Source organism: Pseudomonas sp. RC3H12, assembly GCF_018596375.1.
Lineage (GTDB): Bacteria > Pseudomonadota > Gammaproteobacteria > Pseudomonadales > Pseudomonadaceae > Aquipseudomonas.
In genome coordinates this window covers 169,167-226,140 of sequence record NZ_CP075595.1, presented here as the reverse complement: position 1 = coordinate 226,140, position 56,974 = coordinate 169,167, and the positions used below count along the sequence as shown (strand labels likewise).

Annotated in this window: 53 protein-coding genes and 1 other RNA gene (2 of these 54 only partly in view); 14 read left to right on the top strand and 40 right to left on the bottom strand. The window is 64.0% G+C overall.

Annotation, left to right across the window (positions count from 1 at the left end; translation table 11 throughout):
* Together KHO27_RS01035 and KHO27_RS01030 are read right to left on the bottom strand one after the other, a co-directional pair.
* On the bottom strand, positions 1-785 hold the 5' portion of the coding sequence (locus KHO27_RS01035) for a mechanosensitive ion channel family protein (RefSeq protein ID WP_110700437.1). It extends 55 nt beyond the left edge of the window; only the first 785 of its 840 coding nucleotides appear in the window; it begins with the start codon at positions 783-785; its stop codon lies beyond the left edge, outside the window.
* A 113-nt stretch (positions 786-898) separates the two neighbouring features.
* Complete coding sequence (locus tag KHO27_RS01030; RefSeq protein ID WP_011535522.1) at positions 899-1,384, bottom strand: YajQ family cyclic di-GMP-binding protein; 486 nt, start codon at positions 1,382-1,384, stop codon at positions 899-901.
* Positions 1,385-1,484: 100 nt separating this feature from the next.
* Between KHO27_RS01030 and KHO27_RS01025 the strand changes: the two genes are divergently transcribed.
* From KHO27_RS01025 to KHO27_RS01015, 3 genes are read left to right on the top strand one after another with little or no spacing between them, the layout of a single operon-like run.
* Entirely contained in the window at positions 1,485-2,402 is a 918-nt protein-coding gene (locus tag KHO27_RS01025) for a putative 2-dehydropantoate 2-reductase (protein ID WP_214501030.1), read from the top strand.
* 37 nt (positions 2,403-2,439) lie between these two features.
* Positions 2,440-4,467: a sensor histidine kinase gene (locus KHO27_RS01020; protein WP_102682684.1), complete on the top strand. Its 2,028-nt coding sequence runs from the start codon at positions 2,440-2,442 to the stop codon at positions 4,465-4,467.
* A 1-nt stretch (position 4,468) separates the two neighbouring features.
* On the top strand, positions 4,469-5,035 hold the full coding sequence (locus KHO27_RS01015; protein WP_214501029.1) for a cob(I)yrinic acid a,c-diamide adenosyltransferase: 567 nt from the start codon (positions 4,469-4,471) through the stop codon (positions 5,033-5,035).
* A 40-nt stretch (positions 5,036-5,075) separates the two neighbouring features.
* On the opposite strand, the gene KHO27_RS01010 is transcribed toward KHO27_RS01015, so the two are convergent.
* The 4 genes from KHO27_RS01010 to secA form a co-directional block, all read right to left on the bottom strand.
* The gene (locus KHO27_RS01010; RefSeq protein ID WP_110700443.1) at positions 5,076-6,020 is read right to left on the bottom strand and encodes a Nudix family hydrolase; all 945 of its coding nucleotides are present in this window, start codon (positions 6,018-6,020) and stop codon (positions 5,076-5,078) included.
* A complete protein-coding gene (locus KHO27_RS01005) occupies positions 6,017-6,649 on the bottom strand; it encodes a glutathione S-transferase family protein (protein WP_110700445.1) in 633 nt (210 codons plus the stop codon). The genes KHO27_RS01010 and KHO27_RS01005 overlap by 4 nt, the downstream gene beginning before the upstream one ends.
* A gap of 93 nt (positions 6,650-6,742) precedes the next feature.
* Positions 6,743-7,960: a bifunctional glutamate N-acetyltransferase/amino-acid acetyltransferase ArgJ gene (argJ, locus tag KHO27_RS01000; protein WP_214501028.1), complete on the bottom strand. Its 1,218-nt coding sequence runs from the start codon at positions 7,958-7,960 to the stop codon at positions 6,743-6,745.
* A gap of 88 nt (positions 7,961-8,048) precedes the next feature.
* Positions 8,049-10,784, bottom strand: a complete 2,736-nt coding sequence (gene secA / locus KHO27_RS00995) for a preprotein translocase subunit SecA (protein WP_111531711.1) — start codon at positions 10,782-10,784, stop codon at positions 8,049-8,051.
* 333 nt (positions 10,785-11,117) lie between these two features.
* On the opposite strand from secA, the gene KHO27_RS00990 reads away from it, so the two are divergent.
* Positions 11,118-11,579 carry a DUF721 domain-containing protein gene (locus KHO27_RS00990; protein WP_110700451.1) on the top strand — a complete coding sequence of 154 codons (462 nt, stop codon included), beginning with the start codon at positions 11,118-11,120 and terminating at the stop codon, positions 11,577-11,579.
* Between the two features lie 145 nt (positions 11,580-11,724).
* On the opposite strand, the gene lpxC is transcribed toward KHO27_RS00990, so the two are convergent.
* The 18 genes from lpxC to rsmI all read right to left on the bottom strand — a co-directional run bounded on the left by lpxC (position 11,725) and on the right by rsmI (position 31,146).
* On the bottom strand, positions 11,725-12,636 hold the full coding sequence (gene lpxC / locus KHO27_RS00985; protein WP_046857004.1) for a UDP-3-O-acyl-N-acetylglucosamine deacetylase: 912 nt from the start codon (positions 12,634-12,636) through the stop codon (positions 11,725-11,727).
* 112 nt (positions 12,637-12,748) lie between these two features.
* Positions 12,749-13,945, bottom strand: a complete 1,197-nt coding sequence (ftsZ, locus tag KHO27_RS00980) for a cell division protein FtsZ (protein WP_016395521.1) — start codon at positions 13,943-13,945, stop codon at positions 12,749-12,751.
* Positions 13,946-14,000: 55 nt separating this feature from the next.
* Complete coding sequence (gene ftsA, locus KHO27_RS00975; RefSeq protein WP_094010215.1) at positions 14,001-15,269, bottom strand: cell division protein FtsA; 1,269 nt, start codon at positions 15,267-15,269, stop codon at positions 14,001-14,003.
* Positions 15,270-15,283: 14 nt separating this feature from the next.
* Positions 15,284-16,153 carry a cell division protein FtsQ/DivIB gene (locus KHO27_RS00970; protein WP_023629819.1) on the bottom strand — a complete coding sequence of 290 codons (870 nt, stop codon included), beginning with the start codon at positions 16,151-16,153 and terminating at the stop codon, positions 15,284-15,286.
* Positions 16,154-16,158: 5 nt separating this feature from the next.
* On the bottom strand, positions 16,159-17,115 hold the full coding sequence (locus KHO27_RS00965; RefSeq protein ID WP_102682677.1) for a D-alanine--D-alanine ligase: 957 nt from the start codon (positions 17,113-17,115) through the stop codon (positions 16,159-16,161).
* Positions 17,112-18,560, bottom strand: a complete 1,449-nt coding sequence (gene murC / locus KHO27_RS00960) for a UDP-N-acetylmuramate--L-alanine ligase (RefSeq protein WP_102682676.1) — start codon at positions 18,558-18,560, stop codon at positions 17,112-17,114. Before murC ends, KHO27_RS00965 begins: the two co-directional genes overlap by 4 nt.
* The gene (gene murG / locus KHO27_RS00955; RefSeq protein ID WP_110700453.1) at positions 18,553-19,632 is read right to left on the bottom strand and encodes an undecaprenyldiphospho-muramoylpentapeptide beta-N-acetylglucosaminyltransferase; all 1,080 of its coding nucleotides are present in this window, start codon (positions 19,630-19,632) and stop codon (positions 18,553-18,555) included. Before murG ends, murC begins: the two co-directional genes overlap by 8 nt.
* Positions 19,622-20,836, bottom strand: a complete 1,215-nt coding sequence (gene ftsW / locus KHO27_RS00950; protein WP_102682675.1) for a putative lipid II flippase FtsW — start codon at positions 20,834-20,836, stop codon at positions 19,622-19,624. Before ftsW ends, murG begins: the two co-directional genes overlap by 11 nt.
* Positions 20,833-22,179 carry a UDP-N-acetylmuramoyl-L-alanine--D-glutamate ligase gene (murD, locus tag KHO27_RS00945; protein WP_110700455.1) on the bottom strand — a complete coding sequence of 449 codons (1,347 nt, stop codon included), beginning with the start codon at positions 22,177-22,179 and terminating at the stop codon, positions 20,833-20,835. Before murD ends, ftsW begins: the two co-directional genes overlap by 4 nt.
* 6 nt (positions 22,180-22,185) lie before the next feature.
* Positions 22,186-23,268 (bottom strand): phospho-N-acetylmuramoyl-pentapeptide-transferase, encoded by a 1,083-nt coding sequence (mraY, locus tag KHO27_RS00940; protein ID WP_011535540.1) that lies wholly within the window; start codon positions 23,266-23,268, stop codon positions 22,186-22,188.
* The gene (locus tag KHO27_RS00935) at positions 23,268-24,635 is read right to left on the bottom strand and encodes a UDP-N-acetylmuramoyl-tripeptide--D-alanyl-D-alanine ligase (protein ID WP_110700457.1); all 1,368 of its coding nucleotides are present in this window, start codon (positions 24,633-24,635) and stop codon (positions 23,268-23,270) included. The genes mraY and KHO27_RS00935 overlap by 1 nt, the downstream gene beginning before the upstream one ends.
* Positions 24,628-26,115 carry a UDP-N-acetylmuramoyl-L-alanyl-D-glutamate--2,6-diaminopimelate ligase gene (locus KHO27_RS00930; RefSeq protein ID WP_110700459.1) on the bottom strand — a complete coding sequence of 496 codons (1,488 nt, stop codon included), beginning with the start codon at positions 26,113-26,115 and terminating at the stop codon, positions 24,628-24,630. Before KHO27_RS00930 ends, KHO27_RS00935 begins: the two co-directional genes overlap by 8 nt.
* Complete coding sequence (locus KHO27_RS00925) at positions 26,115-27,845, bottom strand: peptidoglycan D,D-transpeptidase FtsI family protein (RefSeq protein WP_177485990.1); 1,731 nt, start codon at positions 27,843-27,845, stop codon at positions 26,115-26,117. Before KHO27_RS00925 ends, KHO27_RS00930 begins: the two co-directional genes overlap by 1 nt.
* Positions 27,845-28,138, bottom strand: coding sequence for a cell division protein FtsL (gene ftsL / locus KHO27_RS00920; RefSeq protein ID WP_023630124.1), 294 nt, complete (start codon positions 28,136-28,138; stop codon positions 27,845-27,847). Before ftsL ends, KHO27_RS00925 begins: the two co-directional genes overlap by 1 nt.
* Entirely contained in the window at positions 28,135-29,082 is a 948-nt protein-coding gene (gene rsmH, locus KHO27_RS00915; protein WP_046857014.1) for a 16S rRNA (cytosine(1402)-N(4))-methyltransferase RsmH, read from the bottom strand. Before rsmH ends, ftsL begins: the two co-directional genes overlap by 4 nt.
* Positions 29,079-29,534 (bottom strand): division/cell wall cluster transcriptional repressor MraZ, encoded by a 456-nt coding sequence (mraZ, locus tag KHO27_RS00910; protein WP_011535546.1) that lies wholly within the window; start codon positions 29,532-29,534, stop codon positions 29,079-29,081. The genes rsmH and mraZ overlap by 4 nt, the downstream gene beginning before the upstream one ends.
* 309 nt (positions 29,535-29,843) lie before the next feature.
* Positions 29,844-30,203: RNase P RNA component class A (gene rnpB, locus KHO27_RS00905), an RNA gene on the bottom strand.
* Positions 30,204-30,270: 67 nt separating this feature from the next.
* Positions 30,271-31,146, bottom strand: coding sequence for a 16S rRNA (cytidine(1402)-2'-O)-methyltransferase (rsmI, locus tag KHO27_RS00900; RefSeq protein ID WP_102682669.1), 876 nt, complete (start codon positions 31,144-31,146; stop codon positions 30,271-30,273).
* A 188-nt stretch (positions 31,147-31,334) separates the two neighbouring features.
* On the opposite strand from rsmI, the gene KHO27_RS00895 reads away from it, so the two are divergent.
* The 5 genes from KHO27_RS00895 to KHO27_RS00875 all read left to right on the top strand — a co-directional run bounded on the left by KHO27_RS00895 (position 31,335) and on the right by KHO27_RS00875 (position 35,057).
* A complete protein-coding gene (locus KHO27_RS00895; protein WP_110700465.1) occupies positions 31,335-33,152 on the top strand; it encodes a penicillin-binding protein activator in 1,818 nt (605 codons plus the stop codon).
* On the top strand, positions 33,152-33,523 hold the full coding sequence (locus KHO27_RS00890; protein ID WP_110700467.1) for a YraN family protein: 372 nt from the start codon (positions 33,152-33,154) through the stop codon (positions 33,521-33,523). The genes KHO27_RS00895 and KHO27_RS00890 overlap by 1 nt, the downstream gene beginning before the upstream one ends.
* 87 nt (positions 33,524-33,610) lie before the next feature.
* Entirely contained in the window at positions 33,611-34,204 is a 594-nt protein-coding gene (locus KHO27_RS00885) for a phosphoheptose isomerase (protein WP_102682667.1), read from the top strand.
* Positions 34,201-34,779, top strand: coding sequence for a BON domain-containing protein (locus KHO27_RS00880; protein WP_102682666.1), 579 nt, complete (start codon positions 34,201-34,203; stop codon positions 34,777-34,779). Before KHO27_RS00885 ends, KHO27_RS00880 begins: the two co-directional genes overlap by 4 nt.
* Before the next feature lie 59 nt (positions 34,780-34,838).
* On the top strand, positions 34,839-35,057 hold the full coding sequence (locus KHO27_RS00875) for a YgdI/YgdR family lipoprotein (RefSeq protein ID WP_102682665.1): 219 nt from the start codon (positions 34,839-34,841) through the stop codon (positions 35,055-35,057).
* 56 nt (positions 35,058-35,113) lie between these two features.
* Here KHO27_RS00875 and KHO27_RS00870 read toward each other — a convergent pair whose 3' ends face one another.
* The 7 genes from KHO27_RS00870 to rplM all read right to left on the bottom strand — a co-directional run bounded on the left by KHO27_RS00870 (position 35,114) and on the right by rplM (position 39,973).
* Positions 35,114-35,533 carry a ClpXP protease specificity-enhancing factor gene (locus KHO27_RS00870; RefSeq protein ID WP_214501027.1) on the bottom strand — a complete coding sequence of 140 codons (420 nt, stop codon included), beginning with the start codon at positions 35,531-35,533 and terminating at the stop codon, positions 35,114-35,116.
* Between the two features lie 13 nt (positions 35,534-35,546).
* Positions 35,547-36,170: a glutathione S-transferase N-terminal domain-containing protein gene (locus KHO27_RS00865; protein WP_102682663.1), complete on the bottom strand. Its 624-nt coding sequence runs from the start codon at positions 36,168-36,170 to the stop codon at positions 35,547-35,549.
* 118 nt (positions 36,171-36,288) lie between these two features.
* On the bottom strand, positions 36,289-37,068 hold the full coding sequence (locus KHO27_RS00860; RefSeq protein ID WP_110700469.1) for a cytochrome c1: 780 nt from the start codon (positions 37,066-37,068) through the stop codon (positions 36,289-36,291).
* Positions 37,068-38,279, bottom strand: coding sequence for a cytochrome b (locus KHO27_RS00855; protein ID WP_023628712.1), 1,212 nt, complete (start codon positions 38,277-38,279; stop codon positions 37,068-37,070). The genes KHO27_RS00860 and KHO27_RS00855 overlap by 1 nt, the downstream gene beginning before the upstream one ends.
* A complete protein-coding gene (petA, locus tag KHO27_RS00850; RefSeq protein ID WP_023628711.1) occupies positions 38,279-38,872 on the bottom strand; it encodes a ubiquinol-cytochrome c reductase iron-sulfur subunit in 594 nt (197 codons plus the stop codon). Before petA ends, KHO27_RS00855 begins: the two co-directional genes overlap by 1 nt.
* A gap of 265 nt (positions 38,873-39,137) precedes the next feature.
* On the bottom strand, positions 39,138-39,530 hold the full coding sequence (gene rpsI / locus KHO27_RS00845) for a 30S ribosomal protein S9 (protein WP_003260797.1): 393 nt from the start codon (positions 39,528-39,530) through the stop codon (positions 39,138-39,140).
* Positions 39,531-39,544: 14 nt separating this feature from the next.
* Complete coding sequence (rplM, locus tag KHO27_RS00840; protein WP_008097538.1) at positions 39,545-39,973, bottom strand: 50S ribosomal protein L13; 429 nt, start codon at positions 39,971-39,973, stop codon at positions 39,545-39,547.
* Positions 39,974-40,229: 256 nt separating this feature from the next.
* Here rplM and KHO27_RS00835 point away from each other — a divergent pair, with 256 nt between their 5' ends.
* The gene (locus KHO27_RS00835; protein ID WP_094010224.1) at positions 40,230-41,270 is read left to right on the top strand and encodes an NADP(H)-dependent aldo-keto reductase; all 1,041 of its coding nucleotides are present in this window, start codon (positions 40,230-40,232) and stop codon (positions 41,268-41,270) included.
* A gap of 207 nt (positions 41,271-41,477) precedes the next feature.
* Positions 41,478-42,374, top strand: a complete 897-nt coding sequence (locus KHO27_RS00830) for a GlxA family transcriptional regulator (RefSeq protein WP_173862478.1) — start codon at positions 41,478-41,480, stop codon at positions 42,372-42,374.
* 111 nt (positions 42,375-42,485) lie between these two features.
* Here the strand turns inward: KHO27_RS00830 and zapE are convergent, their stop codons facing one another.
* The 3 genes from zapE to KHO27_RS00815 form a co-directional block, all read right to left on the bottom strand.
* Complete coding sequence (gene zapE, locus KHO27_RS00825) at positions 42,486-43,580, bottom strand: cell division protein ZapE (RefSeq protein WP_110700473.1); 1,095 nt, start codon at positions 43,578-43,580, stop codon at positions 42,486-42,488.
* Positions 43,581-43,665: 85 nt separating this feature from the next.
* The gene (locus KHO27_RS00820) at positions 43,666-45,015 is read right to left on the bottom strand and encodes a tryptophan--tRNA ligase (RefSeq protein WP_110700475.1); all 1,350 of its coding nucleotides are present in this window, start codon (positions 45,013-45,015) and stop codon (positions 43,666-43,668) included.
* 26 nt (positions 45,016-45,041) lie between these two features.
* Positions 45,042-45,677 (bottom strand): alpha/beta hydrolase, encoded by a 636-nt coding sequence (locus KHO27_RS00815; RefSeq protein WP_110700477.1) that lies wholly within the window; start codon positions 45,675-45,677, stop codon positions 45,042-45,044.
* Positions 45,678-45,812: 135 nt separating this feature from the next.
* Here KHO27_RS00815 and KHO27_RS00810 point away from each other — a divergent pair, with 135 nt between their 5' ends.
* Complete coding sequence (locus tag KHO27_RS00810; protein WP_102685203.1) at positions 45,813-46,250, top strand: Z-ring associated ZapG family protein; 438 nt, start codon at positions 45,813-45,815, stop codon at positions 46,248-46,250.
* Between the two features lie 199 nt (positions 46,251-46,449).
* On the opposite strand, the gene mdeB is transcribed toward KHO27_RS00810, so the two are convergent.
* Positions 46,450-49,140, bottom strand: a complete 2,691-nt coding sequence (mdeB, locus tag KHO27_RS00805) for an alpha-ketoglutarate dehydrogenase (RefSeq protein ID WP_214501026.1) — start codon at positions 49,138-49,140, stop codon at positions 46,450-46,452.
* Between the two features lie 24 nt (positions 49,141-49,164).
* Positions 49,165-50,361, bottom strand: coding sequence for a methionine gamma-lyase (locus KHO27_RS00800; RefSeq protein WP_214501025.1), 1,197 nt, complete (start codon positions 50,359-50,361; stop codon positions 49,165-49,167).
* A gap of 127 nt (positions 50,362-50,488) precedes the next feature.
* Here KHO27_RS00800 and KHO27_RS00795 point away from each other — a divergent pair, with 127 nt between their 5' ends.
* Complete coding sequence (locus KHO27_RS00795; RefSeq protein ID WP_102685201.1) at positions 50,489-50,968, top strand: Lrp/AsnC family transcriptional regulator; 480 nt, start codon at positions 50,489-50,491, stop codon at positions 50,966-50,968.
* Positions 50,969-51,142: 174 nt separating this feature from the next.
* Here KHO27_RS00795 and cysN read toward each other — a convergent pair whose 3' ends face one another.
* From cysN to KHO27_RS00780, 3 genes are all read right to left on the bottom strand, one after another.
* Positions 51,143-53,044, bottom strand: a complete 1,902-nt coding sequence (cysN, locus tag KHO27_RS00790; RefSeq protein ID WP_110700502.1) for a sulfate adenylyltransferase subunit CysN — start codon at positions 53,042-53,044, stop codon at positions 51,143-51,145.
* Between the two features lie 15 nt (positions 53,045-53,059).
* The gene (gene cysD / locus KHO27_RS00785) at positions 53,060-53,977 is read right to left on the bottom strand and encodes a sulfate adenylyltransferase subunit CysD (RefSeq protein ID WP_214501024.1); all 918 of its coding nucleotides are present in this window, start codon (positions 53,975-53,977) and stop codon (positions 53,060-53,062) included.
* A gap of 170 nt (positions 53,978-54,147) precedes the next feature.
* Positions 54,148-54,906 carry a Nif3-like dinuclear metal center hexameric protein gene (locus tag KHO27_RS00780; protein WP_214501023.1) on the bottom strand — a complete coding sequence of 253 codons (759 nt, stop codon included), beginning with the start codon at positions 54,904-54,906 and terminating at the stop codon, positions 54,148-54,150.
* A 205-nt stretch (positions 54,907-55,111) separates the two neighbouring features.
* Here KHO27_RS00780 and algW point away from each other — a divergent pair, with 205 nt between their 5' ends.
* Complete coding sequence (gene algW, locus KHO27_RS00775; protein ID WP_046857030.1) at positions 55,112-56,272, top strand: Do family serine endopeptidase AlgW; 1,161 nt, start codon at positions 55,112-55,114, stop codon at positions 56,270-56,272.
* 38 nt (positions 56,273-56,310) lie between these two features.
* Here the strand turns inward: algW and KHO27_RS00770 are convergent, their stop codons facing one another.
* Positions 56,311-56,974: the 3' portion of an amino acid ABC transporter ATP-binding protein gene (locus tag KHO27_RS00770; protein WP_023629378.1), read on the bottom strand. 101 nt of this gene lie beyond the right edge of the window; only the last 664 of its 765 coding nucleotides appear in the window; its start codon lies off the right edge, out of view; the stop codon is at positions 56,311-56,313.

Below are 56,974 nucleotides of genomic sequence, written 5' to 3'. Positions count from 1 at the left end.
TCGATCCCTTCTGCCTTGAGCCGGTCGCGGGCATGCTCGTTGAGCATGAACATCACATCCCAGTAGTCGGCGGTCTTGGTCCAGATGCGCAGCGACACGGTGATCGAGCTGTCACCCAGGGTCGAAATCACCGCCTGCGGCGCCGGGTCCTGCAGCACACGCGGATCCTGGGCCAACTCCAGCAGTACATTGCGTGCCTTCTGCAGGTCGGCGTCGTAATCCACGCCCACGTCGAACACCACCTTGCGGGTCGGCTGGCGGTTGGTGTTGGTGATGATGCCGTTGGAGAGGCTGCCGTTAGGCATGATCACGGTCTTGTTGTCGCCGGTGCGCAACACGGTGTGGAAGATCTGGATGCTGTCCACGGTGCCACTGACACCTTGGGCCTCGATCCAGTCACCGATACGGAACGGACGGAACATCAGGATCAGCACACCGCCGGCGAAGTTGGCCAGGCTGCCTTGCAAGGCCAGGCCGATGGCCAGGCCAGCGGCACCGATGGCGGCGACGAACGAGGTGGTCTCGATACCGATCATCGATGCCACGCTGACCATCAGCAGCACCTTCAGCACGATGTTGGCCAGGGTGCTGATGAAGCCCTGCAGCGCAGCGTCGGCACGCAGGCCCACCAGCTTGCCAAGACGGGCACTGAGCTTGTTGATGATCCACCAGCCGATGGCCAGGGTCAGCAGCGCCAGCAACAGGCGGCTGCCGTACTCCATGATCAAGGGAACCCAGGTCTGCGATTGGCGAACGAGCTGATCGACTTCAGCGTTCAAATCCATGTTTATCTCCTGATGCCGAACGGCAAGTACACAGTGAAGCGGGCAGCGCAAAGCCAGCGGCCCGGACCCCGATGGACATCAATGCGCCATCAAGGTTCCGGGCCGCCGTGCGATCAGTCGCGGAAGTTGTTGAACTGCAGCGGCATGTCGAATTCCTTGGTGCGCAGCAAGGCAATGGCCTCCTGCAGGTCGTCGCGCTTCTTGCCAGTGACGCGAACCTGCTCGCCCTGGATGGCGGCCTGGACCTTGAGCTTGCCGTCCTTGATGGTGGCGACGATCTTCTTGGCCAGGTCCTTGTCGATGCCTTCGCGGAACTTGGCTTCCTGCTTCTTCTCCTTGCCCGAAGCGTAGGGATCCTTGGTTTCCAGGCATTTGACGTCGATCTTGCGCTTGACCAGCGCCAGGCGCAGGATTTCCAGCATGGCCTCGAGCTGGAACTCCTCCTCGGCGGTCAGCAGCACGGTCTGCTCCTTGTCCTTGAACTCGAAGGTGCCCTTGCCCTTCAAGTCGTAGCGACGGTCGAGGTCCTTGATGGCGTTGTCGACAGCGTTCTGCACTTCGTGCTTGTCCAGTTCCGATACCACGTCGAACGAAGGCATGGATGATCTCCAGAAAAAAAAGCGCGCTCGGCCTGAAGATGGAGCGCGTCGGGTTTGATGGTTAAAATGCGGACTCATTATAACGGGTTGCGAAACGCAGATGAGCAGCACCTGGCATATTCTCGGCGCCGGCAGCCTCGGCAGCCTCTGGGCCTGCCGCCTGGCCCGCGCCGGCAAGGCGGTCCGCCTGATCCTGCGCGACCAGCAGCGCCTGGCCGCCTATGAACGCAAGGGCGGGCTGACCCTGGTGGAGCAGGATGCCCAGCACCACTATGCGATCCCTGCGGAGAGCTTCGACGCGCCCGGCCCGATCCATCGCCTGCTGGTCGCCTGCAAGGCCTACGACGCCGCGCCTGCCGTGGCGCGTCTGGCCCCCAGGCTGGCCCATGGCGTCGAGCTGGTACTGCTGCAGAACGGCCTGGGCAGCCAGGACGAGGTTGCCGAGCAAGTGCCGCATGCCCGTTGCATCTTCGCCTCCAGCACCGAGGGCGCATTCCGCGAAGCCGACTGGCAGGTTCGCTTTGCCGGCCACGGCTTCAACTGGCTGGGTGATCCGGCGAGTCCCGGCACGCCATCCTGGTTCGACGACCTGCACGACGCCGGCATACCGGCCCAGTGGGCGCTCGACATCCCGACTCGCCTGTGGCGCAAACTGGCGCTCAACTGTGCGATCAACCCGCTGACGGTACTGCACGACTGCCAGAATGGCGGCCTGCTCGGGTACCTGACCGAAGTCGACCCACTGTGCGACGAACTGGTCAACCTGCTGCACCGTTGCGGCCAGCCCGAAGCGGCCAGCAACCTGCACGAGGAAGTCCAGCGGGTGATCCTGGCCACCGCGGCCAACTACTCTTCCATGTACCAGGATGTCCGCCATGGCCGGCGCACAGAGGTCCATTACCTGCTCGGCCACGCCTGCCGCGCCGCTGGCCGGCACGGCCTGGCAGTGCCGCAGCTGGAACACCTGCACCGGCGCCTGGTCGATAACCTGCAGGCGCGTGGCCTGCGCAGCGACTGATTCTACCCATTCATCGGATACGGACACCCTCAGACCCATGACCCTGCGTCAACGCCTGGAAAACCTCCCAGTCGGGCAGAAGCTGCTGGCGGCCCTGCTGGTGCTACTGGTGACCATCCTGCTGGTGGCCAACCTCGCCTTCATCAGCGCCGCTTACTGGATCACCCAGGAGAGCATGGCGCCCCAGGCCCTGCAGACCATCGGCAAGCTGGTGTCCAACCCGCAGCTGTCCTCACGGGCCGGTGACTCGCCGGAAGCCGCCACGGCGCTACTGAAGGAGCTCGACAGCTACTCGCCATTGCGCGCGGCGGCCATCTACGGCGGCGACGGGCGCCTGCTGGCGCAACTGCAACATGGCGAGCCGCTGAGCCTGCCCAAGCGCTACCGCAACATCGATGGCTGGCGCCTGATGGAGTTTCGCAGTACCCAGCTGATCCGCCTGCCACGCAACGCCGCGCCCCCCGCACACCTGCTGCTGGTGGCCAGCAGTGAACTACCCACGGCGTTCTACACCGGCACCCTCTCCGCCAGCCTGGCCATCCTGGTGTTCAGTGTGCTGCTGTGGCTGCTCATCGCCCGGCAGATCAAGCGCCTGATCACCCTGCCGATCAATCGCCTCGAAGAACTGACCCGCCAGGTCACCCGCGAGGAAAGCTATGCCCTGCGCGCCCAGCGCGGCAATGACGACGAAATCGGCGGCCTGGCCGAGGCGTTCAATACCATGCTGTCGCGCATCGAAGCCCGCGAGCAGCAGCTCAAGCGCACCCGTGACGAGTTCCAGGATGCCTATGACCAGGCCCAGGGCCTGGCCGAGGAAACCCGCCATACCAACCGCAAGCTGGAACTGGAAGTCCAGGTGCGCAGCAAGATCGAGAAAAAACTCACCGGTTTCCAGAACTACCTGAACAGCATCATCGACTCGATGCCCTCGGCGCTGATCGCCCTCGACGAACAGCTCTACGTCACCCAGTGGAACCACGAGGCCACGGTGCTCTCCGGGACACCGCTGGACGAAGCGCTGAACCAGCCGATCTTCCTCGCATTCGAGCCGCTCAAGCCGTTCTTGCCGCAGCTCAAGGAGAGCGTGGAGAAGCACCGGGTCGCCAAGGTCGAGCGCGTCACCTGGCCCAAGGGCGAGGACCTGCGCCACTACGCGCTGACCTTCTACCCGTTGATGGGCGGTGGCGGACGCGGGGTGGTGATCCGTATCGACGACATCACCCAGCGTCTGTCACTGGAAGAAATGATGGTGCAGTCCGAGAAGATGCTCTCGGTCGGCGGCCTGGCCGCCGGCATGGCCCACGAAATCAACAACCCGCTGGGTGCGATCCTGCACAACGTGCAGAACATCCGCCGCCGCCTGTCGCCGGACCTGCCGCGCAACCAGGAGCAAGCCAGCGAGCTGGGCATCGACCTGCCGGCCGTCAATCGCTACCTGGACAGCCGCGAAGTGCCACAGTTGCTCGACGGCATCCAGCAAGCCGGCGCACGGGCCGCCAAGATCGTCACCCACATGCTCAGCTTCAGCCGCCGCAGCAACCGTCAACTCGCCCCTTGCGACCTGCCGGCGTTGATCGACCAGGCGGTGGAGATCGCCGGCAACGACTTCGACCTGGCCATCGGCTTCGACTTCAAGGGCCAGGCCATCGTCCGCCAGTTCGACCCACAGCTGGGGCCGGTGCCCTGCACCGCCAACGAACTGGAGCAGGTGCTGCTGAACCTGTTGAAGAACGCCGCCCAGGCCATCCACCAGCGCCCGCAACCCAGCGAGCCCGGGCGTATCACCTTGCGCACCCGGCTCAACCCGCCCTGGGCAGAAATCCAGGTCGAGGACAACGGCGTCGGCATGCCCGAGACGGTGCGCAAGCGCACCTTCGAGCCGTTCTTCACCACCAAGGAGATCGGCCAGGGCACCGGCCTGGGCCTGTCGGTGTCGTACTTCATCATCACCAACAATCACAAGGGGCAGATGGAAGTACAGTCCACCCCGGGCCAGGGCACCTGCTTCACCCTGCGCCTGCCCCTGAACCAGGCCCAACCGGCCCCCCTGAACACGGAGACATGACATGGGCTATCGCCTGTCGAAGATCTATACGCGCACCGGCGACAAAGGTGAAACCGGCCTGGGCGATGGGCGCCGAGTGCCCAAGGACCATCCGCGCGTCGAGGTAATCGGCGAGGTGGACAGCCTCAACAGCCAGCTTGGGCTGCTACTGGCCGGCTTGGCCGAGCAGGGGCTGGATGAGGTCAGCGAGATTCTGACGCCCTGCCAGCACCGTTTGTTCGACCTGGGCGGCGAACTGGCGATGCCCAGTTACCAAGCGTTGAACCAGGCCGAAGTGGAGCGCCTGGAGGCCGCCATCGATATGTGGAACGAAGAGCTGGGGCCGCTGAAAAACTTCATTCTGCCCAGCGGTTCGGCGCTGATCGCTCAGGCGCATGTGTGCCGGAGCCTGGCGCGCAGTGCGGAGCGCCGGTGTCAGCAGTTGAATGCTGTAGAACCGCTGGAAGGCGTGGGTTTGGCGTACATCAACCGCCTTTCGGATCTGCTGTTTGTCGCGGCGCGGATCATCGGGCGGCGGCAGGGTGTTGCCGAGGTGTTATGGCAGGCGGCGGATAAGCCAGCAGGCTGACACCGCAAGGGGCCGCGAAGCGGCCCCTCTACCAGGCCACTCAGGCCTCAGGCCAGAACGCCCGAATCCCGGCAACACCTTGCGCGCCGACTTCCCACGCCCGCTCACGCTCGCCCGGCCCTACCCCACCGAGCAAGAACACCGGATGGCTGAACCCTGCAGTCAACCGCTGCGCCTCATCCCAGCCCAGCGGCGCTGCCTCAGGGTGCGTCTGGGTCGCCTGCACCGGCGACAGGGTGACGAAATCCACCCCCATCTGCTCGGCCAATGCCAGCTCCTCGGCACTGTGGCAGGACGCCGCCAGCCAGCGCTCCTTCGGGAATGGCCGGCCCTTGGCCGCGTACTTGCGCAACTGCGCGGCGGTCAGGTGCCAGCCGGCCGACGGGAAGTCGCCCAGCCATTCCAGCGGCCCCTTGAGCATGAGTTGCGCCTTGCCTGCGCACAGGCCAACCGCGTCGACCGCCACATCGCGGTACTTCGGGTCGTACATGTCCGGTGCGCGTAGCTGGATCAGCCTGATACCGCTGGCCACGGCCTTCTGGATACCTTTGAGCAACTCGGGCACCTCCAGACCGTCCGGGGTGATCAGGTATTGATCGGGCAAACGCGCGGCGGCGACGATCGGCTTGTTGGCCTCGGGGAACGCATACTGCCCCAGGTCACGCGGAGCCACCCACGCCAAAGGCTGACCTTCGGCACCATGTGGCTCACCAGCAAAGCCATCCACCTCGTGCACATCCAGCAATACCTGCTTGTCCGGGTAATCGTGACTGACCTTGATCAGCGGGCGCGACCCCGTGACCTCGATACCCAGTTCCTCACGCAGCTCACGGGCCAGCGCCGCTTCGACGCCCTCCCCCGCTTCCACCTTGCCGCCGGGAAACTCCCACAAGCCGCCTTGATGCTGAGTATCCGCACGACGTGCGATCAGGATGCGACCATCGGCACCGCGGATGACCGCGGCTACTACATGAATCCGTTTCACCCTTCACGCTCCGCCAGGCCAGCCCGCTGCCAGGCCTGGAAGGCCGGCCACTGGTAGATGGTTTCGATATAGGCAGCGGCCTCGGCCGGCACCTCGACGCGGTAGGTGCGCAGGCGCACGGCCACCGGGGCGAAGAAGGCATCGGCCAGGGTCGGCCGGCCAAACAGGAACGGGCCACTATCCTTGGCCACCAGGCGGCACTCGGACCACAGGGCGACCATGCGGTCGATGTCGACCTGCACATCCAGCGGCACGCTTTCCAGCGCCTGGTCGCGGGACAGGTCGAACGGCATGGCGCCGCGCAGGGCGAAGAAGCCGCTGTGCATCTGGGCACAGGCCGAACGCGCCTGGGCACGGGCCGCGATGTCGTCCGGCCACAGGCATGCTTGCGGATGCTGCTCGTTGAGGTACTCGGCGATGGCCAGGGAATCAGCGATGACGCCATGCTCGGTCTTGAGCAGCGGCACCTTGCCTGTGGCCGAGAACGCCAGCAGGCGCTGGCGGGTATCGGGCTGGTTGAGTTTGATCAGGGTTTCTTCGTAGGGCACGCCGGCCAAGTCAAGGGCCAGGGCGCCGCGTAGCGACCAGGAGGAATACAGCTTGTCGCCGATGATCAGGTGATAGCTCATGGTTCGGCTCCATGTTGCGGGCAGTGTGCGGTAATCGCGGGCAAGCCCGCTCCCACCAAGCTGTGCGTGGGAGCGGGCTTGCCCCGCGATGGGTCAGGTGCGGTATTCGGCGTTGATCTTCACGTACTCGTGGGACAGGTCGGTGGTCCAGATGGTTTCGCTGCACTGGCCACGGCCGAGCTCAATGCGGATGGTGATCTCTTCCTGGGCCATCACCGCCGAGCCCTGTGCCTCGGTGTAGCTCGGGCTGCGCCCGCCTTTGCTGGCGATGCACACACTGTCCAGATACACGTCGATCAGGCTGACATCCAGCTCGGGCACGCCGGCGCGACCGACAGCTGCGAGAATGCGGCCCCAGTTGGGGTCGGAGGCGAACAGCGCGGTCTTGATCAGCGGCGAGTGGGCCACGGCATAGCCAACGTCCAGGCATTCCTGGTGGTTGCCCCCACCGTTGACCTGCACGGTGACGAACTTGGTGGCGCCTTCGCCGTCACGGACGATGGCCTGTGCCACCTCCATGCACACTTCGAACACCGCTTGCTTCAGTGCTTCGAACAGCGCGCCGCTGGCCTCGGTCACTTCCGGCACATCGGCCTTGCCGGTGGCGATCAGCATGCAGCAGTCGTTGGTCGAGGTGTCGCCGTCGATGGTGATGCGGTTGAACGACTTGTTGGCGCCGTCGAGCATCAGGTCCTTCAACACGGCCGGGGCGACCTTGGCGTCGGTGGCGATGTAGCCGAGCATGGTAGCCATGTTCGGGCGGATCATCCCCGCGCCCTTGCTGATACCGGTGACGGTGATGGTCTTGCCGTCGACCTGGAACTGACGGCTGGCGCCCTTGGGCAGGGTGTCGGTGGTCATGATGCCGGTGGCGGCTTCGGCCCAGTTGTTTTCCGACAGGTTGTCCAGGGCGGCCTGCAGCGCGCCTTCGATCTTCTCGACCGGCAGCGGCTCGCCGATCACGCCGGTGGAGAACGGCAGGACCGACTCGGCCGGCACGCCGGCCAGTTCGGCCAGCCTGGCGCAGGTGCGCTCGGCGGCGGCCAGGCCCGGTGCGCCGGTGCCTGCGTTGGCGTTGCCGGTGTTGGTCAGCAGGTAACGCACGGTGCCCTGCACGCGCTGCTTGGAGAGGATCACCGGTGCCGCGCAGAAGGCGTTGAGGGTGAACACGCCGGCGACGCTGGAGCCTTCGGCGCAGCGCATCACCACCACATCCTTGCGCCCCGGGCGCTTGATGCCCGCCGAGGCGATACCGAGTTCGAAACCGGGAACCGGGTGCAGGGTGGGCAGGGGACCAAGACCAACAGCCATTAGAGCGCTCCTAGATAAATCGGTTGAGAACAAAAAGCGGGGCCGCAAAGCGGCCCCGGATGTGTCACGTTACTGCAGGTGGTTCAGATCATTCAATCTGACCATGGCAATGCTTGAATTTCTTGCCCGAGCCACACCAGCAAGGCTCGTTGCGACCGAGCTTCATGTCGTTGCGCACAGGGGCCGATGCGACGGCGACTTCAGCGCCCTCCTCGGCCAGTTGCTCGCCTTCCAGGCCTGGTGCGGCGGCGTGCTGGAATTGCATACGGCTGGCCAGTTCCTCGGCCTCGCGGCGCAGACGGGCTTCTTCCTCGACCGGGTCTTCGCGACGGACCTGAACGTGCGACAGCACGCGGATGGTGTCGCGCTTGATCGACTCGAGCAGTTCCTGGAACAGGGTGAACGATTCGCGCTTGTACTCCTGCTTGGGGTTCTTCTGCGCATAGCCGCGCAGGTGGATACCGTGGCGCAGGTGGTCCATGGTCGACAGGTGGTCTTTCCACAGGTCGTCCAGCACGCGCAGCAGGATCTGCTTCTCGAAGGTACGCAGGGCGTCGATGCCGGCCTGGTCTTCCTTCTCGTTGTAGGCGTCGGTGATTTCCTTGAGCAGCTTCTCGCGCAGGGTCTCCTCGTAGAGGTGATCGTCTTCGTCGAGCCACTGCTGGATCGGCAGCTTCATGGCGAAGTCGCTGGACAGCGAGGCCTCCAGGCCGGCCACGTCCCACTGCTCGGGCAGCGACTGCGGCGGGATGTGCTGGCTGATGGTGGCATCGAGCACTTCCAGACGGAACTCGGCGATGGTGTCACCGATGTTCTCGGCCGCCAGCAGGCTGTTGCGCATGTGGTAGATCACCTTGCGCTGTTCGTTGGCCACGTCGTCGTATTCGAGCAGCTGCTTGCGGATATCGAAGTTGCGACCCTCGACCTTGCGCTGCGCTTTCTCGATGGCGTTGGTCACCATGCGGTGCTCGATGGCCTCACCGGACTGCATGCCCAGCGCCTTCATGAAGTTCTTCACCCGGTCGGAGGCGAAGATGCGCATCAGGCTGTCTTCCAGCGACAGGTAGAAGCGGCTCGAGCCGGCATCGCCCTGACGGCCGGCACGGCCACGCAGCTGGTTGTCGATACGGCGCGATTCGTGGCGCTCGGAGGCAATCACGTGCAGGCCGCCGGCCTCCAGCACCTGCTGGTGGCGCTTCTGCCAGTCGGCCTTGATCTGGGCGATCTGCTCGGCGGTCGGGTTGTCCAGGGCGGCGACTTCGGCCTCCCAGTTACCGCCCAGCAGGATGTCGGTACCACGACCGGCCATGTTGGTGGCGATGGTCAGGGCACCCGGCGCACCGGCTTGCGCGATGATCTCGGCTTCTTTCTCGTGGTACTTGGCGTTCAGGACCTTGTGGTCGATACCTTCCTTCTTGAGCAGGTTGGACATGTGCTCGGAGGTTTCGATGGTCGCGGTGCCGACCAGGACAGGACGGCCCTGGGCCATGCTTTCCTTGATGTCGGCAATGATTGCCGCGTACTTCTCGTCGGCGGTCAGGTACACCAGGTCGTTGAAGTCCTTGCGCGCCAACGGCTTGTTCGGCGGGATGACCATCACGTTGAGCGCATAGATCTGCGCGAACTCGAACGCCTCGGTGTCGGCGGTACCGGTCATGCCGGACAGCTTGGTGTACAGGCGGAAGTAGTTCTGGAAGGTGGTCGAGGCCAGGGTCTGGCTTTCGGCCTGGATGTTCAGGTTTTCCTTGGCCTCGATGGCCTGGTGCAGGCCCTCGGACAGGCGGCGGCCCGGCATGGTGCGGCCGGTGTGCTCGTCGATCAGGAGGATCTGGCCGTCCTGGACGATGTACTCGACGTTGCGATGGAACAGCTTGTGCGCCCGCAGGCCGGCGTAGACGTGGGTCAGCAGGCCCAGGTTGTGCGCGGAGTACAGGCTCTCGCCCTCGGCCAGCAGGCCGGATTGGGTGAGCATGTCCTCGATGAACTGGTGGCCGGCCTCGTTCAGTTCGACCTGGCGGCTCTTCTCGTCGATGCTGTAGTGACCCTCTTGGGTCACCTGGCCTTCGACTTCCTCGATGTGCTGGGTCAGGCGCGGGATCAGGCGGTTGATCTCGATGTACAGTTTGGAGCTGTCCTCGGCCTGGCCGGAGATGATCAGCGGGGTACGCGCTTCGTCGATGAGGATCGAGTCGACTTCGTCGATCACCGCGAAGTTCAGTTCACGCTGGAACTTCTCGTCCTGGCTGAACGCCATGTTGTCGCGCAGGTAGTCGAAACCGAATTCGTTGTTGGTGCCGTAGGTGATGTCCGCGGCGTAGGCGGCGCGTTTCTCTTCCGGCGGCTGGAAGGCCGAGACGATGCCCACGGTCAGGCCGAGGAACTCGTACAGCGGGCGCATCCAGTTGGCGTCGCGGCGGGCCAGGTAATCGTTCACCGTGACCACGTGCACGCCCTTGCCGGACAGCGCGTTGAGGTAGACGGCCAGGGTACCGACCAAGGTCTTGCCTTCACCGGTACGCATTTCTGCGATCATGCCTTCGTGCAAGGTCATGCCGCCGATCAGCTGGACATCAAAGTGACGCATGCCCATCACGCGCTTGCCGGCCTCGCGGGCCACGGCGAAGGCTTCGGGCAGCAGTTGATCAAGCGTTTCGCCTTTGGCCAGGCGCTCCTTGAACTCTGCGGTCTTGCTCCGCAGTTGCTCGTCGGAGAGGGCCACCATCTTCTCTTCGAAGGCATTGACGGTGCTCACCGTCTTGAGCATGCGTTTGATTTCACGCTCGTTCTTGCTTCCAAAAAGTTTTTTTAACAAAGGCGCAAACATATCGGCAGGATCTTCCACACGTAGGGATGGAGGGCGGCCCCATGAGTCGCCCGTGCAGCCCAGAGGCCGCATGCGAACGAGCATTCTACCCGGAAACGATGGTGAGGAAAGTGGTGGATTTCCACGATGCTGGCACAGCGCTTTTAGGGGGCTTGACTAACATAGGGGCTTTTTGCGCAAGTTCAAGGTGCGCGCAGATGAAACGTATCGCGAATGACTTGCATCAAGATCCCAGCCAGCATGGCCGTTTCGCACGTCGCGTGGGAGCGGGCCTGCCCCGCGATCAGGCGGCGCCTGTTAAACTGCCGCTCTAGCAACCCGCCGCGAACTTCCATGGCCTACAAACCCTCTTCCGCCCACCCGCCCTCGGCCCTGCTGCGCAAGGCACGCCCGCTGCGCCTGCTGCTGAACCAGGCCGAGCGCCTGGAGCACCTGCAGCGCCTGCTGGAAAGCCAGCTGCAGCCAGCCGCCCGCGAGCATTGCCACGTGGCTTCCTGGAAGGAAGGGACGTTGTTGCTGGTGGTTACCGACGGCCATTGGGCGACCCGCCTGCGCTACCAGCAGAAACGCCTGCAACGTCAGCTCATGGCCATGGAAGCCTTCGCCAACCTGACGCGCATATTGTTCAAGGTGCAACCGCCGCTGGTGGCAGCCAAACGCGAGGGGCAAGGGCCGGAGCTTTCGGAAACTGCCGCTCAGAGTATCCGAGGGTCGGCGGAAGGAATCAGTGACCCGAAGCTCAAGGCGGCGCTGGAGCGATTGGCGGCACATGCTCAAGGGAAGGATAACGGCTGAGAGCGCTCGACTTGAACCTTGCTTAGGTACTCGATATCCGCCACAACGCAGCTCTCGAACTGTTTGCCATCAGCCCAAATCCAATTCCCAGCCATAAAAAAGGCCACCCGAAGGTGGCCTTAATCACTAGAGAGAGTGTTCGAACTTACACAGCCGCAACAGGGCGCATGTACGAGATCGGTGCCGTGCTGGCATCTTCGAAGGTGACCACTTCCCAGGCGTCGGTTTCCGCAATCAGCTTGCGCAACAGCTGGTTGTTCAGCGCGTGTCCGGACTTGTAGCCCTTGAACTCGCCGATCAGGCTGTTGCCCAGCAGGTACAGATCGCCGATGGCGTCGAGGATCTTGTGCTTGACGAATTCGTCATCGGAACGAAGGCCGTCTTCGTTGAGAACACCGGTTTCGTCGACGACGATGGCGTTCTCGACACTGCCACCCAGCGCAAGGTTGTGCTTGCGCAGGTACTCGATGTCACGCATGAAACCGAAGGTACGGGCACGGCTGACTTCCTTCACGAACGAGGTGCTCGAGAAGTCGACGACCGCGCTCTGGGTCTGGCCCTTGAGGACCGGGTGATCGAAGTCGATCTCGAAGCTCACCTTGAACCCGTCGAAGGGCAGGAAAGTGGCGCGCTTGTCGCCCTCTTCCACTGTCACTTCACGCAGGATGCGGATGAACTTCTTCGGTGCGTCCTGTTCTTCCAGGCCGGCCGATTGGATCAGGAATACGAAGGGTCCGGCGCTGCCATCCATGATCGGCACTTCCGAGGCGGAGAGCTCGACGTAGGCGTTATCGATGCCCAGGCCCGCCATGGCGGAGAGCAGGTGCTCGACCGTATCGACTTTGACGTCACCGTTGACCAGCGTGGTGGACATGGTGGTCTCGCCGACGTTGGCCGCGCGCGCCGGGATTTCGACCACAGGGTCGAGGTCGGCGCGACGGAAGACGATGCCGCTGTCGACAGGCGCAGGCTTGAGGGTCAGGTAGACCTTCTCCCCGGAGTGCAGGCCGACGCCTGTGGCACGGATGGTATTCTTCAGGGTGCGTTGTCTAATCATGGCATTGGCCGCTTCAGCGCAAATTGCGAACAGGTATCAACAAAGGCTGGGGATGATAACAGACCCGGCCTTTGCTGAACACCAATCACCCTTATACCCCTGATAAATTCCATTAATCGGCCTGACGACGCAGGAACGCCGGGATATCCAGGTAGTCCAGATCATCCTGAGGGTTGAGTTTAGCGGCTGCCGCAGCACCTGCATGGGCCTGGTTGCGCATCACGGTCGGACGCTCCAGGTCACGGTAGTTGACGGCCGACTGCTCCTGGCGAACCGGGGCCGGGTTGGAGGCCTCGTACGCCTGCTGGGCGGTCTGCAGGGTGTTGTCGACCACCTTGACCGGTTTCTCGATGCGCGCGCCCAGGCCGGTGGCCACGACGGTCACGTGCAGCTCGTCGCGCATGTCCGGGTCGATCACGGTGCCGACCTTGACCATCGCGTGGTCGGAGGCGAAGGCCTCGATGATGCTACCCACGTCGGAGTACTCGCCCAGCGACAGGTCAGGCCCTGCGGTGATGTTCACCAGGATGCCGCGGGCGCCCTGCAGGTTGACGTCTTCGAGCAACGGGTTGCGGATCGCCGCCTCGGTGGCTTCGCGAGCACGGTTCGGGCCGCTGGCGCAGCCGGTACCCATCATCGCCATGCCCATCTCACCCATCACGGTGCGTACGTCGGCGAAGTCGACGTTGATCATGCCCGGACGCTTGATGATGTCCGAGATGCCGCGCACGGCGCCGGCCAGCACGTCGTCGGCCTTGGCGAAGGCGGACAGGAGGCTTGCATCCTTGCCCAGGATGGTCAGCAGCTTCTCGTTGGGGATGGTGATCAACGAGTCGACGCTTTCAGCCAGCATGCGGATGCCTTCATCGGCGATCTGCATGCGCTTGCGGCCTTCGAACGGGAACGGACGAGTCACCACCGCGACGGTGAGGATGCCCATTTCCTTGGCCACTTCGGCGATGATCGGCGCCGCGCCGGTACCGGTACCGCCACCCATGCCGGTGGTGATGAACACCATGTTGGTGCCCTGCAGCACTTCGGCGATGCGCTCACGGTCTTCCAGCGCGGCCTGACGGCCGACTTCCGGATTGGCGCCAGCACCCAGGCCCTTGGTTACACCAGTGCCCAGTTGCAGGATGGTGCGCGCGCCGATGTTTTTCAGCGCCTGAGCATCGGTGTTGGCACAGATGAATTCCACGCCTTCGATGCTGCTCTTGACCATGTGGTTGACGGCGTTGCCGCCGCCACCGCCGACGCCGATCACCTTGATGACCGGACTTTGCGGGACGTTGTCTACGAGCTCGAACATTTTCCCTCTCCTTACAGTTCTCTAGTTGTCGCGCCTACCACTACTGCTTTGAAACTCAGAAGTTGCTCTGGACCCAACGCTTGAGTCGCTCAAGCACTGGCCCCTTGGGTTCATCGCCATAGCTGTTATTGCTGCTGTTGCTGTTGCTGATACCGGTCAGGGACAGGTCCTCGGACTGCTTCTGCAGCCCGTAGGTGAGCAGGCCCACGCCGGTGGAATAGATCGGGTTGCGGACCACGTCGCTCAGCCCGCGGACGCTGTGCGGCACGCCCAGGCGTACCGGCATGTGGAAGATTTCCTCGGCCAGTTCCACGGCGCCTTCCATCTTCGCGGTGCCGCCGGTGAGGACGATGCCGGCCGGCACCAGGTCCTCGTAGCCGCTGCGGCGCAGCTCGGCCTGGATCAGGGTGAACAGCTCGTCGTAACGCGGCTCCACCACTTCGGCCAGAGCCTGGCGCGACAGCTCGCGCGGCGGGCGATCACCCACGCTCGGCACCTTGATGGTCTCGCCGGCGCCGGCCAGCTTGGCCAGGGCGCAGGCGTAGCGGATCTTGATTTCCTCGGCGTACTGCGTAGGCGTACGCAGGGCCATGGCGATGTCGTTGGTGACCTGGTCGCCAGCGATCGGGATTACCGCGGTGTGGCGGATCGCACCTTCAGTGAAGATGGCGATGTCGGTGGTGCCGCCACCGATGTCCACCAGGCACACGCCCAGTTCCTTCTCGTCGTCGGTCAGCACCGAGTAGGCCGAGGCCAGCTGTTCAAGGATGATGTCGTCGATTTCCAGACCACAGCGACGCACGCATTTTTCGATGTTCTGCGCCGCGTTCACCGCGCAGGTAACCACGTGGACCTTGGCTTCCAGGCGCACGCCCGACATGCCCAGGGGCTCGCGCACGCCTTCCTGGTTGTCGATCACGTAGTCCTGCGGCAGGGTGTGCAGCACCCGCTGGTCGGCCGGAATGGCCACGGCCTGGGCGGCATCGAGCACGCGCTCAAGGTCGGCGGTGCTGACTTCGCGATCGCGGATGGCGACGATGCCGTGGGAGTTCAGGCTGCGGATGTGGTTGCCGGCCACGCCGACGAACGCCGAGTGGATGCGGCAGCCGGCCATCAGCTGGGCCTCTTCCACGGCGCGCTGGATCGACTGCACCGTCGACTCGATGTTCACCACCACGCCCTTCTTCAGGCCGCGAGACGGATGGGTGCCGATCCCGACGATCTCCAGGGTACCGTCCTCGCCGACTTCACCCACCAGCGCCACCACCTTGGAGGTGCCGATGTCCAGCCCGACGATCATTTTGCCGCTATGCGCGTTTGCCATGGTCCTGCCTCTCTCTAATTCTTCGCAACGGCGGGTTGGGCCGTCGTCGGTGCATTCGGTTCCCGCCAACCAACGGCAAGTCCGTTGGAATAACGCAGATCGATGCGGGCGATATTGGTGATCTGGTCTTTAAGCGATTTGTCGTAAATGGCAATGAAACGGCGCATCTTCTCCACCAGGTGGTCGCGCCCCAGCAGCAGCTCGATACCTGGGCCGGCGCTACCCGCGCCAGTGGTCAGGAACCAGCTGCCTCGCTCGCGCAGCTCCAGGCGAGCGATGGAAAAGCCCATGGGGCGCAGCATCTGGCTCAATACCTGATACTGCTGCATGACTTGTTGCTGAGCGCGCTGCGGCCCGAACAGCTGCGGCAGGTGCTCGTAGTTGGCCAGTTCGCGCGGGGTGAAGGCCTGGCCCTGGTTGTTGAGCAAGGCCTCGTCGCCCCAACGCGCCACCGGCAACTGTTCTTCCAGGCGGATCACCACCTCGTCCGGCCACACCCGGCGCACCTCGGCGTGGGCGATCCAGGGCATCTGCTCGAGCTCGACGCGCATCGCCGCGAGGTCGACGGTGAAGAAGCTCGCCGCCACGTAGGGCGCGATACGCTGCTGCACCGCCTGCTGGCTGATGTAGCTGAGATCACCCTGCACGGCGATCTTGGTGATCGGCCGGTCGGCGTAGGGCATCAGGCGAATGGCCCCCTCATAGGCGCCAAAGCCGGCGGCCACCAGCAATACCGGCCACAGCAGGCGCTTGAGGCCGCCGAAGCTTGGCCGCGGCAGGCGCGCCGATACGGGCTCGTCGGCCACCAGTCGGCTGGCACCACGCGGCACCGGCTTGCTACGGCCGGTAACGGGTGGCTGCTGACGTATCATCGCGCCTTGCATGGCTATTAACCTCTCGTCGCTACGCTGTCGGCCAGGATCGCCAGCACCAGCTGCTGGAAGTCCAGGCCGGCGGCACGGGCCGCCATGGGCACCAGGCTATGGTCGGTCATGCCCGGTGCGGTGTTGACCTCGAGCAGCCAGAAACGGCCCTGCTCGTCCTGCATCACGTCCAGACGGCCCCAGCCCTCGATACCAACGGCATCGCAGGCGCGCGCGGTAAGGTCGATCAGTTCCTGCTCCTTGACGCTGTCCAGGCCGCACGGGATGCGGTACTGGGTGTCATTGGCGATGTACTTGGCGTCGTAGTCGTAGAACACGTGCGGCGTGCCCAGCGCGATCGGCGGCAGCACCTGGCCACGCAGCACGGCGATGGTGAATTCCGGGCCGTGGATCCATTGCTCGACCAGGACTTGCGAATCGTAGTTGGCGGCGTCTTTCCAGGCGGCGACCAGCTCTTGCTCGCTGTTCACCTTGGCCATGCCGATGCTCGAACCTTCATGGGCGGGTTTGACGATCAACGGGAAGCCCAGTTCCGCACTGGCGGCCACGCAATCCTGCTCGCTGGCCAGCACGGCGTGACGCGGCGTGGGGATACCCAGGCTCTGCCACACCTGCTTGGTGCGCAGCTTGTCCATGGCCAGCGCCGAGGCAAGAATGCCGCTGCCGGTGTAGGGAATCCCCAGGCACTCGAGCAGGCCCTGCATGCTGCCGTCCTCACCACCACGGCCGTGGAGGATGATGAAGGCGCGGTCGATCTTCTCGCTCTGCAGGCGGTTCAGAAGGTCGTCGCCGACGTCGATGGCGACTACGTCGACACCAGCGCTGGTCAGCGCCTCGATCACTGCCTTGCCCGACTTCAGGGAAACCTCACGCTCGGCACTCTTGCCACCGTACAGCACGGCGACGCGGCCAAAGGCCTTGACGTCCAGGGTCGAGTGCAACTTGTCGTAGGCGCTGGTCATTTCGACTTCTCCTGCTTGGCGCCTGCGAACAGCGGGCTATTCATCAATTGCGGGGCCAGGCCGCCGACATCGCCGGCACCCTGGCAGATGAGGATGTCACCGGCGCGCAGCAGCGGCTGGACCAACGGCGCGAGCTCGGCGCCGCGTTCGATGTAGATCGGATCGAGCTTGCCGCGCTGGCGGATGCTGTGGCACAGCTGGCGGCTGTCGGCGCCGGGGATCGGCTCTTCGCCGGCCGGGTAGACCTCCATCAGCAGCAGCACGTTGGCATCGCCCAGCACCTGCACGAAATCGTCGTACAGGTCGCGGGTGCGGCTATAGCGGTGCGGCTGGTAGACGATCACCAGGCGGCGGCTCGGCCAGCCGCCACGCACGGCCTTGATCACCGCGGCGACCTCGGTCGGATGGTGGCCATAGTCGTCGACCAGCATCACGCTGCCACCGTCGACCGGCAGCTCGCCGTAGACCTGGAAACGCCGGCCAACGCCCTGGAAGCCCGACAGCCCCTGGACGATGGCCTCGTCGCTGATGCCTTCGTCGGTGGCGATGGCGATGGTCGCCAAAGCGTTCAGCACGTTGTGGTTGCCTGGCATGTTCACCGACACTTCCAGCGGCTCGCAGTCACGGCGCAGCACGGTGAAGTGGGTCTGCATGCCCTGCTGACGCACGTTGATGGCGCGGATGTCGGCCTCTTCGCTGAAGCCGTAGGTGACCGTCGGACGCTTGACCTGCGGCAGGATCTCGCGCACCACCGGGTCGTCCAGGCACATCACCGCCAGCCCATAGAACGGCAGGTTGTGCAGGAACTCGACGAAGGTCTTCTTCAGCTTGTTGAAGTCGCCTTCGTAGGTGGCCATGTGGTCGGCGTCGATGTTGGTGACCACGGCGACCATGGGCTGCAGGTGCAGGAAGCTGGCATCGCTCTCGTCGGCTTCGGCGATCAGGTAGCGGCTGGTGCCCAACTGCGCGTTGGTCCCGGCCGCGGTCAGGCGACCACCGATGACGAAGGTCGGGTCCAGGCCACCGGCGGCGAACACCGAGGCCAGCAGGCTGGTGGTGGTGGTCTTGCCGTGGGTGCCGGCTACCGCCACGCCATGGCGATAGCGCATCAGCTCGGCGAGCATCTCGGCACGCGGCACCACAGGGATGCGGCGCTCCAGTGCGGTGGCGACTTCCGGGTTGGCCGGATTGATCGCGCTGGACACCACCAGCACATCGGCGTTGGCGGCGTTCTCGGCGCGGTGGCCGACGAAGATCTCGGCGCCGAACGACTCAAGGCGCTCAGTGACCGGCGACACCTTGAGGTCGGAGCCGGACACTTCATAGCCGAGGTTCAGCAGCACTTCAGCGATGCCGCACATACCCACGCCGCCGATACCGACGAAGTGGATACGACGGATGCGGCCCATCTTCGGATGCGGCATGGCTTTCTGGCTCTCAACCATGGGCCACCTCCAGGCAGATATCCACCACGGTGCTGGTTGCGGCAGGTTTGGCCAGGCGGCGGGCGGTGCCGGCCATGGCGTTGAGTTTCTCGGGTTGCATCAGCACCTCGTTCAGGCGTTCAGCGAGCTGCGCTGCGCCAGTAGTCGCTTGTGGCATCAGGAAGGCGGCGCCTTCACGTGCCAGGTATTGGGCGTTGTGGGTCTGGTGGTCGTCGATGGCATGGGGCAAGGGCACCAGCATCGAGGGCAGGCCCGCCGCCGCGAGTTCGCTGACGGTCAGGGCGCCGGCCCGGCACACCACCATATCGGCCCAGCCATAGGCATGGGCCATGTCCTTGATGAACGGTTCGACCTGGGCCTCGACCCCCGCCTCGTGATAACGCTCGGCGGTGACGGGCGCGTGGTTCCTGCCCGCCTGGTGGAACACTTCGGGGCGCAGGTTCGCCGGCACCTCGGACAGGGCCTTAGGCAACAATTTGTTCAATGGTTCCGCACCCAGGCTGCCGCCCATGACCAACAGGCGCGCACGGCGCTCGGCCAGGGGCGCGCGCAGGGCGTCCATGAACAGCTCCGGACGCACCGGATTGCCGGTGGTGCGCAGCTTGTCGCTGGCGGCAAAGGTGTCCGGGAATGCTTCGCAGACACGCGCGGCCAGCGGCAGCAGCAAACGATTGGTGGTACCGGCGCGGGCATTCTGCTCGTGGATCACCAGTGGCACACCACACAACCGCGCGGCTACGCCACCGGGGCCGGTCACATAACCACCGAAACCGACCACGCAGACCGGTTTGAGCTCACGGACGATGCGCCGCGCCTGCAGCACGGCCTTGACCAGGGTGAACGGCGCCTTGAGCAGCGACAGCTTGCCCTTGCCGCGCAGGCCGGTGACCTGGATCAGGTGCAGCGGCAGGCCGGCCTGGGGCACCAGTTCGTTTTCGATGCCACGCGGGGTACCCAGCCAGTGCACGTTGTAGCCGCGGGCCTGGAACTCGCGGGCACAGGCCAGGGCCGGGAACACGTGCCCCCCGGTGCCACCGGCCATGATCAGGATGTTTTTGCCGTCAGCGGCCATGGCTGGGCTCCTCGGCAAAATCGCTCTCCTTGAACTCGTGTTCTTCGCTGCCCAGATGGGTGCGGCTCTCCCACTCGATGCGTAAAAGCAGGCCGACACAGGCGCAACAGATCACCAGGGAACTGCCCCCGTAGCTGAGGAACGGCAGGGTCAGGCCCTTGGTCGGCAGCAAGCCGACGTTCACGCCGATGTTGATCAGGAACTGGCCGATCCACAGGAACGACAGGCCGAAGGCCATGTAGGCGGCGAAGAACTGCTTGGCCTTCTCGGCCCACAGGCCGATGTACAGGGCACGCACGGTGATGAACACGAACAGCGCGATGGTCAGCAGAGAGCCGACCACCCCCAGCTCTTCGGCCAGCACCGAGAACACGAAGTCGGTGTGCGCCTCGGGCAGGTAGAACTGCTTCTGCACACTGTTGCCCAGGCCCACACCCAACCATTCGCCGCGCCCGAAGGCGATCAACGCCTGGGTCAGCTGGTAGCCGGAGCCGAACTGATCGCTCCAGGGATCGGTGAAGGTGATCAGGCGCGCCATCCGGTAAGGCTGGGCCTGGACCAGCACCACCACCGATATGACCGCCAGCACCACCATCAGCGAGAAGCGGAACAGCCCCACTCCCCCGAGGAACAGCATGGCCGCCGCAGCGCCCATCATCACCACCGTGGCGCCGAAGTCCGGCTCCATCAGCAGCAGGCCGGCCATTGGCAGCAGCACGATGAACGGTTTGAAGAAGCCCATCCAGCTCTCGCGCACCTCGGTCTGGCGACGCACCAGGTAGCCGGCGAGATAAATGACCACGAAGACCTTGGCGATCTCCGATGGCTGGACGTTGAAGAAGCTGAAGCCGATCCAGCGCATCGAACCGTTCACCTCACGGCCGATACCGGGCACCAGCACCAGCACCAGCAGACCGAAGGCACCGATCAGCATCATGAAGCCCATGCGCTGCCAGGTGGCGATCGGCACCAGCATGGTCATCAACCCGGCGCCCAGCCCAAGGGTGACGTACACCAGGTGGCGGAACATGTGGTACAGCGGGTTGCCGGACTGCACCGCGGCCACTTCGGAGGAGGCCGAGGTGATCATCACCAGGCCCAGGCCGAGCAGCGCCAGGCAACCGGCCAGCAGCGGGAAGTCGAGGTCGATGCCACGGCCGCTGATCAGCGGCGACGGGTACGGCTTGAGGATGCCGAAGATCATGCCAGCCCCTCCGCTGCCTGGGCGAACAGGCGCCCGCGTTCTTCAAAGTTCTTGAACATGTCGAGGCTGGCGCAGGCCGGCGACAGCAGCACCGCGTCACCGGCGCGGGCCAGCTCGGCGCAACGCTGCACGGCCTCATCGAGGGTCTGCACGGGCACCAGTTGCACGGCATCCTTCAGGGTTTCGGCCAGGCGTGCGGCATCGCGGCCGATCAGCACCACGGCGCGGCAATGCTGCGCCACCGGGGTACGCAAGGCCGCAAAATCGGCACCCTTGCCATCGCCGCCGGCGATCAGCACCAGTTTGCCCTCGATATCGGCACCCAGGCCTTCGATGGCCGCCAGCGCGGCACCGACGTTGGTGGCCTTGGAATCGTCGTACCAGTTCACGCCGTTGCGCTCGCGCACCCACTGGCAACGATGGGCCAGGCCCTTGAATTCGCGCAGCGCTTCGAGCATCGGTTCGAACGGCAGGCCGACGGCGTGGCCGAGGGCCAGGGCAGCCAGGGCGTTGCTGTGATTGTGGGCGCCGCGGATCTTCAGCTCACGCACTGGCATGAGGGTCTGGAACTCGAACGCCAGGTATTTCTCGCCATCCACTTCACGCAGGCCGAAGGCCTTGAAGTCCGGTGCGTTGAGGCCAAAGGTCCAGCACGGCCGGCCTTCGACCGGCAACGGACGGCTCAGGGCATCCTGGCGGTTGACCACCACCTGGCGGGCGCCGCGGAAGATCCGGTGCTTGGCCAGGTGATAGGCCGGCAGGCCGCTGTAGCGGTCCATGTGGTCTTCGCTGATGTTCAGCACGGTGGCCACTTCGGCGTTGAGCTGGTCGGTGGTCTCCAGCTGGAAGCTCGACAGCTCCAGCACGTACAGCTCGACGTCATCAGCCAGCAAGTCCAGGGCCGGGGTGCCGAGGTTGCCGCCTACTGCCACACGTTTGCCTGCCTTGACGGCCATCTCGCCGACCAGGGTGGTCACGGTGCTCTTGGCGTTGGAGCCGCTGATGGCCACGATCGGCGCCTTGGCGTGATGGGCGAACAGCTCGATGTCCCCGGACAGCTTGACGCCACGCGCGGCGGCCTGTTGCAGCGCAGGCGTGGCCAGGGCCAGGCCTGGGCTGACATACAGCTCGCTGGCCCGGCACAGGAAGTCCACGTCCAGCTCGCCACAGCGCACTTCCACCTGCGGGTATTCACGGCGCAGGGTGTCCAGTTCCGGCGGTTGCTCGCGGGTGTCGGCGACCGCAAAGGCAATGCCCCGGTTCGCCAGGAAGCGAACCAGGGACATGCCGCTCTTGCCGAGGCCGACAACGATGCGGAATTGGTCGGAAGCGATCAGTGACACGCTCGTTTACCTCAGTTTCAGGGTGGCAAGGCCAATCAGCACGAGAATCACGGTGATGATCCAGAAGCGGACGATCACCCGTGGCTCGGGCCAACCCTTGAGTTCAAAGTGGTGGTGGATCGGCGCCATGCGGAACACGCGCTTGCCGGTGAGCTTGAACGAGGCCACCTGGATGACCACCGACAGGGTTTCCATCACGAACACGCCGCCCATGATGAACAGGACGACTTCCTGGCGCACGATCACCGCGATGGTGCCCAGCGCAGCGCCCAGGGCCAGCGCGCCGACGTCGCCCATGAATACCTGCGCCGGGTAGGTGTTGAACCACAGGAAGCCCAGGCCCGCGCCGATCAGCGCGCCGCAGAACACGATCAGCTCGCCCGCGCCCGGCACGTACGGGATCAGCAGGTATTCGGCGAACTTCACGTTGCCCGACAGGTAGCAGAAGATGCCCAGCGCGCCGCCGACCATCACCGTCGGCATGATCGCCAGGCCATCGAGGCCGTCGGTCAGGTTGACCGCGTTGCTCGAGCCGACGATGACGAAATAGGTCAGCACGATGAAGCCGGCGCCCAGCGGGATGGCCAGGTCCTTGAGCATCGGGATGATCAGCGTGGTCTCGACGCTGGTCGGCGCGGTCTTGTAGAGGAAGATCGCCGCGGCCAGGCCGAACACCGACTGCCAGAAATACTTCCAGCGGCTCGGCAGGCCGCGGGAGTTCTTCTCGATGACCTTGCGGTAGTCGTCGACCCAGCCGATGGCGCCGAACGCCAGGGTGACGATCAGCACCACCCACACATAGCGGTTGGTCAGGTCGGCCCACAGCAGGGTGCTGATGGCGATGGCGGAGAGGATCAGCGCACCGCCCATGGTTGGGGTGCCGGACTTGGACAGGTGCGATTGCGGGCCGTCGTTACGCACGGCCTGACCGATCTGGCGGATCTGCAGGGTACGGATCATCCACGGGCCCAGCCACAGGGCCAGGGACAGCGCGGTCAGTACACCCAGGATCCCGCGCAGGGTCAGGTACTGGAAGACCGCGAAGCCCTTGTGGAACTGTTGCAGATACTCAGCCAACAGCAGCAGCATTAATGTTTCTCCCCGCTGGCGCCGCACAGTGCGGCCACGACGTTTTCCATCGCAGCGCTGCGCGAGCCCTTGATCAAGATAGTGGTGTCGCTGACGGCCTCGGCCTTGACGGCTTCGATCAGCTCAGCTTGAGTGGCGAAATGGCGGCCATTGGTACCGAATGCCTTAACGGCGTAGGCCATGTTGGTGCCCACCGCGTATAGCGCATCGACCTTGCTACGTGCGTAGTCACCCACCTGGCGGTGACCTTCCTCGGCCCATTGCCCCAGTTCGCCGATATCCCCGAGCACCAGGACGGTGCGGCCGGAAAAGCCGGCGAGTATATCAATGGCGGCACACATCGAGGTGGGATTTGCGTTGTAGCTGTCGTCGATCACCCGCGCGCCACTGGGCGCAATCTGCGCAACGGTACGGCCCTTGACCGGTTGCACGGCGCCAAGGCCGGCGGCGATGCCGCTCAGGCTCAGACCAACGGCATGGGCGGCGGCGGCGGCGGCCAAGGCATTGCTGACGTTGTGGGTGCCAAGCAGGTTCAGTTGCACCGGGACGCTGCCGTCCGGGCCATGCAGGGTGAACGAGGGGCAGCCACGGGCGTCGCGGCCAATATCGCTGGCGTGGAAGTCGGCCTGCGGATTGTCCAGCGCAAAGCTGATAACGCGATGATTGCCCGCGCGCTGGCGCCAGATGTCGAACGCCTTGTCGGCCAGGTTGAGGATGGCCGTGCCACCCTCGCCCAGGCCTTCGAGGATCTCGCCCTTGGCCTCGACGATCTTCTCCGGGCCGCCGAACTCGCCGACGTGAGCGGTACCGGCGTTGTTGATGATGACCACCTGCGGTCGGGTCAGGCCGACGGTGTAGCGGATCTCGCCGATGCGCGAGGCACCCAGTTCGATCACTGCGGCGCTGTGCTCCGGGGCGATCTCCAGCAGGGTCAGCGGTGCGCCGAGGTCGTTGTTGAGGTTGCCACGGGTGGCATGCACCGGTCCGCGGGTGCGCAGGATCGCGGCGAGCATTTCCTTGACCGTGGTCTTGCCGCTGGAGCCGGTGATGGCCACCACCGGCTTGTAGAAGGCAGCACGATTCAGCGCGCCGAGCTGGCCAAGCGCTACGCGGCAGTCGGCGACCACCAGTTGCGGCAGATCGACACCGGCGATTTCGCGCTCGACCAGCGCGGCGACGGCCCCCTTGGCCTTTACATCGGCCAGGTAGTCATGGCCATCGAAGCGCGGCCCGCTGAGGGCGACGAACAGTTGACCGGCAGCGACGCTGCGGCTGTCGATGCTGACGCCGGTGAAGCTGGCGTCGGCGCCTGCCAGGCGTGCACTCAAGGCAGCAGTCAGCTGGCTGAGCATCATGGGCTTAAGCATGTGGAGCCTCCCAGGCGGCTAGGGCCTTCTTGGCTTCGACCAGATCGGAGAAGTCATGGCGCTCGCCATTGATCTCCTGGTAATCCTCGTGGCCCTTGCCGGCCAGGACGATCACATCCTCGGCAGCAGCAGTGGCGACCAGATGGGCAATGGCCAGGCCACGGCCAGCGACGAACTCCACGCTGTCGGGCTGGTCAAAGCCGGGGCGAATGTCATCGAAGATGCGCTGCGGATCCTCGGTACGCGGGTTGTCATCAGTCACCAGCACACGATCGGCCAGGCGCTCGGCGACTGCCGCCATCAACGGGCGCTTGCCGGCGTCACGATCACCACCACAGCCGAACAGGCACAGCAACTTGCCGTGGGCGTGCGGGCGCAATGCCTCGAGCACCTTTTCCAGGGCATCCGGGGTGTGGGCGTAGTCGACCACCACCAACGGCTTCTCACCGCCACCCAAGCGCTGCATGCGACCGACCGGGCCCTGCAACTGCGGGGTGACTTTCAGGATTTCGTCCAGCGAGTAATCCAGCGCCAGCAGGGTAGCCACCGCCGCCAGCATGTTGCTCAGGTTGAAGCGCCCCAGCAGCTGGCTGCGCAGGCTGCGTTCGCCCTGTGCGGTGACGAGGGTGGCTCGTACGCCATCATCGTCGAACGTGGCCTCGCGGCAAAACAGCGAAGCGTCCGGGTTTTCCAGGCTGTAGCTGAGCAACCGGGTCTCGATATGATCGGCACTCGGGCGGCGGGCGAAGTCGGCAGCCAGGCGGCGTCCGAACTCATCATCCAGGTTGACCACCTGGCAACGCAGGCTCGGCCAGGCGAACAGCTTGGCCTTGGCGGCCTCATAGGCCTCCATGCTGCCGTGATAGTCCAGGTGATCGCGCGACAGGTTGGTCATCACCGCGATATCGAACTCCAGCGCAGCGACCCGCCCTTGCTCGAGAGCGTGAGAGGACACTTCCATGGCCACGGCCCTGGCACCCGCTTTTTTCAGGTCGTTGAGGGTCGACTGCACGGCGATAGGGTCCGGCGTGGTCAGGCGGCCGCTCTGCAATTCACCGTAGAAGCCGGTGCCCAGGGTGCCGATCAGCCCGCAACGCTGGCCAAGGGCGTCGAGCGCCTGGGCCACCAGCTGGGTGACGCTGGTCTTGCCGTTGGTACCGGTGACCCCCACCAGGTTCAACTGGCGGCTGGGTTCGCCATAGAAGCGCCCGGCGATCTGCGACAGCTGGCCGATCAGCCCCTTGACCGGAATCAGCGGCGCGTCGGTAATCGGCAACACGCAGGTACCCTGCTCTTCATAGGCGACGGCAGCGGCGCCACGGGCCAGTGCGTCGGCAATATGCTCACGGCCGTCGACCTTGGCACCCGGCACGGCGAGGAACAGATCACCCTGGCGCACCTGGCGGCTGTCCAAGGTCAGCTCGCGGATCAGCGGATCGCGGCTGGCATGGGCGAACAGTTTGCTCAATGGCATCGTCATCAACCTCGCCCTCCCTTGGCGGGTACTGCGCTGGCTTGCTGCGTCGAAGGCGGCGGCAGGTTGTCCGGCGGTACATTCATCAGGCGCAGGGTGCCTGACATCACTTTGCTGAATACGGGCGCCGAGACCAGGCCGCCGAAGTAGCCACCCTTGCTCGGCTCATCGATGACCACGACGATGGCGTAGCGCGGGTCGCTCATTGGACCGAAGCCGGCGAACAGCGAACGGTAGGCGTTCTCGGTGTAGCCCTTGGAGCCGACGGTGGCTTTACGCGCGGTACCCGACTTGCCGCCCACGTGGTAGAACGGCACCTGGGCACGGAACACGCCACGCGGTGCTTCGATCACCTGCTGGAGCATGGCCTGCACGGTTTCGGCGGTTTCCTTCGGGATCGCCTGCACAGCCTCCGGGGCCTTGTCGACCTTGAGAATGGACAGCGGCACCATCTTGCCGTCGTTGGCCAATGCCGCATAGGCATGCACCAGCTGCAGCGCGGTCACCGATACGCCATAGCCATAGGAAAGCGTCGCGGTCTCGGCCTTGCGCCAGTCGCGGTGATTCGGCAGGTTGCCCACGCGCTCACCCGGGAAACCGAGCCCGGTGTATTGGCCCAGGCCCACCTGGGACATGACCCGGTAGATGGCCTCGCCACCAATATCGAAAGCGATCTTGCTCATGCCGACGTTGGAGGAGTTGATCAGGATGCCGGTCAGGTCGAGGATCGGCCCACCACCACGCGATACGTCCTTGATGGTGTAGCGGCCGATCTGCAGGGTGAAGGGATACACCTCGACCTTGTCGGTCGGCTTCCAGCGCCCGCTTTCAAGCGCGGCGCTCATCGAAATCGGCTTGACCGTGGAGCCTGGTTCGAACACATCGATGATCGCCCGGTTGCGCATCGCCGCCGGGAACATGCTGCGGCGGTTGTTCGGGTTGTAGGTCGGCTGGTTGACCATCGCCAGGACCTCGCCGGTCTTGACGTCCATGATCACCAGGCTGCCAGCCTTGGCTTCCTGTTCGGCGATGGCGTTGCGCAGCTCGCGGGTGGCCAGGTACTGCAGGCGCAGGTCTATCGACAACGCCAAGGTCTTGCCGGCCTTGGCGTTCTTGGTTACCTGGATGTCCTTGATCAGCCGGCCACGCCGGTCCTTGATCACCTGCCGCTTGCCGGGCACCCCGGCGAGCCATTCGTCGTAGGCGAGCTCGACGCCTTCACGGCCATGGTCATCCAGGTCGGTGAAGCCGACCATGTGCGCGGTGACGTCGCCAGCCGGATAGAAGCGGCGGAACTCTTCGAGGCCGTAGACGCCCGGAACCTTCAAGTCGAGCACGTGCTGGCCCTGCTCCGGGGTCAGGCCGCGGACCAGGTAGATGAATTCCTTGTTGGCCTGCTGGGTAAGACGCTCGCTCAACTGCTGTGGGTTCTGCCCAAGTGCGGCGGCCAGCTGCGGCCAGCGATCCTTGGCCGCCTGCATTTCCTTGGGGTTAGCCCACAAGGTGGTGACGGGCGTACTGACAGCCAGCGGCTCACCGTTGCGATCGGTGATCAGGCCACGGTGCGCGGGGATGGGAATATGGCGCAGGCTGCGGGCATCGCCCTGCCCCTTGAGGAAGTCGCGGTCGACGACCTGCAGGTCGATGATGCGCCAGCAGATAGCACCGACCATCAGCGCCAGCAAACCGATCACCACCCGGAAGCGCCAGGGGTAGAGTGCGCCTTCGAGCTTCATCATGGCGCCACCATCCGCACTTCGTCAGCAGCGGGCACGCGCATCCTGAGCTGCTCCGAGGCCAGGCTCTCGATGCGACTGGAGGCAGTCCAAGTGCTTTGCTCGAGGATCAACCGGCCCCACTCGGCCTGGGCCTTGTCGCGCTCGTTCAGTTCACCGTACAGGGTATTGAGCAACTGACGGTTCCAGTGAGCGCTGTAGGAAACGGCGATCGCCGAAATCAGGACGGCGACGAACAGCAGAAGCATCAAAAAGCTTCCGCCTGGCAGCGGCTTGGCAAACAGCCTGCTCACCGCAACTTCTCCGCTACCCGCATCACGGCGCTGCGCGACCGCGGGTTGGCCTTGAGTTCGGCTTCGGAGGCGAACTGCGCCTTGCCGATCAATTTGATCTTCGGCTCGAAGGCCTTGTGCTGAACCGGCAGGTTGCGCGGCAGGTTGTCTGCCTCGCCCTTGACCAGCTTGCGCATGAACAGTTTGACGATACGGTCTTCCAACGAGTGGAAGCTGATCACTGCCAGGCGGCCACCCACTTCAAGGGCGTCGAGCGCGGCTTCAAGGCCGGTCTCGAGGTCGCCAAGCTCGTTGTTGACATGGATACGCAGGCCCTGGAAGGCCCGGGTCGCAGGGTTCTTGCCCTTTTCCCAGGCCGGGTTGGCAACCTTGAGCACTTCCGCCAGGTCGGCGGTGCGGGTGAACGGCTGCTTCTCGCGGCGCTCGACCACAGCGCGCGCCATGCGACCGGCGAAGCGCTCCTCGCCGTACTCCTTGAACACGCGGGCAATTTCTTCGACGGGGGCGGTGGCGACAAACTCGGCTGCACTGATGCCCTGGCCCGGGTTCATGCGCATGTCCAACGGACCGTCGTTAAGGAAGCTGAAGCCGCGCTCGGGGTCGTCCAGTTGCGGCGAGGATACGCCCAGGTCGAGCAGGATGCCGCTGACCTTGCCATCCAGGCCGCGGGCGCGCACTTCGTCGCCGAGCTCGGCAAAGCTGCGCTGCACAATGACAAAGCGGCCGTCTTCGGCCGCCAGCGCTTGCCCGGTGGCAATCGCCTGTGGATCCTTGTCGAACCCCAGCAACCGCCCTTGCGGCCCAAGCTTGCTGAGGATCAGGCGGCTGTGGCCGCCACGCCCGAAGGTGCCGTCCAGATAGCAACCGTCGGCGCGCAGGGCCAATGCCTCGACGGCTTCGTCGAGGAGGACGGTGATGTGGTTGAAGCCGCTATCTATGGTCACAGGATCAGGTCACGCAAATCATCGGGCATGGCGCCCGGTTGTTGAATAGCTGCAAGGTCGGCTGCCGAAACCGCGTTCCAGGCATCCTCATCCCACAGCTGGAATTTGTTCAGCTGCCCCACCAGCATCGCCTTCTTGTCCAGCTTGGCGTACTCACGCAGGCGGGGCGGCACCAGGAAACGCCCACTGCCATCGAGCTCCAGGTCCACCGCATTGCCGATCAGCAAACGCTGCAGGCGACGGTTTTCCTCACGCAACGACGGCAAGGCGCGCAACTTGGCTTCTATCTGTTCCCACTCATCGAGGGGATAAACACACAAGCAGGGGTCAACGGCGTCGATGGTCACGATCAATTGACCATTGCAACGCGAATCGAGCTCGTCACGGTACCGGCTCGGCATGGCGAGACGGCCCTTTGCATCGAGGCTGACGGCGTTGGCTCCGCGGAACACGGCTGCGATTCCCCACAATGTTAGCTTTTTTGTGCCAGAAAACCCACTTCATCCCACTTTCTGCCACTTGCGCACACTATAGGAATCCGCCCGCCACACCGTCAAGGCACGTTCATAAGGAAATCCCTTACAGGACGGCGATTTAGCGCAACAAAGGAAGGTGGAAGGATTACAAGAGGGAAAAACTGACGGAAAAAATCAAACACACTCAAGCGGATAGAGTGAGAAGTTAAAGTAATTTATTAAGAGTAAGATTTTTTCGGTATTACCAGGACGCATCTGCTATCGATTCAAGCAGGAAAGGAAGAGGTGGAGAGTCGATCTGTAAGCCGGGTTTTGTCGAGGACAGTCATTCCTCTACGACGGCCATCACTGGACGCCTCTAGCAACCTACCCGGTTCCGACGCGGGCCACGCCGTATGGAACCCTATTTGGTCTTGCTCCGAGTGGGGTTTACCTAGCCACGGACTGTTGCCAGCCGTGCGGTGCGCTCTTACCGCACCTTTTCACCCTTACCGGCACCGAAGTGCTTAGGCGGTTGTTTTCTGTGGCACTTTCCGTAGGCTCGCGCCTCCCAGGCGTTACCTGGCACTCTGCCCTATGGAGCCCGGACTTTCCTCCCCCGCCTTTTGCGGAACAAAAGACGGCAGCGACTGTCCGATCGACTCTCCGCCGCCAAGGTTACCGGTAGCCGCGCTCAAGAACAAGCGGCGCGACCATTAATACCATTATGCCACTAATGGGCTTTCTGCTTTTCCAGGGCCAATTGGTAGAGCAGGTTCTTGCGCACCCCGGTGATCTCGGCCGCCAGCGCCGCTGCTTTCTTCAGCGGTAGCTCGGCCAGCAGCAGATCCAGCACTCGCTGCGCCTCGGCGCTGATCGCCTGCTCGCCCTCCGGCGCGCTCCAACCGGCCACCAGCACCACGCACTCGCCACGCTGCTGATTGCTGTCACCCTGTACGAATGCGCGCAACTCGGCCAACGGCAAGCCTTTGAGGGTCTCGAAGGTCTTGGTGATCTCGCGCGCCAGCAGCGCCGGACGCTCGCCACCGAACACCGCTTCCATGTCCTCCAGGCACTCGAGGATCCGGTGTGGCGCCTCGTAGAAGATCAGCGTGCGCGGCTCTTCCTTGACCTGCTCCAGACGCGCGCGGCGCCCGGCGGCCTTGGCCGGCAGGAAACCTTCGAAGATGAAGCGGTCCGACGGCAACCCCGCCGCCGACAGCGCGGCGATCAACGCACAGGCGCCCGGCACCGGCACCACCTGCACGCCCGCAGCACGCGCCTGGCGCACCAGGTGATAGCCCGGATCGGAAATCAGCGGCGTACCGGCATCGGACACCAGCGCCACATCGTCGCCGGCCAGCAGGCGGGTGATGAAGCGCCCACCCTCGTCACGCTCGTTGTGCTCATGACAGGCTGCCAGTTGCGTATCGATGCCGAAATGCTGCAGCAGACGCACCGAGTGGCGGGTGTCCTCGGCAGCGATCAGGCTGACATCCGCCAGCACCTTCAGTGCCCGGGCGCTCATGTCGTCGAGGTTGCCGATGGGCGTGGCAACGACGTAAAGCTTGCCCAACGTGGATTTCGAAACCCCTGCAACATCAGTCACTGCGCACACCTGCTTTCCGGATCAAAGGTCGCCATTGTAGCCCGAGCACCGGTAACAGGGCGCAAAGAACTTCGCCCCAGGCACACCTCGGGCCACCTATAGTGAAGGTTCAGTGTCGGCGAGATCGCGCCGTGCCCCCCGCTTGGGTACAATTGCCGGCCAACTTGATCGAGTAACAGGACCTTTACATGATCGCTTGTCTGCGGCTGCTCACAGCCCTCTGCCTCGCTGCCCTGCTGGCAGCCTGCGCCAGCTCGCCCTCATCCAGCCTGGGCGAACTGCCACGCACCCCGGACGCCAGCATCGAGCAACTGCTCGAGAAGGCGGCCTCCAGCAAGTCCGCCGAGGATGCGGCCCTGCTGCGCTTGAGCGCCGCGGACCTGGCATACAAGCAAAAGGACTTCCCGCGCGCCGCGCGGATTCTCGAGCAGGTCCCGCTGGAGCCGCTCAAGCCCGCCCAGCAGGTGTTCGCCTCCACCCTGGCCGCCGAGCTCGCCATGAGCCGCAACCAGCCCAAGGCCGCCCTGACCGCCCTCGCCCACCCGAGCCTGCAGCGCGTCGGCGAACTGCCGACCGAGCAGCAGGCCCGCACCTACAGCGTTCATGCCGCAGCCCTCGAAGCCGACGGCCAGGTCCTGGCCGCCGCCCAGCAGCGCGTACTGCTGGCCCCCCTGCTCAGCGGCCAGGCCGCCAGCGCCAACAATGACGCGATCTGGGCCCTGGTCGCCTCGCTGCCCGCCGAACAGCTGCAGCAGCCGGCCGCCGACGAGACCCTGGCCGGCTGGACCAGCCTGGCCCTGGCCGTGAAGCGCGCCGGCACCCTGGAACAGCAACAGGCCGCCATCGACACCTGGCGCCAGCAGCATCCAGAACACCCGGCAGCCAAGCAATTGCCGACAACCCTGGTCAAGCTCAAGGAACTGGCCAGCCAGCCACTGACCAAGATCGCCCTGCTGCTGCCCCAGGAAGGCCCGCTGGCCGGTGTCGCCCGCGCCCTGCGTGACGGCTTCATGGCCGCTCACTTCCAGGCCCAGCAAGGTGGCCAGCCCGCCCCTGCAGTACAAGTGTTCGACAGCTCACGCATCACCTCGCTCGACGACTTCTACCGCCAGGCCCAGGCTGCCGGCGTGCAACTGGTGGTCGGCCCGCTGGAAAAGCCGCTGGTCAAGAAGCTCGCCGCCTACCCGCAACTGCCCATCACCACCCTGGCCCTGAACTACGCCGACGCTGGCCAGAAAGCGCCGCCACAACTGTTCCAGTTCGGCCTGGCCGCCGAAGATGAAGCTCGCGAAGTCGCGCGTCGCGCACGCGCCGACGGCATGGTCCGCGCCGTGGCCCTGGTACCGAGCGGTGAATGGGGCGACCGCGTGCTCGCCGCCTTCCGCCAGGACTGGGAAGGCAATGGTGGCACCCTGATTACAGCGCAGCGCATCGCCCAGCCCGTCGCCCTCGCCCAGCAGATCGCTGATCTGTTCCAGCTGCGCCAGAGCGAAGGCCGCGCCAAGAGCCTGCAGAGCACCGTCGGCGGCACCATCGCCGCGCAACCTTCGCGCCGACAGGACATCGACTTCATCTTCCTCGCCTCGACGCCGCAGCAAGCCCAGCAGATCAAACCCACGCTGAACTTCCAGTACGCCGGTGACGTGCCTGTCTACGCCACCTCCAACCTGTATAGCGCCAGCGGTGACGTGAACCAGTACAACGACATGAACGGCATCCGCTTCTGCGAAACGCCGTGGCTGCTGGACACCACCAACAGCCTGCGCCAGCAAGTCGTGCAGCAGTGGCCCCAGGCTGCCGGCAGCCTCGGCCGCCTGTACGCCATGGGCGTCGACGCCTACAGCCTGGCTCCGCGCCTGGGCCAGCTCAAGGCGCTGCCGGACAACCGCGTCGAAGGCCTGTCCGGTAGCCTGAGCATGAACCCCAGCCAGCGCATCGAACGTCAGCTGCCATGGGCCGAATTCGCCGGCGGCCAGGTCAAGCGCCTGCCGGACACCCCTCGCTGATGCCCGGCGCATCGCCCAGCCTTGCCGGCCAGGCAGCCGAAGATCACGCCCTTGAATACCTTCGAGGACAAGGTCTGCGGCTGCTGGAGCGCAACTGGCGATGCAAGGGGGGCGAGCTCGATCTGGTCATGCTCGATGCCGATACAGTAGTATTCGTCGAAGTCCGCTACCGGTTGCATGCGGAGTTCGGCGGAGCGCTCGCCAGTATCGATGGGCGCAAGCAGCAACGACTGGCGCTTGCCGCCAACCTCTTCCTGCAGCACGAACCCCGCTGGGCCACCCGCCCCTGCCGCTTCGACGTTATCGCCCTGCAGGGCCGGGGGCATGCGGGGCAACCGCTTCAATGGCTGAAAAATGCCTTCGAATGCTGAACCCAATTCGATTTTCTAGCTCTATGTTTCGCGGGCTGGTCACTGTTGCGCGTAGCAAAGGCCACCGCCCCTCTTAAGGTCACCCAGATGGACATGCAATCCCGAATTCGCCGGCTGTTCCAGGCCAGCATCGACACCAAGCAACAGGCAATGGACATCCTGGCACCCCACATCGAGCAGGCCAGCCTGGTCATGGTCAATGCCCTGCTCAACGACGGCAAGATGCTCGCGTGCGGCAACGGCGGCTCGGCCGGCGATGCCCAGCACTTTTCCTCGGAACTGCTCAACCGCTTCGAGCGCGAGCGCCCGAGCCTGCCGGCCGTCGCCCTGACCACCGACAGCTCGACGCTCACCTCGATCGCCAACGACTACAGCTACAACGAAGTCTTCTCCAAGCAGATCCGCGCCCTGGGCCAGCCCGGCGATGTGCTGCTGGCGATCTCCACCAGCGGTAATTCGGCCAACGTGATCCAAGCGATCCAGGCCGCCCATGACCGCGAAATGATTGTCGTCGCCCTGACCGGGCGTGATGGCGGCGGCATGGCCTCGCTGCTGCTGCCCGAGGATGTGGAGATCCGCGTCCCCGCCACGGTCACCGCGCGCATCCAGGAAGTCCACCTGCTGGCGATCCACTGTCTGTGCGACCTGATCGACAGCCAACTGTTCGGGAGTGAAGAATGATCTCCAAGCGTATCGGCCTGATGGCCCTGACCCTGTGCCTCGGCGTATCGGGCTGCAGTTCCGTGCTCACCTCGGCGCGTAACTCGCCTATCGAGGATGACCGCGGCACCCGCACCATCGGCAGCAAGATCGATGACTCGCTGATCGAGACAAAAGTCTCGGTCAACATCGCCAAGGCCAATCCGGAGCTGGACAAGGGCTCGCACATCGTCGTCAGCAGCTACAACGGTGTTGTGCTGCTTGCCGGCCAGACACCCCGCGCCGACCTCAAATCCCTCGCAGAACAGACCGCCGGCCAGGTTCAGCGAGTCAAGAAGGTGCACAACGAGCTGCAGGTGATGCAGCCGTCATCGATCCTGGCGCGCAACAACGACGCCTGGCTGACCACCAAGATCAAGACCCAGATGCTGACCGACGAGAGCGTGCCCAGCTCGCGCATCAAGGTCATCACCGAAAATGGCATCGTCTACCTGCTCGGCCTGGTCAGGCAACAAGAGGCCAACGCCGCCACCAATGTGGTGCAGGGTGTGTCGGGCGTGCAGAAGATCGTCAAGCTGTTCGAATACATCGACTGACAACCCCTCGGCGAGCGTCGGGACGCTCGCCTTTTTCACTCTGATCCAGGAAGTACCCCATGAAGAAGTTTCTGCTGCCCGCCCTGCTGATCGGCACCTTCGCCACCCTGGCCGGCTGCTCCACCCCGAGCGTGATCACCCTCAACGATGGCCGGGAACTGCAGACCACCGACACGCCGCACTTCGACCGCAACTCCGGCTTCTACGAGTTCAAGCAACTGGACGGCAAGCCGACCCGCATCAACAAGGACCAGGTGCAGAGCATCAAGGACCTGTAATTGCGGCAGCCATGAAAAAGGCGATCCCTGCGGATCGCCTTTTTTGTCCCTGCCTGTTACTTCACGACTTTCAGGCTCGGACGACCACTGGGACGCGGCGGCTCGGGCGGACCATCGTCATCCGGCTCGACAACGTCGTCCTCAAGGTCATCCTCGTCCGCGAGCGGCGACTCCAGCTCGAAGACCATGCCCTGGCCATTCTCCCGGGCGTAGATCCCCAGGATGGCGCCAATCGGCACATACAGCGTGTGCGCCACGCCACCGAAGCGTCCTTCGAAGCTCACCGCCTCGTTGTCCATGTGCAGGCTGCGCACGGCACTGGGGGAAATGTTCAGGACGATCTGACCATCGCTGGCGAAACCTTGGGGCACCTGAACGGCCGGGTACTCGGCGTTGACCAGCATATGGGGCGTGCAATCGTTGTCGACGATCCACTCGTACAGCGCGCGAACCAGATAGGGGCGACTGGAGTTCATCAACGGCTCCTCTTTAAACCTTGCGCATTTCACGTTCGGTAGCAGACAGGCTCGCCTGGAAAGGCTCGCGGGCGAACTGTCGCTCCATGTAATCCAGCAGCGGCTTGGCCTGCCGCGGCAATTCGATACCCATCACCGGCAAGCGCCAGAGTATGGGCAATAGACAGCAATCGACCAGACTCTGCTCCTCACTCATGAAGCAGGCCATTTCAGCGAACAGCGGGGCCACGCCCGTCAGGCTCTCGCGCAACTCCTTGCGCGCCTGGGTACGTGCCGGCTCGCTGCTGCGCGGATCCAGCACGGTGTCGGCCAGGCTGCACCAGTCGCGCTGGATGCGGTGCATCAGCAGGCGACTGTTGCCGCGGGCCACCGGATAGACCGGCATCAGCGGCGGGTGCGGGTAACGCTCCTCGAGGTACTCCATCACCACGCTCGACTCGTACAGCGCCAGATCGCGATCGACCAGGGTCGGCAAGCTGCCGTAAGGGTTCACTTCGACCAGCTTGGGCGGCAGGCGGTTGGTGTCGACATCGATGATCTGCACCGTGACGCCTTTCTCCGCGAGCACCAGGCGTACCCGATGAGAGTAATGGTCAGCGGGGTCGGAATAGCAGGCTAACCTGTTGGTTGCGCCCATGTAGCGCCTCCTCGCACGGGATGCTTGTAAAAACTGCAAATGAAAACGCGCCCGGGGTGCCCCAGCGACATGACTGGGGCACCCCGGGCGCGTTCAACTACCAGAAACTACTGCGTGATCAGTGCACGTCCTTCCAGTATTCGCGCTTGAGCAAGTAGGCGAACACGAAGAAGAAAGCCAGGTACAGCAACACGTAGGTACCGATGCGCTGGCTTTCCAGTTTGACCGGGTTGGCCGAATAGGCCAGGAAGGTCACCAGGTTCTTGACCTTCTCGTCGAACTGCTCAGCCGTCAGGGTACCGGATTTCTCCTCGACGGTCAGCTGGTCGCACGCTTCATGGGTCAATGGGCTGCCGGTCAGCGGGTCATATTGCTTCTTGCCGTCGACCACACTCTGCACCTGCTTGCAGCCAATCACCTGGTTGCCCTGCAGGCCAACCAGCACGTTAGGCATGCCGACGTTGGGGAAGACCTTGTTGTTCACCCCGTATGGCCGCGACTTGTCTTCATAGAAACTGCGCAGGTAGGTGTACAACCAATCGTTGCCACGCACCCGGGCAACCAGGGTGAGGTCGGGCGGCGCAGCGCCGAACCAGGTCTTGGCATCATTGGGCTGCATGCCGATCTTCATGTGGTCGCCGATCTTGGCGCCAGTGAACACCAGGTTTTCGAGCATCAGCTCGTGGGGGATCCCCAGGTCGTCGGCGACACGCTCGTATCGCTGGAACTTGGCACTATGGCACCCCATGCAATAGTTGGCGAAGGTGCGTGCGCCATCCTGCATCGCGGCCTTGTCGGTCAGGTCGATATCGACCTTGTCCAGCTCCAGGCCGTGTTCGGCGGCGAACGAAAGGCCAGGCATCAATGCCAGCAAGCATACTGCAATAAACTTTTTCATCAGCCAGTCACCCTTTCCGGAACCGGTTTGGTCTTCTCGAGCCTTGTGTAGAACGGCATCAGCAGGAAGTAGGCGAAGTACAACACCGTGCACACCTGCGACAGCAAGGTACGCCCCGGGGTCGGCGCCAGCACGCCCAGCACGCCAAGGATGACGAAGGCCACGCAGAACACCAGCAACCAGATCTTGCTCAGCCAGCCCTTGTAGCGCATCGAGCGCACCGGACTGCGGTCAAGCCAGGGCAACACGAACAGCACCGCGATTGCCGCGCCCATGGCAATCACCCCGAACAGCTTGTCGGGCACCGCGCGCAGAATCGCGTAGAACGGCGTGAAGTACCAGACAGGGGCGATATGCTCAGGGGTCTTGAAGGCGTTGGCCTGTTCGAAGTTCGGTTTTTCCAGGAAATAGCCACCCATTTCCGGGAAGAAGAACACCACGGCACAGAATACGAAGAGGAACACCACCACACCGGCGATATCCTTGACGGTGTAGTACGGGTGGAACGGGATGCCATCCAGCGGGATGCCGTTCTCGTCCTTTTTCTTCTTGATGTCCACGCCATCGGGGTTGTTCGAACCCACTTCGTGCAGCGCCAGGATGTGCAGCACCACCAGGCCCAGGATCACGATCGGCAGGGCCACCACGTGCAGGGCGAAGAAGCGGTTCAGGGTGATGCCGGAGATCAGGTAGTCACCACGGATCCACTGGGTCAGGTCATCACCGATCACCGGGATCGCACCGAAAAGCGAGATGATCACCTGGGCACCCCAGTAAGACATCTGCCCCCAGGGCAGCAGGTAGCCCATGAACGCCTCGGCCATCAACGCCAGGTAGATCAGCATGCCGAACAGCCAGACCAGCTCGCGCGGCTTCTGGTAGGAGCCGTAGAGCAACCCGCGGAACATGTGCAGGTAGACCACGATAAAGAACGCCGAGGCGCCGGTGGAGTGCAGGTAGCGCAGGATCCAGCCGTACTCGACGTCGCGCATGATGTACTCGACCGAGGCGAAGGCCTCTTCCGCCGAGGGGGTGAAACTCATGGTCAGCCACACGCCGGTGACGATCTGGTTGACCAGCACCAGTAATGCCAGCGAGCCGAAGAAGTACAGGAAGTTGAAGTTCTTGGGCGCGTAATACTTGCTTAGATGGTCTTCCCACATTTTCGTCGCGGGGAAGCGCGCATCGATCCACTCCATGAACTTGCTCATCATGCGTTCTCCTGATCGACGCCGATGACGATGATTTCGTCCGACTCGTACGAGTGCGGTGGCACTGGCAGGTTGAGAGGCGCCGGCTGGGATTTGTAGACGCGCCCGGCCAGGTCGTAGTGCGAACCGTGGCAGGGGCAGAAATAGCCACCGACCCACTTCGGCCCCAGGTCAGCCGGGGCAACTTCAGGGCGGAAGGTTGGCGAGCAACCCAGGTGCGTGCACAGACCTACCAGGATGAGAATCTCGGGCTTGATCGAGCGAACTTGCGGGTCGACGTAGGTCGGCTGCACCGACGCCTTGGATTCAGGATCGGACAGCTCGCCGGTGATCTTTTTCAGATTACCGAGGATCTCCTCCGTTCGCCGCACGATGAATACAGGCTGCCCCCGCCATTCAGCTACCATCTGCTGACCGGGCTCGACCTTGGCGATATTGACCTTCACCGGTGCCCCTGCGGCTTTCGCCTTGGCACTGGGAAACCATGACCCCACGAACGGTACCGCTGCCCCCACTGCCCCCGCTGCCCCGACCACGGATGTCGCGGCTACGAGGAAGCGGCGCCGGCCTGCGTTGACGCCGTCATTGCTCATTCAGTCCTCTCCCATCAGCTTGCTTGGCCTGTTTGAACAGGCATCTACTTAGGTACGTCTGTGGCACTAAAAATTGGCCGCAATGGTAAGGAACAAATCCACACGCTGACAAGGTGATTACCCGCTCGTCGGGCTACTACCCTCGCTTTGCTTGATCTGCGTCTATGCGACAAACGGCCACGGACTAGCAGACAGGTTAGTTGAAGACATAAAAAAAGCCCGGTTCCAAAAAGGAACCGGGCTTTTTTCGACTGCCGAAGCGGTATTAACGCTTGGAGTACTGAGGACGCTTACGCGCTTTACGCAGACCCACTTTCTTACGCTCAACTTCACGAGCGTCGCGGGTGACGTAGCCAGCACGACGCAGAGCGCCACGCAGGGTTTCGTCGTATTCCATCAGGGCGCGGGTGATGCCGTGGCGGATTGCACCGGCTTGACCGCTGACACCACCACCGGAAACGGTGACGTAGATGTCGAACTTCTCAACGGTTTCGGTCAGTTCCAGCGGCTGGCGAACAACCATGCGAGCGGTTTCGCGGCCGAAGAACACGTCCAGAGAACGGTTGTTGATGGAGATGTTACCGGTACCTGGACGCAGGAAAACGCGAGCGGTTGCGGTCTTGCGACGGCCAGTGCCGTAGTTTTGAGTCGCCGACATAATGAACTATCCCGTTAGATCTTCAGTTCTTGAGGCTGCTGAGCAGTGTGTGGGTGAGCAGCACCCGCGTACACTTTCAGCTTGCGGTACATGTCGCGACCCAGCGGGTTCTTCGGCAGCATGCCTTTGACCGCGGTTTCGATAACACGCTCAGGGGCCTTGGCGATCAACTTCTCGAAGTTGATTTCCTTGATACCGCCCGGGAAGCCGGAGTGGGAGTAGTACATCTTGTCGGAAGACTTGGCACCAGTCACACGGATCTGCTCGGCGTTGATGACGACGATGTAGTCGCCGGTGTCAACGTGAGGGGTGTATTCTGGCTTGTGCTTGCCACGCAGGCGGCTAGCGATTTCGGTAGCCAGACGACCCAGGGTCTGACCAGCGGCGTCGACTACGAACCACTCGCGCTTTACTGTTTCCGGTTTAGCAGTAAAAGTTTTCATTCTCTAAAGCCTCAGAGGCCGCCCAGCGAAAAATAGACGGCGAATCTTACTGGATAGTGCACAGCTTGCCAAGGGCAAGCGCGCAGCCGAACGCTGACGCTTTTGGGGGCTCGGGTCGGGCACGCCAATGTTCGACAAGGGTTCCCTGCATGGTGGTGCATCACTTCCGCCACACGGAGAGGGGCAGAATTATCCAGATTGCAGGAAAAATTTCAACCTGCTTTTATGGTCATCTTTGCCATGGAGCGTCTACCCGATGGAATACCGCAAGCTCGGCCGTACCGACCTCGACGTCAGCGCCCTGTGCCTGGGCACCATGACCTGGGGCGAACAGAACACCCAGGACCAGGCCTTCGCCCAGATCGCCCTGGCCAAGGCCAGCGGCATCAACTTCATCGACACCGCCGAGATGTACCCGGTGCCACCGCGCCCGGAGACCTACGCCGCCACCGAACGCATCATCGGCAACTGGTTCGCCGCCAACGGCGACCGTGACGACTGGATCCTCGCCAGCAAGGTCGCTGGCCCCGGCAACGGCATCAGTCACATCCGTGACGGCCAGCTCAAGCACAACCGCCAGCACATCGTCGCCGCGCTGGACGAGAGCCTCAAGCGCCTGCAGACCGACCGCATCGACCTCTACCAGTTGCACTGGCCCGAGCGCAGCACCAACTTCTTCGGCAAGCTCGGCTACCAGCACCTGCCCCAGGACATCTTCACCCCGCTGGAGGAAACCCTGGAGGTGCTCGATGAACAGGTGCGCGCCGGCAAGATCCGCCACATCGGCCTGTCCAACGAAACCCCGTGGGGCACCCTGAAATTCCTGCACCTGGCCGAAACCCGCGGCTGGCCCCGCGCGGTGTCGATCCAGAACCCCTACAACCTGCTCAACCGCAGCTTCGAGGTGGGCCTGGCAGAGGTGGCAATCCGCGAGCAGTGCGGTTTGCTGGCCTATTCGCCGCTGGCCTTCGGCATGCTGTCGGGCAAGTACGAAAACGGCGCCCGCCCGGAACACGCCCGCCTGACCCTGTTCAGCCGCTTTGCCCGCTATTCCAATCCGCAGACCGTGGCCGCCTGCGGCCGCTATGTGCAGCTGGCCCGCGAACACGGGCTGGACCCGGCGCAGATGGCGCTGGCGTTCGTGACCCGGCAGCCGTTCGTGACCAGCAACATCATCGGCGCGACGAACCTCGAGCAACTGCGCAGCAATATCGACAGCCAGGCGTTGAATCTGGGCGATGAACTGCTGGCGGCAATCGAGGCGGTCCATCAGGAGCAGCCAAACCCCGCGCCTTGATGCAACGCAGGCGCTGCACTGCTCTTTCGTGGGGTAGACACAATCGCCAAAAAATAAGACGATCCAGCCGGTGATTGACCACTCTACCCTATAAGAACAATGACAATGATGTTTACCCAACCCCCGGCGTCGCTGCGGCGCGTCAGCATCCTGGCCGTTGATAAAGTGTTCGCTTCGACACTGATGCAGGCCAAGGACTTCTTCCACCTGGCCAGCCTGCGCTACAGCAAGCAGCTGGGCCTGGGCCTGCAACCGATGTTCGAGATCGGCCTGGTGAGCCCGGACGGTTTGCCCGTGGACAGCTTCAGCAACGTGCAGTTGCCGGTCGACAGCGGCCTCAACGACGCCGACGTGATCATCCTGCCGGCCTTCTGGGACGACTTCGACAACCTGCTGCAACGCTATCCGCAGGTACTGCCCTGGCTGCGCGAGCAGCATGCCCGTGGCGCGGTGCTGTGCGCCGAGGCCAGCGGCGTGTTCTGGCTGGCCGAGTCGGGGCTGCTCGACGGCAAGGAGGCGACCACCTACTGGCGCTTCTTCAGTAGCTTCGCCGAGCGCTTCCCGAAGATCCGCCTGAACCAGGACAAGCACCTGACCGACGCCGACAATCTCTACTGCGCCGGTGGCACCACCTCGGCCTGCGACCTGTACATCTACCTGATCGAACGCTTCTGTGGCGCCAACGTGGCCCGCGCGGTGGCCCGCGACATCCTCTACGAGGTGCAGCGCAGCTATACCCCGGGGCGCATGGGCTTCGGCGGCCAGAAGCTGCACCAGGACCTGATCATCCTGCAGATCCAGCACTGGCTCGAAGAGCACTTCGCCGACAAGTTCCGCTTCGAGGATGTGGCGCGCAACCACGGCATGAGCATCCGCAATTTCATGCGCCGCTTCCAGAGTGCCACCGGCGACAAGCCCCTGCACTACCTGCAGCGCCTGCGCATCGAGACCGCCAAGGGCCTGCTGTCGAGCACGCGCAAGAGCATCAAGACGATCAGCTACGAGGTGGGCTACGACGACGCGAGTTTCTTCGCCCGGCTGTTCCGCCAGCACACGGAGTTGTCGCCGAACCAGTATCGGCAGCAGTTCATGCAGGAGGCCTGAAAGGCCTCCCAGCTACAAGCCCAAGCTGCAAGCCACAAGAAAAAGCCAGAGCAGTACGCGAACTGCTCTGGCTTTTTCTTGTGGCTTGCAGCTAGAAGCTTGCAGCTGCCGTCAGGGCTTGTGCGCCCGCGACAGGAACTCGTGGGACTGCATCTCCAGCAGACGGCTGAGCGTACGCTGGAACTCGAAACTCAGGCGCCCGCCGGTATACAGGTCCTTGAGCTCTACCTCGGCCGAGATGATCAGCTTCACGTTGCGGTCGTAGAACTCGTCGACCATGTTGATGAAGCGCCGGGCGATGTCATCGGTGGTCACGCCCATCTGCTCGACATTGCTCAGCAGCACGGCATGGAAGATCTTGCCCAGTTCGATGTAGTCGTTCTGGCTGCGCGGCCCGTCGCACAGGGCACGGAAATCGAACCAGGCGACGTCGTCGCAGGTGCGCAAGGCATGGATCTCGCGGTTCTCGATCATCAGCACGTCGTTCTCGACGGCCTGGGTGCACTCTGGGGTCAACGCCTTGAAGCTGGCGCGCAGGCTTTCATGCGCCGCGGCGTCGAGCGGGAAGTGGAACAGCTCGGCCTGTTCCAGGTGACGCAGGCGATAGTCCACGCCGCTGTCGACGTTCACCACATCGGTGTACTGCTTGATCATGGCGATCGCCGGCAGGAAGCGCGCGCGCTGCAGGCCGTCCTTGTACAGGCCGTCCGGGACGATATTGGAAGTGGCCACCAGCGACACGCCGTTCTTGAACAGCTCTTCCATCAGGGTGCCGAGGATCATGGCATCGGTGATATCGGAGACGAAGAACTCGTCGAAGCAGATCACCTTGGCTTCGTCACTGAAGCGCTTGGCGATGATGGTCAGCGGGTTCTTCTCGCCCTTGAGGGTCTTCATCTCCTCGTGGACGCGCTTCATGAAGCGGTGGAAGTGCGTGCGCATCTTCTGCTTGAACGGCAGCGCTTCATAGAAGGTGTCGACCAGGTAGGTCTTGCCCCGGCCCACGCCGCCCCAGAAGTACAGGCCCTTGACCGGCGTCTGCTCCTTCTTGCCGAACAGCTTGCCGAACACGCCCGGCTTGTTGTTCTGCGCGTGTACCAGGTCGTCGTACAGGCGCTGCAGGTGACGCACCGCAGTTTCCTGCGCCGCGTCATGGAAGAAGTCGGGGCGTTTCAGATCGGCTTGGTATCGTTCTAGGGGCGTCATGATTTCGTTAGCGAGGCAACAAAAAACGGGCCGTCACTGTAGCGACCGGCCCGCTTAATGGCAATCAGACTTGCGTCAAAGTGACTCAGTCCGCCTGTGGCGCCAGGGCCTCGCGCAGGCTGGTGATGGCCGCGTCACGGGCCTCGGCGGCCTCGAACTGCGGCCCGTCGGCAACTTGCTCACCGTTCAGCCACAGCGAGAAGCCCAGGCCCTCGACACGCACGTCGGCATCGCCGCCCTGTTGCAGTTGCTTGCTCACCGCCCCCGCGCTCTTGCCATCGGCGAAGCTGCGCGACAGCAGCAATTGCTCGCCATCGGCGGCCAGCAGGCGGAAGCGGAAGCTGCCATCCTCGTCACGGAAGCTGACGAAGCGGGCGCTCTTGGCGGCCTTCTTCTTCACCTCGGTGCTGGCCTGCACGGTGGTGCGGAACGAACGCAGGCCAACTGCCTCGCGCAGTTGCTCGAGGAACGGCGTGGCGATCTTTCGGGCCTTGGCGGCACCGGCCAGGAGGATGTCCTCGAGGTCTGACGGGCGCGAGATCAGCTGGTGGTAGTGTTCGCGCTTTTCGGCCAGCTGGCCGTCGAGCAGCTGGAACAGGCGCTGCTTGGCATCGCCCCAGCCCAGGCCCTGCAGCAGCTCTTCGCGGAACTCGGCGCATTGCGCCGGCGTGGAGAACGCCTGGAACAGGGTGAACAGGTGCGAATTGTCCGGATCCTTGGCCTCGCCCGGGGCCTTGGAGTCGGTGACGATGCGCGAGATCGCATCCTTCATGTCCTTGGCGCTGGTGAACAGCGGGATGGTGTTGTCGTAGCTCTTGGACATCTTGCGACCGTCCAGGCCCGGGAGCGTGGCCACGCTCTCCTCGATCACCGCCTCGGGCAGGGCGAAGAAGTCCTTGCCCTGGCCGAACAGGTGGTTGAAGCGCTGGCCGATGTCGCGGGCCATTTCCACGTGCTGGATCTGGTCGCGACCGACCGGCACCTTGTTGGCATTGAACATCAGGATGTCGGCGGCCATCAGCACCGGGTAGCTGAACAGGCCCATGGTCACGCCGGCGTCCGGGTCTTCGCCGGCCTCGACGTTCTTGTCCACCGACGCCTTGTAGGCGTGGGCACGGTTGAGCAGGCCCTTGGCGGCGACACAGGTCAGCAACCAGGTCAGCTCCGGGATCTCGGGGATGTCCGACTGGCGATAGAAGGTCACCTTGGCCGGGTCCAGGCCACCGGCCAGCCAGGTGGCGGCGATCTCCAGGCGCGAACGCTGGATGCGCTGCGGGTCGTCGCACTTGATCAGGGCATGGTAGTCGGCCAGGAAGTAGAACGAGTCGGCACCGGGCTGCTGGCTGGCGAGGATGGCCGGGCGGATGGCGCCGGCGTAGTTGCCCAGGTGCGGGGTGCCGGTGGTGGTGATACCGGTGAGGATGCGCGTGGTCATGGGGGTTCGCTTATTTCAGGCTTGGCTCAGTTCGAAAGGCGCGGCAGCAGCAGATCCTTCAGATCGGTCAGCTTGCCATGGAAAAAGTGTCCGCATTCTGCCACTTTCAGCAGCTCGTGGGGGCGCGACAGGGCGGCGGACCAATCGTAGACCAGTTGCGGATCGACCACCTCGTCGGTGTCCGGCTGCACGACGGTCAGCGCAACGCGCTCGGGCAGCGGGAACTGCACGTTCAGGCGCATCACCGCCGGGGCGATCATGAACAGCTGTTGCAGCTCGACACCCGCCGCCTCCAGGCGACCGGCCAGGCTGGCGGCAACGAAGCCGCCGAAGGAGAAGCCCATCAGCACCAAGGGCAGCTCAGGATGCTGCTGGCGCAGCCAGGCTGCGGCAGCCTCGGCATCCGCCACCTCGCCAGCGCCCATGTCGTGGCTGCCGGCGCTCTGGCCAACGCCGCGGTAGTTGAAGCGCAGGGTGACGTAACCGGCATCACGGGCGGTACGCTGCAGGGTCGAGACCACCTTGTTGAGCATGGTGCCGCCCTGGACCGGGTTGGGGTGGCAGATCAGCACCGCGCCACGGGCATCGGCCACGTCCAGGTACAACGCCTCAAGCTGGCCGATCGGGCCATCGATGAACAAGGGGGTTTCGCGGATAAGCAAGGTACTACTCCGTGACCTCGTGAAGGGTCGACTCGTCTAGCAAAGGAATTCTGTTCTGATTTGCGATCGCTCGCGGTATACAGCGCAGGTCTGAGCCGTTAACGTAAAGCAAAGCCGTTTATAGAGGAAGGACTCGTGGAACACTCGCTCCTTGTTTGGTTGCTGCCGACCCTGGCCCTGGTTGTCGGTGTCGTCGTCGGTTTCGCGCTGGCCCGCCTGCTGCCCAACGCGGCACCGAGCAATACCCAACGCCAGCTGGATGACATCCAGCAGCGCTTCGACAATTACCAGAACGAAGTGGTGACCCACTTCAACAGCACCGCATCGCTGGTCAAGAAACTGACCCAGAGCTACCAGGACGTGCAGGATCACCTGGCCGAGGGCGCCAACCGCCTGGCCCTGGACGAGCTGACCCGCCAACGCCTGCTGGCCGCGCTGCACTCGGAAGCCGCGCAAGGCCCGCGTGATCGCCTGACGCCGCCGAAGGATACCGCCGAAGTGCCACGCGACTACGCACCGAAGTCCCCGAACTCGCCGGGCATGCTCGATGAGAGCTACGGGCTCAAGCGCTGAATCGATGACATGAAGAAGGCCTCGCAAGAGGCCTTTTTTGTGGGAAGTGCAAACGGGATCTGCGTGGGAGCGGGCTTGCCCCGCGATCACCGGCGACACCGGTGCCATACACCGCATCGCGGGGCAAGCCCGCTCCCACGCAGTTCCATTTAACTCACAGCCTAATCTTTGCCCCGCGATTAAGCCGGCCCAGACCTCGTCAGCGATACCAGGCCGCCCCCTCCTCGCCGATGCCATAAAGCGCCCGCGCCTGCGCCAGCACATCCGCCGGCATCACGCCCTGACATACCAGCCCGTACAACGCTGCCAGCACTACGGCATACCGGTCCACCTCGAAAAACCGTCGCAACTGCTGGCGGGTATCGCTGCGCCCGAAACCATCGGTGCCCAGGGTGGTATAGGGCGCCTGCACATACTCGGCGATCAACTGCGGCCAGGCACGCACATAGTCGCTGGCCGCGATCACCGGGGCGTCGCCGGGCAGGCAACGACGCACATGGCAATCCACCTGCTCCCCGGCTATTGCCAGGCGTTGCGCATCCCTGGCCCCACGCGCCAGTTCGCTGAAGCTGGTGACGCTGAACACCTCGCTGTCGACCTGCCAGTCACTGGCCAGCAACTCACCGGCAGCGATCACCTCGCGCAGGATGGTGCCCGAACCCAACAAGCGCACCTGGCCACGGGGAGCGGCCGAGGAATGCCGGGCAAACCGGTACATGCCCCGCAGTACATCGTCGTGCATGTCTTCGGGCAACGACGGCTGCGGGTAGTTTTCATTCATCACCGCCACATAGTGGAACTCGTCCTGCTGCTCCACCAGCATGCGCCGCGCGGCATGGTCGAGGATCACCGCCAGCTCGCCGGCAAAGCATGGGTCCCAGGCCCGGCAGTTGGGCACCGTCGCGGCCATGACCAGGCTCGATCCGTCCTGGTGCTGAAGCCCCTCGCCACCCAGCGTGGTGCGCCCCGCGGTAGCCCCCAGCAACAGGCCTCGGGCGCGCTGGTCGGCGGCGGCCCAGATCAGGTCGCCGACCCGCTGGAAGCCGAACATCGAGTAATAGATGTACACCGGCAGCATCGGCTCGCCATGCACCGCGTAGGCGGTGGCTGCCGCGACCCATGAGGAGATCGCCCCGGCCTCGGTGATGCCCTCCTCCAGCAGTTGGCCATCCCGCGCCTCCTTGTAGACCAGCAGCGAGCCCGCGTCCTCCGGTTCGTAGCGTTGCCCGTGGGGCGAATAGATGCCGATCTGGCGGAACAGGCTGGCCATGCCGAAGGTGCGCGCCTCGTCGGCGACGATCGGCACCACCCGCGGCCCCAACCCAGGCGCCCTCAGCCAGTTGCCCAGCAAGCGCACGGCGGCCATGGTGGTGGACATCTCCTTGCCCTCGGCGTGCAGGGCGAAACCGCCGAACGCCTCCAGTTCCGGCAGGGGCAAGGTGGCGCAGTCGTTGCGGCGCAGCGGCAACGGCCCACCCAGTGCCTGGCGGCGCTGGCGCAGATAGACCATCTCTGGACTGTCCTCGGCCGGGCGATAGAAACGCAGTTGCTCCACCGCCTCATCCGACAACGGCAAATGGAAACGATCGCGGAAGGCCAGCAGCGCCTGCACATCGAGTTTCTTGGCCTGGTGCGCGGTCATCCGCGACTCGCCGGCACTGCTCATGCCATAGCCTTTCTTGGTCTTGGCCAGGATCACCGTCGGCCGGCCCTTGCACGCCCTGGCGGCGGCATAGGCGGCATGCAGCTTGCGAAAATCATGACCACCGCGCTTGAGGGCGTTGATCTCTTCGGCGCTCATATGCGCCACCAGGCGCTGCAAAGCCGGGTTCTGCTTGAAGAAGTGTTCGAGGTTGTAGCTGCCGTCCTTGGCACCGAGGGTCTGGAACTGCCCGTCGGGTGTCGCCGCCAACTGACGCAGCAGCGCATGTTCATGATCGCGGGCGAACAGTGCGTCCCACTCCGAGCCCCACAGCACCTTGATCACGTTCCAGCCGGCGCCGCTGAACAACGCCTCGAGTTCCTGGATGATCTGGCCATTGCCGCGTACCGGGCCGTCAAGGCGCTGCAGGTTGCAGTTGACGATGAAGGTCAGGTTGTCCAGGCCTTCACGGGCAGCCAGGGTCAGGCCGGCAGTCGACTCCGGCTCGTCCATCTCGCCATCGCCGAACACACCCCAGACATGCCGGCCAGAGGTGTCGAGCAACCCGCGATGTTGCAGGTAACGCATGAAGCGCGCCTGGTAGATCGCGTTGAGCGGGCCGATGCCCATCGAGCCGGTCGGGAACTGCCAGAAGTCGGGCATCAGCCATGGGTGTGGGTAGGAACACAGCCCGTTGCCGGCGACCTCCTGGCGATAGTTGGCCAACTGCTCCTCGCTCAGGCGCCCTTCGAGGAAGGCGCGGGCATAGATGCCCGGCGCCGAGTGCGGCTGGAAGAACACCAGGTCGCCACTGCGCCGCTCACCACCGCCCTCGCCGCGGAAAAAATGCTGGAAACCGACTTCGAAGATCTCCGCCGCCGAAGCGTAGCTGGCGATATGCCCGCCGAGCTCGCCGTAGGCATGGTTGGCGCGCACCACCATGGCCAGCGCATTCCAGCGCAGGATGCTGGTGATGCGCTCGTCCAGGTCCAGATCCCCGGGGTAGGCGCCCTGCTGCTCCACCGGCACGGTATTGCGGTAGGCCGAGAAGGCCTGGGCCTCGCGCTCCAGGCCCAGCTCGAGGGCATGGGCTTGCAGGCGCTGCAACAGGTAGCGCGCCCGCGCCGGGCCGCAGTGGGCCAGGGTCGAGGCCAGCGCCTCGCACCACTCGGCGGTTTCCGCTGGGTCGCTGTCCAGGGCGGCATCAAGGGCCGTCAACGGCTCGTTCGGGTTCATCATCGCTACCATCGCGCAGGCCTCGTCCGTGGCGGTTCAGGCACAGGCCTTCAGGGCCTGGGCAATGTCGGCAAGCAGGTCATCGATGTCTTCCAGCCCCACCGACAAGCGCACCAGCCCTTCCGAGATGCCATGCTCGGCACGCTGCTGTTGGGTATAGCTGGAATGGGTCATGCTCGCCGGGTGCTGGGCCAGCGACTCGGCATCGCCCAGGCTCACCGCGCGGCTGAACAGCTGCAGGGCGTTCATGAAACGGCGCCCGGCTTCGATCCCGCCCTTCAGCTCGAAGGCAATCATCCCGCCCGGCAGGCGCATCTGCCGCTGGGCCAGCGCGTACTGCGGGAAGGATGGCAAGCCTGGGTAATGCAGCAACTCGACCTGCGGCTGCTGCGCCAGGAACTCGGCCACCTGCTGGGCATTGGCGCAGTGACGGTCCATGCGCAGGGCCAGGGTCTTGATGCCGCGCATCAACAGCGAGGCATCGTGGGGCGAGAGCACGGCGCCGGTCATGTCCTTGAGCCCTTCCAGGCGGATGCGGTCGATCAGCGCCTTGCGCCCCACCACCAGGCCGGCGGTGATATCACCATGCCCGGACAGGTATTTGGTGGCCGAGTGCACCACCAGGTCGACGCCCAGTTCCAGCGGGCGCTGCAGGTAGGGCGTGCAGTAGGTGTTGTCGACCACGATGCTCAGGTCATGGCCCTGTGCAGCCTCGACCACCGCGGCGATATCCACCAGTTGCATATTGGGGTTGGCCGGCGTCTCGAAGTAGATCATCCGCGTCTTCGCGGTGATCGCGCCCTTCAGTGCCGGAATGTCGTTGAGGTCGACATGGCGGATCTTCACGCCGAATTCGCCGATGCCGTGGTGCAAATAGGCGAAGGTGCAGCCGTACAGGGTGCTGCCGACAATCAGCTCGTCACCCGGGCGTAGCAGGGTCCATAGCGTGGCGGTGATGGCGCCCATGCCGGAGGCCAGCGCCAGCCCGGCCTCGCCCCCTTCCAGGGAGGCCATGCGCTGTTCCAGCAGGCCCAGGGTCGGGTTGGAAATGCGGCTGTAGAAATGCCCCGGCTCTTCGCCGGCAAAGCAGGCGGCGCCGTACTCGACAGTGGGAAACGCATAGGTGGCGGTCTGGTAGACCGGCGGTACCAGGGCGCCGCCGTGGGACAGCGGATCATAGCCATGGTGAATGGCCCGCGTGGAGAAACCGGTATTGGTGTTGGAGTCGCGCATGGCAACAGTCTCTTGTGGTTTGTTATAAGCTTATGCCACCAAGCTGCCGCGCTTTTTCCAAACTTGCCCACGCAATCGGGCATGTTTTGAAAGAAAAACAACAAAAATTGAAGATGGAGGGCAAGATATGCCTTCAGCGCTCGACCGTACCGACCGCGCCCTGCTCGCTGCCCTGCAGGACAACGCCCGCCTGACCGTTTCCGAACTCGCCGACCAGGTCGCCCTGACCACCTCGCCATGCTGGCGGCGGGTCAAGTTGCTCGAGGACAACGGCTACATCACCGGCTACCAGGCCATTCTTTCGCCCAAGTCGCTGGGCTTCGGGGTGACCGCGTTCGTCAGCATCATGATGGACTCGCACACCAAGGAAATGGCCCTGGCGTTCGAGAAACGGCTGATGGAGATCCCCGAGATCGTCGCCTGCCACAATATCTCCGGACGCTATGATTTTTTGCTGGAGATCCTGGCGCGGGACCTGGAATCGTTTGGCGAATTCACCCGCGAGGTGCTGCAGCGGTTGCCGGGGGTGAAGGAGATCTATTCGAGCTTTTCGTACAAGGCGGTGAAAGAGCGACGGGTGATTCCCGTTTCCGAAACGCATATCTAGGGCCGCCCTGCGGCCCATCGCCGCGGTTCGTCGCCACGACAAGCCGGCCCCACACCGACCGCGCTGACCTGAAACCCTGCGCCATCCTGTGGGAGCTGGCTTGCCAGCGATGGGTGCAAAGCAGCCCTAAATGAAAAACCCCGCCGAAGCGGGGTTTTTCACATCAGGCAATAATCAGATCGCCCCACGCTGACGCAGCACATCCAGCACCAGCTTCACGCCTTCATCGACGCTGACCGACTGGGTGTCGATCACCAGGTCCGCATCCAGCGGCACATCGAACGGGAAGCTCTCGCCCGGGATGTTGTCGCCACCGGCGGCATACAGGCCCTGCGGGTCACGCTCGCGGCACACCAGCGGCGAAGCCTGGACGTACACGGTCACCAGGCGCTCCTTGCCGATCAGTGCCCTCGCCTGCTCGCGGCCTTCGGCGTCCGGCGCGACGAACGCGGCCAGTGTCAGCAGACCGGCTTCGTTGAACTGGCGCGCCACATGGGCGGCGCGGCGCCAGTTCTCGGTGCGCCCGGCGCGGTCCTGCGGCAGGCCCTTGTTCAGGTCGTGACGCAGGTTCTGGCCGTCGAGCACGTAGACTGCACGGCCCATGTCGAACAGCTTGCGCTCCACGGCGTAGGCCAGGGTGCTCTTGCCGGCGCCCGACAGGCCGCTGAACAGTACGGTGGCCGGTTGCTGGCCGAAACGCAGGGCGCGCTCTTCGGTGGACACATGAGCCAACTTGCCGTGTTGGCCAGTGCCACCGTGCGGCAGAACCGGCGGGGCAATGATCATGCCGGCACCGACGGTGCCGTTGGTCAGGCGGTCAATGACGATGAATGCGCCGGTGGTGCGGTTGCTCTCGTAACCGTCCAGGGCGATGGCGCTGTCCAGGGCCACCTTGACCCGGCCGATCTCGTTGAGTTGCAGCGCGCTGGCCGCGCCCTGCTCCAGGGTGTTCACATCGACCTTGTGGGTGATGCTGGCGATCGAACCCGGCACATAGCTGGTAGCGCGCTTGATATCGTACTTCTTGCCCGGGAGCATTGGCTCCTCGGCCATCCACACCAGCATGGCGTCGAACTGGTCGGCCACCGTTGGAACATTGTCGGCATGCACCAGCAGGTCGCCACGGGAGATGTCGATCTCGTCTTCCATGGTAAGGGTCACCGCCTGGCCAGGCCCGGCGTTCTCCAGTTCACCTTCATAGGTGACGATGGACTTGACCCGGCTGCTCTTGCCCGACGGCAGCACGACGATCTCGTCGCCCTTGTGCACCACGCCACCGGCGATGGTGCCGGCGAAGCCGCGGAAGTTGAGGTTCGGGCGGTTGACGTACTGCACCGGGAAACGCAGGTCGGTGACATTGCGGTCGGCGGCGATCTCGACAGTCTCGAGGATCTCCATCAACGCCGGGCCTGTGTACCACGGCGAACGCTCGCTGCGGTTGACCACGTTGTCGCCCTTGAGCGCCGACATTGGCACGAAGTGCAGGCTGCTCGGCTTGAGGTCGATGCCCTCGGCGAACTTCAGGTAGTCGGCCTTGATCGACTCGAAGACCTGCTCGTCGAAGCCCTTGAGGTCCATCTTGTTGACCGCGACGACGATGTGCTTGATACCCAGCAACGAGGCGATGTAGCTGTGCCGGCGGGTCTGGGTCTGCACGCCGTAGCGGGCATCGACCAGGATGATCGCCAGATCGCAGGTGGACGCGCCGGTGGCCATGTTGCGGGTGTACTGCTCGTGGCCCGGGGTGTCGGCGATGATGAACTTGCGCTTGGCGGTGGAGAAGTAGCGGTAGGCGACATCGATGGTGATGCCCTGCTCGCGCTCGGCCTGCAGGCCGTCGACCAGCAGTGCCAGGTCGACTTCCTCGCCGGTGGTGCCGGACTTTTTCGAGTCACGGGTGATGGCCTCGAGGTGGTCCTCGTAGATCATCTTCGAATCGTGCAGCAGGCGCCCGATCAGGGTGCTCTTGCCGTCGTCCACGTTGCCGCAGGTCAGGAAGCGCAGCAGCTCTTTACGCTCGTGCTGGGCCAGGTAGGCGAGGATGTCCTCGCTGATCAAATCGGATTGGTGCGACATGAGGAAACCCTGAAATTAGAAGTAGCCTTGGCGTTTTTTGTCTTCCATGGAACCGGCGCCATCGTGGTCGATGACGCGGCCCTGGCGCTCGGACGTTCGGGTCAGGAGCATTTCCTGGATGATGTCCGTCAGGGTCTCGGCTTCAGACTCGACCGCGCCCGTCAGCGGGTAGCAGCCCAGGGTACGGAAACGCACTTTCTTCTTGACGATGCGCGCCTTCTCTTCCTCGGAGAGGTGCTCGAGGATGCGCTCGTCGTCGATCATGATCAGGGTGCCGTTCTTCTCGATCACTTCACGCTCGGCGGCGAAGTACAGCGGCACGATCGGGATGCCTTCGAGGTAGATGTACTGCCAGATGTCCAGCTCGGTCCAGTTCGACAGCGGGAACACGCGGATCGACTCGCCCTTGTTGACCTTGCCGTTGTAGATGTTCCACAGCTCTGGGCGCTGGTTCTTCGGGTCCCAGCGGTGCTTGCTGTCACGGAACGAGTAGACGCGTTCCTTGGCCCGCGACTTCTCTTCGTCGCGGCGCGCGCCACCGAAGGCGGCGTCGAAGCCGTGCTTGTCCAGCGCCTGCTTCAGGCCCTGGGTCTTCATGATATCGGTGTGCTTGGAACTGCCATGGGTGAACGGGTTGATACCCTGGGCCACACCCTCGGGGTTGACGTGGGTGATCAGCTCCAGGCCCATCTCTTCGACCATCTTGTCGCGGAAGCGGTACATCTCCTGGAACTTCCACTGGGTGTCGACGTGCATCACCGGGAACGGCAGCTTGCCCGGGAAGAACGCCTTGCGCGCCAGGTGCAGCATGACCGCGGAATCCTTGCCGATCGAGTACAGCATCACCGGGTTGTCGAACCCGGCGGCCACCTCGCGGATGATGTGGATGCTCTCCGCCTCCAGCTGTTTCAAGTGCGTCAGATTGTCGACCATGGCTACTCACGAAAAACGATCTTATGGACGGCCTGCGGGCCGTGTTCGAGCGAGCCACTTTATCACAGCACCTGATTCTATTTAGGCGGGCGGCTAGATCGAAAAGGTCTAATGATATGACTGGGGGTTTGGGCAAAAAAGCATCGCGGGGCACGCCCGCGATGCGGCCGTCAGATCGGATTCGGGCAATCGATGAACAGGTGCTCCAGGGCAAAGCGACGCGCCAGGTAATCGCCCAGCGCCTGCACGCCATAACGCTCCGTGGCGTGGTGGCCGGCGGCGATGAAGCTGACGCCGTTCTCGCGGGCACTGTGGAAGGTCTGCTCCGACGCCTCGCCACTGATGAACAGATCGACCCCGGCGGCGATGGCGGTGTCGATGTAGCCCTGCCCGCCCCCGGTGCACCAGCCAACCCGGCGGATCGTCTGCTCACCCTCGATGAGCAGCGGCTCACGCCCCAGCGCCTCCTGCACACGGCGGGCGAAATCCCGCGCCGATACCGCTTCGGCCAGCGAGCCGACCAGGCCCACCACCTTGGGATTGTTGGGGTCCAACGGACCTTCGACGGTGATGTCCAGCTGGCGCGCCAGCTGCACGTTGTTGCCCACCTCCGGGTGCACGTCCAGCGGCAGGTGGAAGGCCAGCAGGCTGATGTCGTGCTTGAGCAGGGTCTTCAAGCGTCGCTGCTTGATACCAGTGATGCAGGGGTTTTCGCCCTTCCAGAAATAGCCATGGTGCACCAGCACCAGGTCGGCCTCGGCCTCGACCGCGGCGTCCAGCAGCGCCTGGCTGGCGGTCACGCCGCTGACGATGCGGCTGACCTGGGGACAGCCTTCGACCTGCAGGCCGTTGGGGCAGTAATCCTGGATCCTGGCGCTGGCCAGGTAGCGCTCGGCTTCCTCGACCAGGATATTGAGGGCGACGGCCATGAAAAATCTCCTCGAATTCGGCATTGCGACGGGCGTCAGGCCCTATAATGGCCGCCATTATGGGCCGTCGCCGGCGTGGGGGAAACCGCCGGCAGGCGCTCGGGGTGTCCGGCCATCGCCGTTCGGTATCTTCAGGTGTATGATCGCGCCCGCTCGCGCCCCGGGCCCATAGACACGGCCCCCGTCCCACTCCCAGGATCGATTCATGCTCAAGGCTCTGCGTTACTTCGGCTGGCCCCTGCTCACCGGTGTGCTGATCGCCATGCTGGTCATCCAGCGCTTCCCCGAATGGGTCGGCCTGCCCAGCCAGGACGTCAACCTGCAACAAGCCCCACAAACCACCAAGCTCATGCAGGGGCCGGTCTCCTATGCCGATGCCGTGACCCTGGCCGCGCCCGCAGTGGTCAATCTCTATACCACCAAGGTGGTGAACAAGAGCGCGCACCCGCTGTTCGAGGACCCGCAGTTCCGCCGCTTCTTCGGCGACAACCTGCCCAAGCAGCGGCGTTGGGAGTCGAGCCTCGGCTCGGCGGTAATCATGAGCCCGGAAGGCTACCTGCTGACCAACAACCACGTCACCAGCGGCGCCGACCAGATCGTCGTGGCCCTCAAGGATGGCCGCGAGACCCTCGCCCGGGTGATCGGCAGCGACCCGGAAACCGACCTGGCAGTACTGAAGATCGACCTCAAGAGCCTGCCGGCGATCACCATCGGCCGCTCCGACAGCATCCATATCGGTGACGTGACCCTGGCCATCGGCAACCCCTTTGGTGTCGGCCAGACCGTGACCATGGGCATCATCAGCGCCACCGGCCGCAACCAGCTGGGCCTCAACAACTACGAAGACTTCATCCAGACCGACGCTGCGATCAACCCGGGCAACTCCGGCGGTGCGCTGGTGGATGCCAACGGCAACCTGGTGGGCATCAATACCGCGATCTTCTCCAAGTCCGGCGGCTCCCAGGGCATCGGCTTCGCCATCCCGGTCAAGCTGGCGCTGGAGGTGATGAAGTCGATCGTCGAGCATGGCCAGGTGATCCGTGGCTGGCTGGGCATCGAAGTGCAGCCGTTGAGCCAGGAGCTGGCCGACTCGTTCGGCATGCAGGGCCGCCCCGGTATCGTCGTGGCGGGGATCTTCCGCGATGGCCCGGCGGCGCGTGCCGGCCTGCAACTGGGTGACGTGATCCTGAGCATCAATGGCGAGCCGGCCGGCGACGGGCGCAAGTCGATGAACCAGGTGGCGCGGATCAAGCCCAACGAGAAGATCACCATCGAGGTGATGCGCAATGGTCAGCAGCTCAAGCTGGTGGCCGAGGTGGGGTTGCGGCCACCACCAGCGCCGGTGGCCGCAAAAGAAGAGAAGTAAGGCTACAGGAGTGGGGCCGTTGGGCGGCCCCTGGTACATCAATGCAGGATCTGGCTGAGGAACAGCCTGGTCCGGTCACTGCGCGGCCGGTCGAAGAAGTCGTCCGGCGCCGCCTGCTCGACGATCTCCCCCTTGTCCATGAAGATCACCCGGTTCGCCACGGTGCGGGCAAAGCCCATCTCGTGGGTCACGCAGAGCATGGTCATGCCATCCTCGGCCAGGCTGACCATGGTGTCGAGCACCTCCTTGACCATCTCCGGGTCCAGCGCCGAAGTCGGTTCGTCGAACAGCATGATCTTCGGCTTCATGCACAGCGCCCGGGCAATCGCCACCCGCTGCTGCTGACCGCCGGACAACTGCCCGGGGTACTTGTGCGCCTGCTCCGGAATGCGCACGCGCTCGAGGAAGTGCATGGCGATTTCCTCTGCCTTGCGCCGCGGCAGCTTGCGCACCCACATGGGCGCCAGGGTGCAGTTCTCGAGGATGGTCAGGTGCGGGAACAGGTTGAAGTGCTGGAACACCATGCCCACCTCGCGGCGGATCGCCTCGATCTGCTTGAGGTCGTTGGTCAGCTCGACGCCGTCGACGACAATACGCCCCTGCTGGTGCTCTTCCAGCCGGTTGAGGCAGCGGATGGTGGTCGACTTGCCCGAGCCCGACGGCCCGCACAGCACGATACGCTCGCCCTGGCGCACGTTCAGG

Bases quoted from the DNA above. Each gene is read 5' to 3' on its own strand.
- KHO27_RS01030 (WP_011535522.1), bottom strand. From the start codon at position 1,384: ATGCCTTCGTTCGACGTGGTATCGGAACTGGACAAGCACGAAGTGCAG.
- KHO27_RS01025 (WP_214501030.1), top strand. From the start codon at position 1,485: ATGAGCAGCACCTGGCATATTCTCGGCGCCGGCAGCCTCGGCAGCCTC.
- KHO27_RS01020 (WP_102682684.1), top strand. From the start codon at position 2,440: ATGACCCTGCGTCAACGCCTGGAAAACCTCCCAGTCGGGCAGAAGCTG.
- KHO27_RS01015 (WP_214501029.1), top strand. From the start codon at position 4,469: ATGGGCTATCGCCTGTCGAAGATCTATACGCGCACCGGCGACAAAGGT.
- KHO27_RS01005 (WP_110700445.1), bottom strand. From the start codon at position 6,649: ATGAGCTATCACCTGATCATCGGCGACAAGCTGTATTCCTCCTGGTCG.
- argJ (WP_214501028.1), bottom strand. From the start codon at position 7,960: ATGGCTGTTGGTCTTGGTCCCCTGCCCACCCTGCACCCGGTTCCCGGT.
- secA (WP_111531711.1), bottom strand. From the start codon at position 10,784: ATGTTTGCGCCTTTGTTAAAAAAACTTTTTGGAAGCAAGAACGAGCGT.
- KHO27_RS00990 (WP_110700451.1), top strand. From the start codon at position 11,118: ATGGCCTACAAACCCTCTTCCGCCCACCCGCCCTCGGCCCTGCTGCGC.
- lpxC (WP_046857004.1), bottom strand. From the start codon at position 12,636: ATGATTAGACAACGCACCCTGAAGAATACCATCCGTGCCACAGGCGTC.
- ftsZ (WP_016395521.1), bottom strand. From the start codon at position 13,945: ATGTTCGAGCTCGTAGACAACGTCCCGCAAAGTCCGGTCATCAAGGTG.
- ftsA (WP_094010215.1), bottom strand. From the start codon at position 15,269: ATGGCAAACGCGCATAGCGGCAAAATGATCGTCGGGCTGGACATCGGC.
- KHO27_RS00970 (WP_023629819.1), bottom strand. From the start codon at position 16,153: ATGCAAGGCGCGATGATACGTCAGCAGCCACCCGTTACCGGCCGTAGC.
- KHO27_RS00965 (WP_102682677.1), bottom strand. From the start codon at position 17,115: ATGACCAGCGCCTACGACAAGTTGCACTCGACCCTGGACGTCAAGGCC.
- murC (WP_102682676.1), bottom strand. From the start codon at position 18,560: ATGGTTGAGAGCCAGAAAGCCATGCCGCATCCGAAGATGGGCCGCATC.
- murG (WP_110700453.1), bottom strand. From the start codon at position 19,632: ATGGCCGCTGACGGCAAAAACATCCTGATCATGGCCGGTGGCACCGGG.
- ftsW (WP_102682675.1), bottom strand. From the start codon at position 20,836: ATGATCTTCGGCATCCTCAAGCCGTACCCGTCGCCGCTGATCAGCGGC.
- mraY (WP_011535540.1), bottom strand. From the start codon at position 23,268: ATGCTGCTGCTGTTGGCTGAGTATCTGCAACAGTTCCACAAGGGCTTC.
- KHO27_RS00935 (WP_110700457.1), bottom strand. From the start codon at position 24,635: ATGCTTAAGCCCATGATGCTCAGCCAGCTGACTGCTGCCTTGAGTGCA.
- KHO27_RS00930 (WP_110700459.1), bottom strand. From the start codon at position 26,115: ATGACGATGCCATTGAGCAAACTGTTCGCCCATGCCAGCCGCGATCCG.
- KHO27_RS00925 (WP_177485990.1), bottom strand. From the start codon at position 27,845: ATGAAGCTCGAAGGCGCACTCTACCCCTGGCGCTTCCGGGTGGTGATC.
- KHO27_RS00895 (WP_110700465.1), top strand. From the start codon at position 31,335: ATGATCGCTTGTCTGCGGCTGCTCACAGCCCTCTGCCTCGCTGCCCTG.
- KHO27_RS00890 (WP_110700467.1), top strand. From the start codon at position 33,152: ATGCCCGGCGCATCGCCCAGCCTTGCCGGCCAGGCAGCCGAAGATCAC.
- KHO27_RS00885 (WP_102682667.1), top strand. From the start codon at position 33,611: ATGGACATGCAATCCCGAATTCGCCGGCTGTTCCAGGCCAGCATCGAC.
- KHO27_RS00880 (WP_102682666.1), top strand. From the start codon at position 34,201: ATGATCTCCAAGCGTATCGGCCTGATGGCCCTGACCCTGTGCCTCGGC.
- KHO27_RS00875 (WP_102682665.1), top strand. From the start codon at position 34,839: ATGAAGAAGTTTCTGCTGCCCGCCCTGCTGATCGGCACCTTCGCCACC.
- KHO27_RS00870 (WP_214501027.1), bottom strand. From the start codon at position 35,533: ATGAACTCCAGTCGCCCCTATCTGGTTCGCGCGCTGTACGAGTGGATC.
- KHO27_RS00865 (WP_102682663.1), bottom strand. From the start codon at position 36,170: ATGGGCGCAACCAACAGGTTAGCCTGCTATTCCGACCCCGCTGACCAT.
- KHO27_RS00860 (WP_110700469.1), bottom strand. From the start codon at position 37,068: ATGAAAAAGTTTATTGCAGTATGCTTGCTGGCATTGATGCCTGGCCTT.
- KHO27_RS00855 (WP_023628712.1), bottom strand. From the start codon at position 38,279: ATGAGCAAGTTCATGGAGTGGATCGATGCGCGCTTCCCCGCGACGAAA.
- petA (WP_023628711.1), bottom strand. From the start codon at position 38,872: ATGAGCAATGACGGCGTCAACGCAGGCCGGCGCCGCTTCCTCGTAGCC.
- rpsI (WP_003260797.1), bottom strand. From the start codon at position 39,530: ATGTCGGCGACTCAAAACTACGGCACTGGCCGTCGCAAGACCGCAACC.
- rplM (WP_008097538.1), bottom strand. From the start codon at position 39,973: ATGAAAACTTTTACTGCTAAACCGGAAACAGTAAAGCGCGAGTGGTTC.
- KHO27_RS00835 (WP_094010224.1), top strand. From the start codon at position 40,230: ATGGAATACCGCAAGCTCGGCCGTACCGACCTCGACGTCAGCGCCCTG.
- zapE (WP_110700473.1), bottom strand. From the start codon at position 43,580: ATGACGCCCCTAGAACGATACCAAGCCGATCTGAAACGCCCCGACTTC.
- KHO27_RS00820 (WP_110700475.1), bottom strand. From the start codon at position 45,015: ATGACCACGCGCATCCTCACCGGTATCACCACCACCGGCACCCCGCAC.
- mdeB (WP_214501026.1), bottom strand. From the start codon at position 49,140: ATGGTAGCGATGATGAACCCGAACGAGCCGTTGACGGCCCTTGATGCC.
- KHO27_RS00800 (WP_214501025.1), bottom strand. From the start codon at position 50,361: ATGCGCGACTCCAACACCAATACCGGTTTCTCCACGCGGGCCATTCAC.
- KHO27_RS00795 (WP_102685201.1), top strand. From the start codon at position 50,489: ATGCCTTCAGCGCTCGACCGTACCGACCGCGCCCTGCTCGCTGCCCTG.
- cysN (WP_110700502.1), bottom strand. From the start codon at position 53,044: ATGTCGCACCAATCCGATTTGATCAGCGAGGACATCCTCGCCTACCTG.
- cysD (WP_214501024.1), bottom strand. From the start codon at position 53,977: ATGGTCGACAATCTGACGCACTTGAAACAGCTGGAGGCGGAGAGCATC.
- KHO27_RS00780 (WP_214501023.1), bottom strand. From the start codon at position 54,906: ATGGCCGTCGCCCTCAATATCCTGGTCGAGGAAGCCGAGCGCTACCTG.
- algW (WP_046857030.1), top strand. From the start codon at position 55,112: ATGCTCAAGGCTCTGCGTTACTTCGGCTGGCCCCTGCTCACCGGTGTG.